The sequence below is a fragment of the Roseovarius maritimus genome (assembly GCF_043355895.2).
Lineage (GTDB): Bacteria > Pseudomonadota > Alphaproteobacteria > Rhodobacterales > Rhodobacteraceae > Roseovarius > Roseovarius maritimus.
Genome location: NZ_JBHFPF020000015.1, coordinates 1 through 56,119 on the forward strand (window position 1 = coordinate 1; position 56,119 = coordinate 56,119).

At 64.3% G+C, this 56,119-nt stretch carries 53 protein-coding genes and 1 tRNA gene; 25 read left to right on the forward strand and 29 right to left on the reverse strand.

The window, feature by feature from the left end; translation table 11 throughout:
- Window positions 1-106 precede the first annotated feature (106 nt).
- Window positions 107-565 carry an Lrp/AsnC family transcriptional regulator gene (locus ACEWPM_RS17950; RefSeq protein WP_393963665.1) on the reverse strand — a complete coding sequence of 153 codons (459 nt, stop codon included), beginning with the start codon at window positions 563-565 and terminating at the stop codon, window positions 107-109.
- A gap of 134 nt (window positions 566-699) precedes the next feature.
- On the opposite strand from ACEWPM_RS17950, the gene ald reads away from it, so the two are divergent.
- Together ald and aroC are read left to right on the forward strand one after the other, a co-directional pair.
- Complete coding sequence (gene ald / locus ACEWPM_RS17955; protein ID WP_393963664.1) at window positions 700-1,812, forward strand: alanine dehydrogenase; 1,113 nt, start codon at window positions 700-702, stop codon at window positions 1,810-1,812.
- Between the two features lie 93 nt (window positions 1,813-1,905).
- On the forward strand, window positions 1,906-3,012 hold the full coding sequence (gene aroC / locus ACEWPM_RS17960; RefSeq protein WP_393963663.1) for a chorismate synthase: 1,107 nt from the start codon (window positions 1,906-1,908) through the stop codon (window positions 3,010-3,012).
- 62 nt (window positions 3,013-3,074) lie between these two features.
- On the opposite strand, the gene ACEWPM_RS17965 is transcribed toward aroC, so the two are convergent.
- From ACEWPM_RS17965 to ACEWPM_RS17975, 3 genes are all read right to left on the reverse strand, one after another.
- Window positions 3,075-4,667, reverse strand: coding sequence for a thiamine pyrophosphate-binding protein (locus tag ACEWPM_RS17965; RefSeq protein ID WP_393963662.1), 1,593 nt, complete (start codon window positions 4,665-4,667; stop codon window positions 3,075-3,077).
- Complete coding sequence (locus tag ACEWPM_RS17970) at window positions 4,667-6,115, reverse strand: TrkH family potassium uptake protein (RefSeq protein WP_393963669.1); 1,449 nt, start codon at window positions 6,113-6,115, stop codon at window positions 4,667-4,669. The genes ACEWPM_RS17965 and ACEWPM_RS17970 overlap by 1 nt, the downstream gene beginning before the upstream one ends.
- A gap of 67 nt (window positions 6,116-6,182) precedes the next feature.
- Complete coding sequence (locus ACEWPM_RS17975) at window positions 6,183-6,632, reverse strand: PaaI family thioesterase (protein ID WP_393963661.1); 450 nt, start codon at window positions 6,630-6,632, stop codon at window positions 6,183-6,185.
- 134 nt (window positions 6,633-6,766) lie between these two features.
- On the opposite strand from ACEWPM_RS17975, the gene rpe reads away from it, so the two are divergent.
- Window positions 6,767-7,459, forward strand: coding sequence for a ribulose-phosphate 3-epimerase (gene rpe, locus ACEWPM_RS17980; RefSeq protein ID WP_393963660.1), 693 nt, complete (start codon window positions 6,767-6,769; stop codon window positions 7,457-7,459).
- A 6-nt stretch (window positions 7,460-7,465) separates the two neighbouring features.
- Here the strand turns inward: rpe and pbpC are convergent, their stop codons facing one another.
- Window positions 7,466-9,496 carry a penicillin-binding protein 1C gene (gene pbpC, locus ACEWPM_RS17985; protein WP_393963659.1) on the reverse strand — a complete coding sequence of 677 codons (2,031 nt, stop codon included), beginning with the start codon at window positions 9,494-9,496 and terminating at the stop codon, window positions 7,466-7,468.
- Between the two features lie 3 nt (window positions 9,497-9,499).
- Window positions 9,500-14,908, reverse strand: a complete 5,409-nt coding sequence (locus tag ACEWPM_RS17990) for an alpha-2-macroglobulin family protein (protein WP_393963658.1) — start codon at window positions 14,906-14,908, stop codon at window positions 9,500-9,502.
- A 145-nt stretch (window positions 14,909-15,053) separates the two neighbouring features.
- On the opposite strand from ACEWPM_RS17990, the gene ACEWPM_RS17995 reads away from it, so the two are divergent.
- Complete coding sequence (locus tag ACEWPM_RS17995) at window positions 15,054-17,237, forward strand: response regulator (protein WP_393963657.1); 2,184 nt, start codon at window positions 15,054-15,056, stop codon at window positions 17,235-17,237.
- A 3-nt stretch (window positions 17,238-17,240) separates the two neighbouring features.
- Here ACEWPM_RS17995 and yaaA read toward each other — a convergent pair whose 3' ends face one another.
- From yaaA to ACEWPM_RS18010, 3 genes are all read right to left on the reverse strand, one after another.
- Entirely contained in the window at window positions 17,241-17,996 is a 756-nt protein-coding gene (gene yaaA / locus ACEWPM_RS18000) for a peroxide stress protein YaaA (protein ID WP_393963656.1), read from the reverse strand.
- A 27-nt stretch (window positions 17,997-18,023) separates the two neighbouring features.
- Window positions 18,024-20,063 carry a DNA helicase RecQ gene (recQ, locus tag ACEWPM_RS18005; protein WP_393963655.1) on the reverse strand — a complete coding sequence of 680 codons (2,040 nt, stop codon included), beginning with the start codon at window positions 20,061-20,063 and terminating at the stop codon, window positions 18,024-18,026.
- An 81-nt stretch (window positions 20,064-20,144) separates the two neighbouring features.
- Window positions 20,145-20,432, reverse strand: coding sequence for a YggT family protein (locus ACEWPM_RS18010; protein ID WP_393963654.1), 288 nt, complete (start codon window positions 20,430-20,432; stop codon window positions 20,145-20,147).
- Between the two features lie 143 nt (window positions 20,433-20,575).
- Here ACEWPM_RS18010 and ACEWPM_RS18015 point away from each other — a divergent pair, with 143 nt between their 5' ends.
- The 9 genes from ACEWPM_RS18015 (at window position 20,576) to ACEWPM_RS18055 (ending at window position 27,483) form a co-directional block, all read left to right on the forward strand.
- Window positions 20,576-21,913 (forward strand): MFS transporter, encoded by a 1,338-nt coding sequence (locus ACEWPM_RS18015; protein ID WP_393963653.1) that lies wholly within the window; start codon window positions 20,576-20,578, stop codon window positions 21,911-21,913.
- Window positions 21,913-22,794, forward strand: coding sequence for a penicillin-insensitive murein endopeptidase (gene mepA, locus ACEWPM_RS18020; protein ID WP_393963668.1), 882 nt, complete (start codon window positions 21,913-21,915; stop codon window positions 22,792-22,794). Before ACEWPM_RS18015 ends, mepA begins: the two co-directional genes overlap by 1 nt.
- Before the next feature lie 332 nt (window positions 22,795-23,126).
- Complete coding sequence (gene arfB, locus ACEWPM_RS18025; protein ID WP_393963652.1) at window positions 23,127-23,549, forward strand: alternative ribosome rescue aminoacyl-tRNA hydrolase ArfB; 423 nt, start codon at window positions 23,127-23,129, stop codon at window positions 23,547-23,549.
- Window positions 23,550-23,682: 133 nt separating this feature from the next.
- Window positions 23,683-24,294 carry a ribonuclease D gene (locus ACEWPM_RS18030; RefSeq protein ID WP_393963651.1) on the forward strand — a complete coding sequence of 204 codons (612 nt, stop codon included), beginning with the start codon at window positions 23,683-23,685 and terminating at the stop codon, window positions 24,292-24,294.
- A complete protein-coding gene (lptC, locus tag ACEWPM_RS18035) occupies window positions 24,291-24,908 on the forward strand; it encodes an LPS export ABC transporter periplasmic protein LptC (protein ID WP_393963650.1) in 618 nt (205 codons plus the stop codon). The genes ACEWPM_RS18030 and lptC overlap by 4 nt, the downstream gene beginning before the upstream one ends.
- A gap of 44 nt (window positions 24,909-24,952) precedes the next feature.
- Window positions 24,953-25,408 carry an LptA/OstA family protein gene (locus ACEWPM_RS18040; RefSeq protein WP_393963667.1) on the forward strand — a complete coding sequence of 152 codons (456 nt, stop codon included), beginning with the start codon at window positions 24,953-24,955 and terminating at the stop codon, window positions 25,406-25,408.
- A complete protein-coding gene (gene lptB, locus ACEWPM_RS18045) occupies window positions 25,405-26,184 on the forward strand; it encodes an LPS export ABC transporter ATP-binding protein (protein ID WP_393963649.1) in 780 nt (259 codons plus the stop codon). Before ACEWPM_RS18040 ends, lptB begins: the two co-directional genes overlap by 4 nt.
- A 225-nt stretch (window positions 26,185-26,409) precedes the next feature.
- Window positions 26,410-26,973 carry a ribosome hibernation-promoting factor, HPF/YfiA family gene (gene hpf, locus ACEWPM_RS18050; protein WP_393963648.1) on the forward strand — a complete coding sequence of 188 codons (564 nt, stop codon included), beginning with the start codon at window positions 26,410-26,412 and terminating at the stop codon, window positions 26,971-26,973.
- Window positions 26,974-27,018: 45 nt separating this feature from the next.
- Window positions 27,019-27,483: a PTS sugar transporter subunit IIA gene (locus tag ACEWPM_RS18055; RefSeq protein ID WP_393963647.1), complete on the forward strand. Its 465-nt coding sequence runs from the start codon at window positions 27,019-27,021 to the stop codon at window positions 27,481-27,483.
- A 13-nt stretch (window positions 27,484-27,496) separates the two neighbouring features.
- Here the strand turns inward: ACEWPM_RS18055 and ACEWPM_RS18060 are convergent, their stop codons facing one another.
- The 7 genes from ACEWPM_RS18060 to cysQ all read right to left on the reverse strand — a co-directional run bounded on the left by ACEWPM_RS18060 (window position 27,497) and on the right by cysQ (window position 35,735).
- Window positions 27,497-28,921 (reverse strand): sulfotransferase family 2 domain-containing protein, encoded by a 1,425-nt coding sequence (locus ACEWPM_RS18060; protein WP_393963646.1) that lies wholly within the window; start codon window positions 28,919-28,921, stop codon window positions 27,497-27,499.
- A 3-nt stretch (window positions 28,922-28,924) separates the two neighbouring features.
- Window positions 28,925-30,625: a DUF5927 domain-containing protein gene (locus ACEWPM_RS18065; protein WP_393963645.1), complete on the reverse strand. Its 1,701-nt coding sequence runs from the start codon at window positions 30,623-30,625 to the stop codon at window positions 28,925-28,927.
- A gap of 34 nt (window positions 30,626-30,659) precedes the next feature.
- Entirely contained in the window at window positions 30,660-31,646 is a 987-nt protein-coding gene (locus ACEWPM_RS18070; RefSeq protein ID WP_393963666.1) for a glycosyltransferase family 2 protein, read from the reverse strand.
- Between the two features lie 166 nt (window positions 31,647-31,812).
- Window positions 31,813-32,856 (reverse strand): glycosyltransferase family 2 protein, encoded by a 1,044-nt coding sequence (locus ACEWPM_RS18075; protein ID WP_393963644.1) that lies wholly within the window; start codon window positions 32,854-32,856, stop codon window positions 31,813-31,815.
- A 36-nt stretch (window positions 32,857-32,892) separates the two neighbouring features.
- Window positions 32,893-33,876, reverse strand: coding sequence for a UDP-glucose 4-epimerase GalE (galE, locus tag ACEWPM_RS18080; protein WP_393963643.1), 984 nt, complete (start codon window positions 33,874-33,876; stop codon window positions 32,893-32,895).
- 19 nt (window positions 33,877-33,895) lie between these two features.
- Window positions 33,896-34,789 (reverse strand): UTP--glucose-1-phosphate uridylyltransferase GalU, encoded by an 894-nt coding sequence (gene galU / locus ACEWPM_RS18085; protein ID WP_393963642.1) that lies wholly within the window; start codon window positions 34,787-34,789, stop codon window positions 33,896-33,898.
- A gap of 148 nt (window positions 34,790-34,937) precedes the next feature.
- Complete coding sequence (cysQ, locus tag ACEWPM_RS18090) at window positions 34,938-35,735, reverse strand: 3'(2'),5'-bisphosphate nucleotidase CysQ (RefSeq protein ID WP_393963641.1); 798 nt, start codon at window positions 35,733-35,735, stop codon at window positions 34,938-34,940.
- Window positions 35,736-35,871: 136 nt separating this feature from the next.
- Between cysQ and ACEWPM_RS18095 the strand changes: the two genes are divergently transcribed.
- A complete protein-coding gene (locus ACEWPM_RS18095) occupies window positions 35,872-36,693 on the forward strand; it encodes an ABC transporter permease (RefSeq protein ID WP_393963640.1) in 822 nt (273 codons plus the stop codon).
- A 7-nt stretch (window positions 36,694-36,700) separates the two neighbouring features.
- On the opposite strand, the gene glmM is transcribed toward ACEWPM_RS18095, so the two are convergent.
- Complete coding sequence (gene glmM / locus ACEWPM_RS18100) at window positions 36,701-38,044, reverse strand: phosphoglucosamine mutase (RefSeq protein ID WP_393963639.1); 1,344 nt, start codon at window positions 38,042-38,044, stop codon at window positions 36,701-36,703.
- A gap of 160 nt (window positions 38,045-38,204) precedes the next feature.
- Between glmM and ACEWPM_RS18105 the strand changes: the two genes are divergently transcribed.
- Window positions 38,205-38,558, forward strand: a complete 354-nt coding sequence (locus ACEWPM_RS18105) for a VanZ family protein (RefSeq protein WP_393963638.1) — start codon at window positions 38,205-38,207, stop codon at window positions 38,556-38,558.
- Here the strand turns inward: ACEWPM_RS18105 and pncA are convergent.
- Window positions 38,549-39,151, reverse strand: coding sequence for a bifunctional nicotinamidase/pyrazinamidase (gene pncA, locus ACEWPM_RS18110; RefSeq protein ID WP_393963637.1), 603 nt, complete (start codon window positions 39,149-39,151; stop codon window positions 38,549-38,551). The genes ACEWPM_RS18105 and pncA overlap by 10 nt on opposite strands.
- 100 nt (window positions 39,152-39,251) lie before the next feature.
- On the opposite strand from pncA, the gene trhO reads away from it, so the two are divergent.
- Window positions 39,252-40,172, forward strand: a complete 921-nt coding sequence (gene trhO, locus ACEWPM_RS18115) for an oxygen-dependent tRNA uridine(34) hydroxylase TrhO (protein ID WP_393963636.1) — start codon at window positions 39,252-39,254, stop codon at window positions 40,170-40,172.
- 247 nt (window positions 40,173-40,419) lie between these two features.
- Here trhO and ACEWPM_RS18120 read toward each other — a convergent pair whose 3' ends face one another.
- Complete coding sequence (locus ACEWPM_RS18120; RefSeq protein ID WP_393963635.1) at window positions 40,420-40,647, reverse strand: DUF1127 domain-containing protein; 228 nt, start codon at window positions 40,645-40,647, stop codon at window positions 40,420-40,422.
- A gap of 256 nt (window positions 40,648-40,903) precedes the next feature.
- Between ACEWPM_RS18120 and ACEWPM_RS18125 the strand changes: the two genes are divergently transcribed.
- Both ACEWPM_RS18125 and ACEWPM_RS18130 read left to right on the forward strand, forming a co-directional pair.
- The gene (locus ACEWPM_RS18125) at window positions 40,904-42,001 is read left to right on the forward strand and encodes an Mrp/NBP35 family ATP-binding protein (RefSeq protein WP_393963634.1); all 1,098 of its coding nucleotides are present in this window, start codon (window positions 40,904-40,906) and stop codon (window positions 41,999-42,001) included.
- 56 nt (window positions 42,002-42,057) lie between these two features.
- Complete coding sequence (locus tag ACEWPM_RS18130; protein WP_393963633.1) at window positions 42,058-42,459, forward strand: DUF2177 family protein; 402 nt, start codon at window positions 42,058-42,060, stop codon at window positions 42,457-42,459.
- Here the strand turns inward: ACEWPM_RS18130 and ACEWPM_RS18135 are convergent.
- Entirely contained in the window at window positions 42,456-42,974 is a 519-nt protein-coding gene (locus ACEWPM_RS18135; RefSeq protein WP_393963632.1) for a peptidoglycan-binding domain-containing protein, read from the reverse strand. The two genes, ACEWPM_RS18130 and ACEWPM_RS18135, sit on opposite strands and share 4 nt — an antisense overlap.
- An 88-nt stretch (window positions 42,975-43,062) precedes the next feature.
- Entirely contained in the window at window positions 43,063-43,437 is a 375-nt protein-coding gene (locus tag ACEWPM_RS18140; RefSeq protein WP_393963631.1) for an OB-fold nucleic acid binding domain-containing protein, read from the reverse strand.
- Window positions 43,438-43,563: 126 nt separating this feature from the next.
- Here ACEWPM_RS18140 and ACEWPM_RS18145 point away from each other — a divergent pair, with 126 nt between their 5' ends.
- Window positions 43,564-43,887: a 2Fe-2S iron-sulfur cluster-binding protein gene (locus ACEWPM_RS18145; RefSeq protein WP_393963630.1), complete on the forward strand. Its 324-nt coding sequence runs from the start codon at window positions 43,564-43,566 to the stop codon at window positions 43,885-43,887.
- A gap of 26 nt (window positions 43,888-43,913) precedes the next feature.
- Window positions 43,914-44,678 (forward strand): FG-GAP repeat domain-containing protein, encoded by a 765-nt coding sequence (locus tag ACEWPM_RS18150; RefSeq protein ID WP_393963629.1) that lies wholly within the window; start codon window positions 43,914-43,916, stop codon window positions 44,676-44,678.
- A gap of 8 nt (window positions 44,679-44,686) precedes the next feature.
- Here ACEWPM_RS18150 and ACEWPM_RS18155 read toward each other — a convergent pair whose 3' ends face one another.
- Together ACEWPM_RS18155 and purD are read right to left on the reverse strand one after the other, a co-directional pair.
- A complete protein-coding gene (locus ACEWPM_RS18155) occupies window positions 44,687-45,604 on the reverse strand; it encodes a bestrophin family protein (RefSeq protein ID WP_393963628.1) in 918 nt (305 codons plus the stop codon).
- Window positions 45,579-46,841: a phosphoribosylamine--glycine ligase gene (purD, locus tag ACEWPM_RS18160; protein ID WP_393963627.1), complete on the reverse strand. Its 1,263-nt coding sequence runs from the start codon at window positions 46,839-46,841 to the stop codon at window positions 45,579-45,581. Before purD ends, ACEWPM_RS18155 begins: the two co-directional genes overlap by 26 nt.
- A gap of 136 nt (window positions 46,842-46,977) precedes the next feature.
- On the opposite strand from purD, the gene ACEWPM_RS18165 reads away from it, so the two are divergent.
- The 4 genes from ACEWPM_RS18165 to ACEWPM_RS18180 all read left to right on the forward strand — a co-directional run bounded on the left by ACEWPM_RS18165 (window position 46,978) and on the right by ACEWPM_RS18180 (window position 50,952).
- Entirely contained in the window at window positions 46,978-47,538 is a 561-nt protein-coding gene (locus tag ACEWPM_RS18165) for a type 1 glutamine amidotransferase domain-containing protein (protein ID WP_393963626.1), read from the forward strand.
- Window positions 47,539-47,604: 66 nt separating this feature from the next.
- Window positions 47,605-49,158, forward strand: coding sequence for an exodeoxyribonuclease VII large subunit (gene xseA, locus ACEWPM_RS18170; RefSeq protein WP_393963625.1), 1,554 nt, complete (start codon window positions 47,605-47,607; stop codon window positions 49,156-49,158).
- A 158-nt stretch (window positions 49,159-49,316) separates the two neighbouring features.
- Entirely contained in the window at window positions 49,317-50,222 is a 906-nt protein-coding gene (locus tag ACEWPM_RS18175; protein WP_393963624.1) for a LysR family transcriptional regulator, read from the forward strand.
- A 193-nt stretch (window positions 50,223-50,415) separates the two neighbouring features.
- Complete coding sequence (locus ACEWPM_RS18180) at window positions 50,416-50,952, forward strand: NADPH-dependent FMN reductase (RefSeq protein WP_393963623.1); 537 nt, start codon at window positions 50,416-50,418, stop codon at window positions 50,950-50,952.
- Window positions 50,953-50,970: 18 nt separating this feature from the next.
- Here ACEWPM_RS18180 and ACEWPM_RS18185 read toward each other — a convergent pair whose 3' ends face one another.
- The 3 genes from ACEWPM_RS18185 to ACEWPM_RS18195 form a co-directional block, all read right to left on the reverse strand.
- Window positions 50,971-52,209: an NAD(P)/FAD-dependent oxidoreductase gene (locus ACEWPM_RS18185; protein ID WP_393963622.1), complete on the reverse strand. Its 1,239-nt coding sequence runs from the start codon at window positions 52,207-52,209 to the stop codon at window positions 50,971-50,973.
- Between the two features lie 142 nt (window positions 52,210-52,351).
- Complete coding sequence (gene ykgO, locus ACEWPM_RS18190) at window positions 52,352-52,477, reverse strand: type B 50S ribosomal protein L36 (RefSeq protein ID WP_005850168.1); 126 nt, start codon at window positions 52,475-52,477, stop codon at window positions 52,352-52,354.
- 79 nt (window positions 52,478-52,556) lie between these two features.
- Window positions 52,557-52,631: transfer RNA gene (locus tag ACEWPM_RS18195), tRNA-Val, on the reverse strand.
- A 154-nt stretch (window positions 52,632-52,785) separates the two neighbouring features.
- Between ACEWPM_RS18195 and ACEWPM_RS18200 the strand changes: the two genes are divergently transcribed.
- A complete protein-coding gene (locus ACEWPM_RS18200; RefSeq protein ID WP_393963621.1) occupies window positions 52,786-53,649 on the forward strand; it encodes an N-formylglutamate amidohydrolase in 864 nt (287 codons plus the stop codon).
- A 4-nt stretch (window positions 53,650-53,653) separates the two neighbouring features.
- On the opposite strand, the gene ACEWPM_RS18205 is transcribed toward ACEWPM_RS18200, so the two are convergent.
- The 3 genes from ACEWPM_RS18205 to ACEWPM_RS18215 all read right to left on the reverse strand — a co-directional run bounded on the left by ACEWPM_RS18205 (window position 53,654) and on the right by ACEWPM_RS18215 (window position 56,089).
- Window positions 53,654-54,910 carry a DNA polymerase IV gene (locus ACEWPM_RS18205; protein WP_393963620.1) on the reverse strand — a complete coding sequence of 419 codons (1,257 nt, stop codon included), beginning with the start codon at window positions 54,908-54,910 and terminating at the stop codon, window positions 53,654-53,656.
- Between the two features lie 104 nt (window positions 54,911-55,014).
- Window positions 55,015-55,713, reverse strand: coding sequence for an orotidine-5'-phosphate decarboxylase (gene pyrF, locus ACEWPM_RS18210; protein ID WP_393963619.1), 699 nt, complete (start codon window positions 55,711-55,713; stop codon window positions 55,015-55,017).
- Between the two features lie 76 nt (window positions 55,714-55,789).
- A complete protein-coding gene (locus tag ACEWPM_RS18215) occupies window positions 55,790-56,089 on the reverse strand; it encodes a hypothetical protein (RefSeq protein ID WP_393963618.1) in 300 nt (99 codons plus the stop codon).
- Window positions 56,090-56,119: the final 30 nt, after the last annotated feature.

The window sequence follows — 56,119 nt, forward strand, 5'->3', positions numbered from 1 at the left end:
TCCGAAAAGAACCGTTTGTTGAACAGTCCACAAAAGCGGACTTTGGAGCACATTGAACCAAGGTCCGTTTTGTCCGCTTAGCCGACCTTCGGTGCTACCCCCCACCTCAAACCGGCAGTGCCGTCGTCTGGCACACCGTCCTCAGCGCGAAACTCGACTGCATCTTGGCCACGCCCGGCAGCCGCGTCAGATACTGCCGGTGGATGCGTGCGAAGTCCTCGGTGCTTTCGGCCACGATCTTTAAAATGTAGTCCGCCGTGCCCGCCGTCAGGTGGCATTCCAGCACGTCGGGGACGCGGGCGACGGCCTTTTCAAACGCCTCCAGCACGTTGTCGGCCTGCGCACTTAGCGTGATCTCGACAAAGACCGTGGCCGCGACGCCCATCTTCTGCGGATCCAGCAGCGCGACATAGCCGGTGATGAAGCCCTCATTCTCCAGCCGTTGCACCCGGCGGTGGCAGGCGCTGGCCGAGAGGTTCACCGTCTCGGCAAGGTCCGCGTTCGAGATGCGGCCGCGTTTCTGCAGCACGGCCAGCAAACGGCGATCGAGTGAGTCGAGGGACATTCTGGCAATCCTTATTCTTATTGCGCCAGTCTAACGAAGAATCTTGCGTGGAAAAGCCCACCTGCGCGTAAAGTTTCACACCGCTTGCGCGACCCCTGATGCAGTCTGGCAGCATCAACAGAGGAGAGGCCTAAATGAAGATCGGTTGCCCGACAGAAATAAAATCGCAGGAATATCGGGTGGGCGTCACGCCCAATGCGGCGCGGGAGGCCGTCGCGCGCGGTCACGAGGTGCTGATACAGTCGGGTGCCGGGGCTGGTGCCGGCTTCACGGATGAAGATTACACCGCCGCCGGGGCCAGGATCCTCGGCACCGCCAAGGAGGTGTTCGACACCGCCGAGATGATCGTCAAGGTCAAGGAGCCGCAGGCGGACGAGCGCAAGATGCTGCGCGAGGGGCAGATCCTCTTTACCTTCCTGCATCTCGCCCCCGATCCCGACCAGACGCATGACCTGATCGCTTCGGGCTGCACCGCCATCGCCTATGAGACGGTCACGGACCGCAATGGCGGCCTGCCCCTCTTGGCGCCCATGTCCGAGGTTGCGGGCCGCCTTGCGCCGCAAGCCGGTTCCTGGGCGCTACAAAAGGCCAATGGCGGCAGCGGCGTGCTGATGGGCGGTGTTCCAGGCGTGCGCCCGGCGAATGTCGCTGTCATCGGCGGCGGTGTCGTCGGCACGGCTGCGGCACGCGTGGCGGTCGGCATGGGCGCGAACGTCACCGTGCTGGACCGCTCGGTACCGCGCCTCTCATATCTTGACGATGTGTTCATGGGCCGTCTGACCACCCAATATTCCGATAAGGGTGCTGTTGAGGAGCTGCTCCCGCGCATGGACATGGTGGTGGGCGCGGTTCTCATCCCCGGCGCTGCTGCGCCCAAGCTGGTCAATCGCGAGCAGCTGTCGCTGATGCAGCCGGGCTCGGTCCTCGTGGATGTGGCGATCGATCAAGGTGGCTGTTTCGAGACATCCAAGGCGACGACGCATCAGGATCCGATCTACGACGTGGACGGGATCGTGCATTACTGCGTCGCCAACATGCCCGGCGCGGTTGCTCGTACCTCGACCATTGCGCTGGGCAACGCGACCATGCCCTTCATGCTGGCGCTGGCCGACAAGGGTTGGAAGAAGGCCTGCGCCGATGATGCGCATCTGCTGAACGGCCTGAACATCCATGCGGGCAAGCTGACCTACAAGGCCGTGGGCGAGGCGCTCGGCATCGACTCGGTGACACCTGAATCGCTTCTTTGATCCCGAAGGGGCCGCCACGTGCGGCCCCTTTCGCCAAAATGGCTTGAGGCGCTGGGGCCGGGCGGCTAGACCCATGCCCAAAGGAGCCGCGCCATGAGCCTCAATACTTTCGGACATATGTTTCGCGTCACCACCTGGGGTGAAAGCCACGGGCCAGCCTTGGGCGCGACAGTCGATGGCTGCCCCCCCGGCGTGGAGGTGGACGAGGCGATGCTGCAGCACTGGCTGGACAAGCGGCGCCCCGGCCAGAACAAGAACATGACCCAGCGGAACGAGCCTGATGCCGTGCGCATCCTCTCGGGCGTGTTCGAGGGCAAGACGACCGGCACGTCGATCCAGCTGATGATCGAGAATACGGATCAGCGGTCACGCGATTACGGCGACATCGCCAACACCTTCCGCCCCGGCCATGCCGACATCACCTATCACCAGAAATACGGGCATCGTGACTATCGCGGCGGCGGGCGCAGCAGCGCCCGCGAGACGGCAGCGCGGGTTGCGGCGGGCGGCATCGCGCGCGCGGCGCTGGATCAGTTGATCCCCGGCGTGCAGGTCAAGGGCTACATGACCCGGATGGGCGCGATAGCGCTGGACCGGGATCGCTTTGACTGGGACGCGATCGACCGCAATGATTTCTGGCTGCCGGATGCGGGCGCTGCGCCTGAATGGGAGGCCTATCTGCAAAAGCTGCGCAAGGATCACAACTCGGTCGGGGCGATCATCGAGGTCGTGGCGCGCGGTGTTCCCGCCGGCGTCGGCGCGCCGATCTATGGCAAGCTGGATACCGATCTGGCAGCGGCGATGATGTCGATCAATGCCGTGAAGGGTGTCGAGATTGGTGAGGGAATGGCGGCAGCGGAGCTGACGGGCACGGACAATGCCGACGAGATATTCATGGGCGAGAATGGCCCCGAATATGGCAGCAACCATTCGGGCGGTATTCTGGGCGGTATCTCGACCGGTCAGGAGATCGTCGTGCGCTTCGCCGTCAAGCCGACTTCGTCGATCCTCAGCCCGCGCGCGTCCATTCGCATGGACGGCACGCCGACCGAGGTGGTGACAAAGGGCCGGCACGATCCTTGCGTCGGCATCCGCGCGGTGCCGGTGGGCGAGGCGATGATGGCTTGCGTGCTGCTGGACCATCTGCTGTTGCATCGTGGACAGACGGGCGCAATTGGCCCCGTGGGGCGCATCGGTTAGAGCATGTTTCCGCGCGGAAACATGCGGGGAAAACGCGCGTTTTCCCCGCTCGGTTTGCGCGGTCAGTCCGCCATGTCAGCGGTCATGTAGATCAGCGTCGGGCCATCGGCCTTGAACGCGGCCCTGACCGCCTCCTGCAGTTCCTTCAGAGATTTCGGCGCGGCGGATTTCGCGCCATAGGCTTCGGCCAGTGCGCAGAAATCGGGGTTATGCGCGATCACCGAGTTCGGGGCGATCTGGGCGCGCACCATGCTGTCCTCGATCTCTTTCAGCTTGCCATTGTCCCAAAGCAGGATCGGCAGCGGCTGACCCAGTTCGACCGCTGTGCCCAGCTCCTGCACGGTGTACTGAAAGCCATAATCCCCAGCGATCACGACGGTCGGCAGGTCTGGTCGCGCCGCCGCGCCACCGATCCCGGCGGGCAGGGCATAGCCTAGCGTGCCAAAGCCATAGGGGTGATGCCAATGGCCGGGGCGATGCATGTCCCATACTTCCTTGCCGGTATAGGCGAACTGGGTCATGTCCGAGAAATACATGGTATCCTCGGGCATCACGTCGATCAGCGCATCACAGACGCGCATGATGCCGGGCCGCTCGGAGTCCGACTCCATGCGCCACCGCTTGCGCGCCTTGGCCACCTCGTCCGCGGTCCAGGAGGTCTTCGCCTCATGTCCCTCCAGTGCGACGTTCAGCCCTTCGAAAAAATCGCGCGCATTCATCTGAACCGCGATGCTGCCCGGAATCTGGCCCAGCACCTCGGGGTCGATATCGACACGGATCATCGCGCCCTCATGGCCCAGCGTGTCGCGCCAGAGGTCCATCTCCGAGAGCTCGCTGCCCACGACGACGACCAGATCGGCACTGGCGGCGACACTGGCGCTCTCGGGGCGTCCGAGGAAGCCGCTGAAATGCAGCGGGTCGTCGGCCGCCGAGACAACGCCGCGCCCGGCATAGGTGGGAAAGCTGGCCGCCTTCAGCGTGCGCAGGGCCTGTCGCGCGCCGCCTGATGCGCCCGTGCTGCCGCCCCCCAGAATGAAGAGCGGGCGTTTGGCCGCCCTGATACGGTCTGCGATGCCCTCGGGCAGGGATTGCGGCGTGCGTGTCACCTCGGGGGCGGCGTCCGGGGCCGGGTCCGCCTCGGCGACCAGCGCCGCGATCGGCACCTGAATATGCTTGGTGCGGGGGCGCTCGGTCTGGAACTCGGTCAGGGCGCGGTCGATCAGGCTGTAGGCGGCCGCGGCGGTATAGGCGGTGTAGGACCAGTCCGACACCGTGGCGCCCGCCGCCTGCTGATCCAGCATCTGGTGCAACTGGCCGCGCGTCGCCGCCGTCTCGTCAAGGCAGGAGGACAGCACCAGAAGCGGCACACTGTCGGAATAGGCCTGTCCCATCGGCGTCATCGTGTTGCACAGGCCGGGGCCGGTGATGACATAGGCCACCCCCGGCTTGCCGCTGGCGCGGGCATAGCCATCGGCCATGAAACCTGCGCCCTGTTCGTGCCGGGCCAGCAGGTGGCGGATGCCCGCCTCCTCGATGCCGCGATACATTTCCTGGTTATGCACGCCGGGGATGCCAAAGATCGTATCGACCCCGCGCGATTTCAGCATATGTGAGATTTGCGCGCCCAAGGGGCGGCTGCGGTGTGTATCGGACATCAGATCCTCCAGAATGAGACGGTGAAGATGGCATAGACCGCCAGCAGCTCCAACCGGCCGACCAGCATGGCCGTGGTCAGGATCCACTTGGCGGTGTCGTTGAGCATGGCAAAATTCCCGGCCGGCCCGATCGTGTCGCCAAGGCCCGGCCCGATATTGCCCAGCGCCGTCGCCGCGCCCGACAGGGCGGTGACGAAATCGAGGCCGGTCAGGCCCAGTAGGACCGCGAAGAGGCCAAGGCTGACGGTAAAGAAGACAAAGAACGACATGACCGAGTTCATCACGTCGTCGCCAACGGTCTTGCCGGCATAGCGCGGCGTGAACACGCCATGCGGTGCGCGGATGCGGGCCAGCTGCACCCGGATGGACGCAAAGAGCAGCTGGTAGCGGAAGATCTTGACCGAGCATGAGGTGGATCCGGCGCAGCCGCCGATCAGCCCGGTAAAGAAAAAGATCGAGACTGCGAACGGCCCCCAAAGCATGTAGTTTTCGCTGGAATAGCCGGTGCCGGTGATGATCGACACGACATTGAACAGCACCTCGCGAAACGTCTCTTCGGTGAAATGCGCGCGCTGAACGAATTGCCATGCGGTCAACGTCATGACGATGCTGAAGATCGTCATGAAGAATCCGCGCACTTGCGGGTCGCGCAGCATCGGCTGCGCCGTTCCGGCCAGCATCTGAACGAAGCGCACGAATGGCAGCGCCGCGAGGATCATGAAGACCGTCGCCACATATTCGGCCGATTTGTGCAGTGCGCCGAAGGAGGCGTCGTAATTGGCCATGCCGCCGGTCGAGACCGTCGTCATGGCATGAACGGTTGCATCGAAGGGCGACATGCCAGTCATGATATAGGCCAGCATGCAGGCGATGGTCATGCCCAGGTAGATCACCGAGATGCGGCTGGCGATCTCGGTGGCTCGGGGCAGGATCTTGCCCATCGTGTCGAAGGCCTCGGCGCGAAAGATCTGCATCCCGCCGACGCGCAATTCGGGCAGGAACACCATGGCCACAACGACGATGCCGACCCCGCCCAGCCATTGCATGATACCGCGCCACAAAAGAATGCCTTTGGGCAGCGTGTCGAGGCCTGTGATCACGGTCGATCCGGTGGTCGTCAGGCCTGACATCGCCTCGAACACCGCATCGGTGACGCCCAATGCCGTCTCGCCCAGCATGAAGGGCAGGGCGCCAAAAACCGGCAGCACCACCCAGACACCCGTCGTCAGCAGGAAGGTCTGCCGGATCGTCAGGCCCTCGCCCACCCCGTTGCGGCAGGCGCCCGCGACCAGGCCGCCGATAAGGATCGTCATGATCGAGGATTGGGCAAACACCTCCCAATGGCCGCGTCCCTCGGCGATATCCACGATCAGCGGCAGCAGCATGGTCAGGCCCATCGCCATCAGCGTCAGGCCGATGACATAGCCGACCGGGCGCAGATCGAAAATGACGCGGGGATCGGCCCGCGCCCCGTTTCGCGGCGTGCGCGACTGGGATACCACCGGCCCCGACATGTCAGCCTGTCAAAGGCCCGGTGCGATAGCGAAAGACGCCCGTCGCGCTTGCTGCGATCTCGCCATTCTCATCCGTCACCACGGCCTCGGCGAAATAGGTGCGCCGACCGCCCCCCGTGCGCCGCCCCGTCGCGATGATGCGTTTGCCCTTGAGCTGGCCGATGTAATTGACCGTCATTGACAGGGTCAGCGCGTTTTGCTGTTGGGCCGGATCGCCCGTGTAGCAGCCTGCATATCCCATGGCCGTGTCCAGCATCAGCGCATGAACGCCGCCATGCAGCAACCCCTGCCGGTTGTGCAAATGCGGGGCGAAATCCATCTCGACCACCGCATGATCGCGCGCCCATTCCGTCAACTCATATCCAAGGTGAACCTGCAGCCCAGACGGAGCTTCCAGAAAGGAGGGGTCGATGGCGGTCTCGGGGGCGTTGTCAGAGGGCATGTCGGTCATAGGGAGGGCCTTTTTGCGCACGGGTACAGTGATAGGTGGCACAAAGCCGCGCCCGCCGCAATCGCGTGCACTTGACCCCAAGGGGGTTTAGGCTCCATCTACGCCGCAACAGCCACACCCGCGGAGCGCCCGTTATGACATTCAACCGCAAGATCAAGATCGCCCCGTCGATCCTTTCCGCCGATTTCGCCAATTTCGGGCAGGAAATCCGGGCAATCGAGGGCGAAGGCTGTGATTGGGTGCATGTCGATGTGATGGACGGGCATTTCGTGCCGAACCTCACCTTCGGCCCGCCCCTCTTGGCGGCCATTCGCCCGCATATCCGCACTGTCATGGACGTGCATCTGATGATCTCGCCGGTCGATGCCTATATCGACGCCTATGCCGGCGCCGGGGCCGATATTCTGACCGCGCATCTGGAGGCCGGGCCGCATATCCACCGCACGCTGCAGGCCATTCGCGGCGCGGGCTGCAAGGCCGGGCTGGCGCTCAACCCAGGCACGGGGCTCGATGCGGTGCCGCATCTGCTGGACATGGTGGACCTCATCTGCGTGATGACGGTGAACCCCGGCTTTGGCGGCCAGAAATTCATTCACAGCCAGATCGAAAAGGTGCGCAGCCTGCGCGCCATGATTGGCGACCGCCCCATCCATATCGAGATCGACGGCGGCATGACCCCCGAGACCGCGCCTCTCATGGCCGAGGCCGGAGCGGATGTGTTCGTCGCCGGCTCGGGTGTCTTCAAGGGCGGGAGCGTCGATAATCCCGCAGCTTACGGCGAGAATATCCGCGCCATTCGTTCCGCTGCCGAGGCCGCGCAGGGCTGAGCGGTCTCAATCCAGCCGGACCCTGATCCGAGCGCTGCGCCCCTTGGCGTCGATCACGGCGATCTGGCTATAGCCTTGTCCCAGACCGGCGATGATCGCTTGCTCGCGCCGGATGCCTGTCAGCACAGGCGCGCCATTCGCCATCCACGTATAGGGCGGCGTGCCGCCCCGCACCTTGACCGGCAAACCGCCCTCGGCGGCCATGCGCGCGCCATCGGGCGGAAAGATCAGCTTTGGCGCACCGCGCGCCAGGTCGAAGGCGGCGCCGCGACCGGCAAAGCGGCGGAGGGGCTGCGGCAGCTCGGCGGTGGCGAGGATCAGCGTCTCGGGCGGTGGTGGCGGCAGCGGATCAAAGGCAGGTTTCAACCGCTGGAACGCCTCGAACAGGAGCGGCGCGGCCAGGTCGCCACCAAAGGCACCGGGCACCGGCGTGCCATCGGGCCGCCCGATCCAGACGCCCGCCACATGCGCGCCATCCCACCCAAGCGCCCAGGCATCGCGGTGCCCATAGGAGGTGCCGGTCTTGTAGGCCAGCGCGCGGGCAGGCGCATTGGGCGGTGGCGCGAGGCTCGCGAGTACATCGCCGACCTGCCACGCGGCGGCGCGGCCAAGGATTCGGCTGGCCGGGCCTGTTTCGCCCTGCCGCCAGCGCAGCGGCACGGCCTCGCCACCGCGCGCGAGCGCGGCGTAGAGCTGCACCATGTCGGTCAGGCTGACGCCCACGCCGCCCAGCGCCACGGCCAGCCCGGCATGGTCACCCGCCAGTTTGGGCCGCATACCGGCGCGGCGCATCACGTCCATCAGATGCGCGGGGCCCATGGCATCCATCAGGCGCACGGGCGGGATGTTGAGCGACTGGCGCAGCGCATCCGCCGCCGTCAGCTCGCCGCGAAAATACCCATCGAAATTCTGCGGCGCATAGCGGCCAAAGCGCACGGGCGCGTCGTCAATCAGGGTCTGCGGATGTGCCAGCCCCCGGTCAAAGGCCATGGCATAGATCACTGGTTTCAACGTCGATCCGGGCGAACGTAGCGCGGTCGTCATGTCGACAAAGCCCTGCCGCACGCCAGAGTCAAAGCCCGCCGATCCAACCGAGGCGAGGATCTCGCCGCTGCGGTGATCGGCCAGAACGATGGCGACGGAAACCGCCCCCGGCAGGCCGCGCACAGCGCGGGCGGCCAGCGCCTCAAGCTGTATCTGATGTGCGGCATCGATTGTCAGATCATGTCGCACCACGCCCGGCTTCTCGGCCAGCGCGCGGTCGGCCAGATGCGGCGCCAAGGCCGGGAAGGGGCGGCGCGTGACTGGCACCGGGTCCAGCTTGGCGGCCTCGGCCTCCTCCTCGCTCAGCACGTCTTGCCGCACCATCCGGTCCAGCACGCGGTCCCGCGCGGCGCGGGCCGCCTCCCGGTGCCTGTCGGGGCGGCGCGTTTCAGGCGATTGGGGCAGGGCCACCAGCAGCGCGGCCTCCGCGGGGGTGAGGCGCCGGGGCTCCTTGCCGAACCACGAGAGGGTGGCGGCGCGGATGCCCTCGACATTGCCACCATAAGGCGCGCGGGCAAGGTAGATCTGCAGGATCTGATCCTTGGTCAGGTGCCGCTCCAGCGCCAGCGCCAGCCGGATCTGCCGCAGCTTGCCCGCCCACTGCCCGGTGCTGCCATCCTCCATCAGCCGCGCGACCTGCATCGTCAGGGTCGATGCGCCCGATGTGATGCTGCCATGTCGCGCGGCCTGTGCGGCGGCCCGCAGCATGGCGCGCGGATCGACGCCTGAATGGCTGGCAAATCGCTGATCCTCATAGGCGATCAACATGTCGGTAAACGCGGGGTCCACCTGCCCCGGGGCCAGCCGCCAGCGGCCATCGGCGACGGTGTAGATGCGCAATGGCCGGCCGTGGCGGTCCAGCACCTCGGTACCCGTTGTCGTCACCAGCGGGGGCATGGGCGTGGTCGCAATCCAGGCGTCCAGCCTGTCCCGAGCGCCGGCCCCCAGCCCGAGTGTCAGGGCGAGCGCAAAGAGCCAGCGATGTGCGCGCATGGTCTACTCCGTCACCGTCATAGCGCCGGTCTCGGTATTGGCACGGTATTCAGGCCGATACATATCCTCGACCGTGGCGGCGGGGTGGTGATAGCTGCCGGGGCTCACCGCGCGCACGATATAGGCGAGGCGGAAGGGCCGATCCCCGCGCCAGTCGACGGCTGCGATGAACCGGTCGCTACGGAACTCGGTATGCTCCGCATAGGCCGTCTGCAGCCAGTCGAGCGCGCCGATATCGCCCGAGGTGATCAGATTGGGGTTGTCGATCTCAAGGCCCGCAGGCAGTGCATCGTCGATGATCAGCCGCGCCTCGCTGGCCTCGAAGGGCGTGACGGTCAGCACCGCGACCAGCCGCGTGCCCGACGCCACGTCATCGAGGTCGGTGCGCGCGCCGTCCATGTCGAAATATTCTCGCTCGATCCGGTAGCCATAGCCATCCGCCGGGCCGGGCACCTGCGGCACGCCAAAGGTGGTCAGCGTGACGTCGGTCCCGCTCTGGCCCATATTGCGGATCGCTTGAGGGTCCGTGATGCTTGCTTCCAGCTTGCGGATGAAGGGGCCGCTGACCGGATCGCCGTTGAGGGTGAGGCCCGCCGCGCCTGTCTCGTCGATCAGGGCATGGGCGGCCAGAAGGCTCCACGCCTCTTCCTGGGTCGACAGGTGCGGGCCGTCCGTATCGAGGCTGCGCGCGAGGTCCACAGCATCACCGGCCTCGCTGCCGGCCTCGACCATCAGCGCCAGCACGCCCGCCCGGTCGCGCATCGCCGTGCCGTAATCGCTTCGCCAGACATGCGCGCCATCGCTCACGCCCTTGCTGCTGGCGAGGGCGGCGCGAAACATTGCATCCGCGCGGCTGGGATCGCCGTAGGAGGCGAGCGCCGCGCCCAGTTGCGCCTGTGCCAACGGCGTGGCGAAGTCATTTGCCTTGACGTCTGCATAGTAGCGCAGATCGCCCATCGCCGCCGCGCCTTCGCGGGCAAGGACCATCAGCGCATAGGCGATATCCTCGCCGCCGTTGTCGAAATCGGGGGCGTAGTTCACGCGGTTGCGCAGGTTGTCCATTGCCATGGCAAAGGCGGGGTCCGGTACGTCATAGCCCTCGGCGCGGGCGCGTGAGAGGAAGTCGGCGACATAGGCATCCAGCCAGAAATCGCCCGATTGCGCCTGCCAGAGGCCGAAAGCGCCGCTGGCGGTCTGGCGTGTCAGAACGCGCGCAACGGCTTGATCTATCCGCGCCTTGATGCCCGCATCATTGCCGATGCCCAGCGCGCTGGCGATCTGGTTGAAGTAAAGGAGCGGCAGCGCGCGGGAGGTGACCTGTTCTGTGCAGCCGTAAGGGTAGCGGTCCAGCGATTGCAGCAGCCCAGCCACGTTCAGCCGCGCGATGGCGCCCGCCGAGATGACCGCCTCGCCCGTACCTTGGCGGTAGTCCGCAAAGACGTCATCGGTGAGCGTGAAGGTATCGCCCGCTGCCAGCTGGAACTGACGGGTCTGCGACACGGGCGGATCATTGGCGCGCACGGGCAGGGTCAGTGATTTGGTCAGCTGCCGGCCATCGGGTGCGGTCAGCGCGATGCGGATGGGATAATCGCCCACCTCGCCCGCCTTGATCGGCAGGCGGAAGCTCTGCTTCTGCCCCTCTGCCAGATCGAAACCCGAGGGGATATCGTCGCTCAGCGCAAGGCCCTCTGCGGTGATATCCAGACCCACGCGGCCTGTGGGGCCGGTGGCGTGAACGACTTCCAGCAGCAGCGAACTGCGATCACCCGGCGCGAGAAAGCGGGGCAGGGACGCGGTCAGCACGACCGGATCGCGCACAATTACGTCGCGCGCGGCCTGGCCGACGCCCTTCGCGCTCCACGCGATGGCCATGAGGCGCACGGTACCGTTGAAATCCGGCAGCTCGAAGCTGGCGGTGGCAGTACCATCCGACTCCACGGTCAGCGGGCCGGTGAAGTAGGCCACCAATTCTTCGGTCGGGGGCGGCGATTGGCGCTGCATCCCGTTCCCGGCATCCCCGCCCGAGCGCACGGTGCCCTCAGCCCCGTTCATGCCGTCGATGAGGCGCCCATAGATGTCACGGATTTCGACCCCAAGGCGGCGCTGGCCGAAATAGTGACCCGAGGGATCGGGGCTGTCGAACCCGGTGAGGTTGAGGATGCCCACATCCACGGCAGCGAGGGTGACGTAGCCCGTCTCGCCCTCCAGCCCGTCCACGGTGACACTGGTCGCAAGCGGCCCGCGCGGATCGGCCGTGTCCGGCGCGTCGATGCTGACGCTCAGTTGCTTGGCGCCAGGGTCGATGCTGGCATAGGCAAGGCCAAGGCTGCGCGCCGGGTTCTGCCCGGCGGCCACGTCCATCGGGCGGATCAGCTGCGCGGTGACATAGGCGCCGGGGCCCCACGCCTCGGTCACCTCGACAGGGATCACGGTCTCGCCCTCGCTGACTTCCACTGACTGGCGCGAGATGACGCGGTTCGACATCACGCTAACCAGGGCGGTTCCGGCATGGCGCGCGTCGATCCGCAGGCGGGCGGTATCGCCGGGCGCATAGCTGTCTGAGTCGAGCGAAACTTGCAACGTATCGGGCGTCTGGCTGCCTTCGGCGGGCGCATACCAGCCCGCGTAGAACTGGACCGAGGAGGCGGTGTAGGCGCCATCCGTTCGTTCGACCAGCAGCTCGTACTCGCCCCATTCGACAGGCGCGCTGACGGTTAGGGGATCGTCGCCAAGCGTGCCGGTGCCAGACGCGATGCGCGTACGGGTCGTGATCGGCTCCCAATTCCAGTCGCCATATTGGCGATACCACTGATAGCGGGTGTTCACACGGTTCAGCGTCCACTCCACCTGCATGTCGGTGCGGCTGAGGTCGGGTGCGATCCCGATCACGTTGAATATCGCATTGGCCCCTTCGGGCACCACATCATCGCTGGCTGGCTTGATCCCGATAATCGGCGCGGCGGGGGCGACGGTGCGGATGATCTGCCGCTCGACCGGGCGGCCAGACGCCTCGCGCAGGCGCAGGGTCGCGGTGGCGGCATAGGGACGGGCGGCGTCCAGATCCTCGGGCAGGCGCAAGGGCAGGGTCAGCGTGCCGTCCTCGGCGGTTTCAGCTCCGTCCAGCACCTCGACCTTAGGATCGCTGCTTGCGTCGTAACGGCCAAAAACGTAGCCGGGATACGGCTCCAGCGCGCGCGCTGGGCGCAGCACCAGCGTACCTTCGGATTTGAGGCCCGCGCCGGGCGCGCCAAAGAGGTATTTCGCCGCGACCTGAAGGGGCGGCAGATTGTTGGCGCTCAGCGTGCCCTCGGGCAGCGACAGGTCGAAATCGATCCGCTCGGGCAGGAAATCCTCGACCAGAACCTGCGTGCTGGCCAGCGCCGGTGCGCCAAGATCGGCCTTGATGTCCAGCGTCCATGTCCCGCGCGGAGCGGTTTCGCCTACGGGCAGATCAAAGACATGGCCGCCAGCGGCGCCATCGGGCGACAGGGTGTGCAAGTATTCGACGCCGTCGGGCCGCGTCAGGATCGCGGTCAGGGGCAGGCCGGTGATCGCCTCGGCACTATCGTCGCGCGCCAGCGCGGTGGCGTGGATAACCTCGCCCGCGCGGTAGGCGCCGCGATCGGTGGCAAGGAACACATCCACGGGCGGCGCAGGCGCGCGCCCCTCGACACCGCGGTCCGACAGATCGAAGGCGGGGTCGGTCAGGGATAGGAACGCCGCGTCCTCCGTACCCCGCTCGGCGAGGATCAGCGCGGGCGCCGCGCCATCCGTGCCGCGCGCAAGGCCGGGATCGAAATGGGCATGGCCCTCGGCATCGGTCGCGGCGGTGGCCAGCACAGCGTTGGAGCGCGAGACCAGCGTCACCTCGATCCCCTCCAGCGCCTCTGCGCTGGCAAGGCTGCGGGCAAAGACATGCAGCCCGTCGTTGCCCGAAAGCGTCGTCAGCCCCAGATCGGTCAGCACGAACCATTGCGTTGCGCCTGCGTCATCATAGCGGTCGACGCCCTCGATCTTGCCCGTCAGCGTGTAGATGCCCGGCGGCTGATCGGCCAGGACATCGCCCAGGGGCAGACGCGTCGTCATCGTGCGGTTGAGCTGGTTCTGCACCTCGCCCGTGCCGGTCCAGACATCCTGCGCGATATCCTGCGTGAAGGCATCTAGTGCATAGGCGTCCAGCGGGCGGCCAAAATACCCCTCCTGCATGGTGCGCAGAAGGTTGCGGTCACTGACGCGGCTCAGGGACAGTCGAACCTCATCGAGGTTCACCGTTTCGATCGGCAGCGCGGCATCAGCGGCGCGGGGCAGAACGTAGGCGCGGCCCGGAAAAGTGATTTGCGGCTCGCGGTCGCGCACATAAGCGGTGATGTCGACATTCTTGGTCAGGGTCTGGCCATCGGCGGCGGGCAGGCCCTGCCGGAAGGTGAACGTGTAGCGCTCGCCGAACTGGACGCCGTCGATGCAGATCTGGCGCTGATCCGGCTGCACGACGAGGCCCGCCTCGGGCAGACGGACGAAGGGCGCATAATCGGTGCCGGCCTCGATCAGGTCCTCCGAGAATTCGGCGCAGATGCGCGGCGAGGCCGTGCTTGTCTCGACCGAGTTGTCCACGATGCGAAAGCCGTATTTGGCAACCGCCGCGTTCAGTGCCGCCGTGACATCCGCGCGGGGTTGAATCCTCTCAGCCAGGCGCAGGGCTTGCACCATGTCGCGGCCCTGGCCCGCGCGCTCCAGCGCCTCGGCCATGATCAGCAGGGCATTGACGCGCGCGCCGCCCGAAAGGGCGCGCAGATAGGCATTGACGCTGGCCGAGATCGCGCGGGCGGTATGCTGTGACTGGTCGCCTTCGATGCGCAGCGACAGGCGCGCATAATCGGTCCAATGCTCGCTGAGATCGGTGGTGGCGGTCGCCGCGCCCATCCAGCGCATCGCGTTCAGCATGTCGCCACCCGCCTCGCGCTCCTGCGCGGCGGTGATCATCGCCTCGGCGGTCCAGTTTCCCCCCGAATGCAGGCGCCCGATCTTCTCTGCCTGCTGCCGCGCATCGGCTATCGCGCCGCCGCCCAGAAACGCCAGATCCCCGGCGCGCGCTTCCGCCTCTGCCAGCACTGCAGGGTTCGTTGCCACGACGCGGCCCGAAATCGCACCTTCAAAGGGCTGCTCGTTGCTGATCGCGCTCTTGGGAAAGCATGCGTTCGACTTGCTGTTATAGGTAAAGGCGCGGCAGTCCGGCGTGCCGAGGCACGCATTCTGGCAGGCTTCATATGTCGTGTCGAAAATCGCCGTCAGGTCGGCGCCGTAGAAATCCACGTTTTGCGTGATGATCGCCCGCCTCTCGGGAATTGCGGATTGCGCGGCCGCCCCCGAAGCGATCCCGATGAAAAGCAGGGCGAACAAGGCAGGGCGCATCATGGCAATCTCCGAGGCTGGAATGCAGCCACGGTGCCATGTGCGGCTGTTCCGGGCAATGGCCGTAATGATCGGTGTTAAGGGGATGTTCACCTTGGTGCCGCAGATTTACCCGCATTCTAGGGACAGGGCATGGCAGGGAATCGGCATGGATCTTGCCAACAAGCTGGCACAGGAGCGGCGCGCGCGCCTCGCCGCCGAGCGCCTGCTGGAGCAAAAGCAGGCCGAACTGCACGCCGCCAACCGTAAGCTGGGCAAGCATGCGCGCGCCCTTTCGGACGAGATCGTCGTCACCCGCGCCAAGGTTCAGACGGCGCTGGATGAAAACCAGCGCGTCAAATCCGACCTGCACGTTGCCAATGAAAAGGTGCAGGTGGCCGAGCGGCGGCTCTGGCATTCCATCGAGACGATTCAGGACGGTTTTGCCTTTTTCGACGACAGCGGGCGGATGATTGCGGCCAACCCGGCCTATTGCTCGGTCTTCGACGGGCTGAGTGCGATCGAGCCGGGCATCAGCTATGTCGAGATCCTGCAACTGGCCACCGAAGAAGGCATCGTCAATATCGGGGACGAGGATCCCGCGGCATGGCGCGAGACGATGCTGGACCGCTGGCAAAGCAACGATCCCGAGCCGACCGTCATCCGCCTCTGGAGCGGCGAATACATCAAGCTGATTGACCAGCGCGGTCATGGCGGTGACGTGGTCAGCCTTGCGCTGAACATCACCGCAACGATCCGCTATGAGGAGCGCCTGAAGGAGGCCCGCGCCCGCGCGGAGGCGGCAAACCGCGCCAAATCGTCCTTCCTCGCCAACATGAGCCATGAGATCCGCACACCGATGAACGGGGTGGTGGGCATGGCCGATCTGCTGAAAGACACGGACCTCACGGACGAGCAGCGCCTCTACGCCGATACGATCAAGAATTCGGGCGAGGCCCTTCTGGTCATCATCAACGATGTGCTGGACTATTCCAAGATCGAGGCCGAGAAGCTGGCGCTCAAGCCCGAGCCATTCGACCTCGAGCGCTGCATTCACGAGCTGATCATGCTGATGCAGCCCAAGGCGCGCGAGCATGGGCTGGACATCCTGCTGGATTATGACCTCTTCCTGCCGACGCAATTCATCGGCGATCCAGGCCGCCTGCGGCAGGTGCTGACCAACCTCATGGGCAACGCGGTCAAGTTCACCGAGAAGGGCCATGTCCTGATCCGCGTGACCGGTCTTGCGGGCGAGGATGGCAAGGCGCAGGTGCATATCACGGTCGAGGATACCGGGATCGGCATTCCGGCGGACAAGGTCGATCACGTCTTTGGCGAGTTCAACCAAGTGGATGACGAGCATAACCGCCGCTTCGAGGGCACCGGGCTGGGCCTTGCCATCTCGCAACAACTTGTGCGGATGATGGGGGGGCGTATCTGGGTCGAAAGCGAGCTGGGCGCCGGGTCGACCTTCGGCTTTCAGATCACGATGCCGATGATGGGCGGGGCCGAGCCGCCTTGCCCGGTCGAGATCGCGAATCTGCGTTCGGTGATGATCGTTGATGGCAATGAAGCGAACCGGCAGATCCTAGAAAAACGGATCAGCCTGCTGGGGGCCGGCACGCTCTGCTGCACCGATGCCGCCGAGGCGCTGGCCCGAATGGGACCGGAGGTGGATCTGGTGCTGACGGACCATCACCTGGCCGCAATGGACGGGCTGGAACTGGCCGAGGCGCTGCGCGCGGCGGGGCATGATGTGCCGGTCATCCTGCTGAGCGACAGCACCGGCTATGCGGCGCAGGATCCGGCGCGCGCCCTGCTGCACGCGGTGCTGCAAAAGCCCGTATCGCGCCATGACCTCTGCGCCGCGCTAGGGGCGATTGCAGCGCCGCTGCCCGTGTCCCCCGTGCCCGCGAAGCCCGCCGCGGATGCGCCCCCTCGCGCCCTGCGCGTGCTGGCCGCCGAGGACAATAAAACGAACCGGCTGGTCTTTTCCAAGATGGTAGGCACGCTGGATGTCGAACTGACCTTTGCTGAGAACGGGGTCGAGGTGGTGGAGAAATATCAAAGCCTGCGGCCCGATATTGTCTTCATGGATATCTCGATGCCGCTGATGGACGGCAAGGAGGCAACTGGTCATATCCGCGCGATCGAGGCCATGACAGGCACGCATGTGCCGATCGTGGCGATGACCGCCCACGCGATGGAGGGCGACGATGCGGGCATCCTGGCCGCAGGCCTCGATCACTACCTGACCAAGCCGCTGCGCAAGGGCGCGATCCACGAGCGTATCATGGAGGCATGCCCGCCCGATGTGCGCCCGCCGCGTCCGCCGGTCGATGATGCGGGCTGATGTCTAGTCCGCAGCGCGCAGGAAGGTGGGCTTGTTCTCTTCGGACAGGTCCGGGCTGTAGGCATAGCCGCCCGTGTCGAACTCACGCAGCGCCGCGGGATCGGTCAGGCGGTTCTGGATGATGAACCGTGCCATCGCGCCGCGCGCCTTTTTGGCGTAGAAGCTGACGATCTTGGGCTGCCCGCTCTTGTTTTCCAGAAAGACCGGCGTGATGACCCGCAGGTTCAGCGCATCAAGGTCGACCGCGCCGAAATATTCCTGACTGGCGCAATTGACCAGAACATCCGTCTGCACGTCGCTGGCATGGCGGTTCAACGCCTCGGAGAGGCGCGTGCCCCAATACTCATAGAGCGATTTGCCCCGCTCGGTCTTCAGCTTGCTGCCCATTTCCAGCCGGTAGGGCCGGATCGCGTCCAGCGGGCGCAAGACGCCGTAAAGGCCCGACAGGATACGCAGATGATCCTGTGCCCAGGCCATTTCGTCGTCGTCGAGGCTTTTCGCCTCAAGCCCCTGATAGGTGTCGCCGGCAAAGGCCAGTGCGGCGGGCTTGCTCTCCATCTCGCCGAAATTGGCGAAGCGCTCGGCGTTCAGCTTGGCCAGATCGGCGCTGATATGCATCAACTTGCGAAGCTCATCCTGGCTCAGGCCCTGGGCGACTTCGGCCAGCGCCTTGGCATCCTTGGCAAAGCCGGGGATGGTGGCGTGCCGGTCCGTGGGCGACATATCGAGTTTCTTGGCGGGCGAGATAGCGACGAGCATGGCAATTCCTTTCGGGTTGCCCCTGATTTAGTCCGCCTCTTGCAGAACGTCCAGAAAGGCGGGGCCGAAACGCTCGGCCCGCTTGTCGCCGAGGATGCGGGCCATCTGCGCCGCGTCGCGGGGGCGCTGTTCGGCCACGCGGGTGATCAGACTGGACCCGCAGCTGAGCGGTTTGCCCGTGCCCGCCTCACCGCGGGCCAGCTCGCGCTGCACCTCGCTCAGCCGGTCATAGATGCTGCCCGCGGCCCGCCCGGCCAGTTTGCGGCGCGAAGGATGCAGTTGCGCGGCCTCACCGTTGATCACCTCGAGAAACGCATCGCCGTATTGCTCCAGCTTCTTGGCGCCGACGCCGCCGATACGCGCCATGTCGTCGAGGCTGGCGGGCCGAACCTCGGCCATTTCGATCAGGGTGCGGTCGTTGAAGACGATATAGGCGGGCACGCCCTGCGCCTCGGCAAAGGCGCGGCGCTTGGCCTTGAGTGCCGACAGAAGCGGCGCATCCTCGTCCGAGACCAGCGCCTTTGCGGCGGGGCGGCGGTCTCCCGCCTGCACCATATCCTTGCGCAAGGTGATCCCGGCCTCGCCCTTGAGGATGGGCACCGCAGGGTCCGTCATGCGCAGCGCGCCGTGCCGCTCGGGGTCGGGGCGCACCAGATCGTGGCCCATCATCTGGCGAAAGATGGCCTGCCAGCTGCCCTTGGACAGGTCCTTGCCCACGCCGAAGGTGGGCAGATCGTCATGGCCACGCTGGCGCACCTTCTCGGTCGCCTTGCCGGTGAGGATGTCGATCAGATGCCCTGCGCCGAAATATTCACCTGTGCGCAGGATGGCCGACAGCGCCTTGCGCACAGCCTCGGTCCCGTCGTAGGTGGCGGGAGGCGTGTCGCAGAGGTCGCAATTCTTGCAAGCCTCGCTGGCCTCGCCGAAATAGCCGAGCAATTTCACCCGTCGGCATTCCAGCGCCTCGGCGAGGCCCAACAGCGCGTTGAGCCGTGCGTGATCGGCCATGCGCCGCTCGGGCGGGGCCAGCCCTTCGTCGATCTGACTGCGGCGCAGGCGGATATCGTCGGGGCCATAGAGCGTCAGCGTCTCGGCGGGGGCGCCGTCGCGGCCCGCGCGGCCGATTTCCTGATAATAGCTCTCGATGGATTTGGGCAGGTCCGCATGAGCGACCCAGCGGATGTCGGGCTTGTCCACGCCCATGCCGAAGGCCACGGTCGCGACCACGATCAAGCCATCCTCGGCGTTGAACCGCGCCTCGACCTCGCGGCGGGTGCCCGCCTCCATCCCGCCATTATATGCGACCGCGTTATGCCCCGCCTCGCGCAGCGCCTGCGCCAGCGTTTCGGTGCGTGCGCGGGTGCCGCAATAGACGATGCCGGACTGCCCCTTGCGCGCGCGGGCAAAGTCCATGATCTGGCGGCGCGGGCTGTCCTTGGCCTGAAAGGCGAGGTGGATGTTGGGGCGGTCGAAGCCATGCAGGAAGCGTTCGGGCGCAGCGCCGTCGAACAGCTTTTCGATGATCTCATCCTGTGTTTCGGCATCCGCCGTTGCGGTGAACGCGGCCAGCGGCACATCCAGCGCGCGGCGCAGTTCGCCGATGCGCAGATAGTCGGGGCGGAAATCGTGACCCCACTGGCTGACGCAATGCGCCTCGTCCACGGCGATGAGGCTTACGTTGATCCTCCGCAACATGCCCATCGCCGAGCCGGCGGCCAGCCGCTCGGGCGCGATATAGAGCAGTTTCAGTCGCCCGGCCTCGAGCGCCTCCCAAACGGCAGCGGTCTCTTCCTCGGTGTTGCCGGAGGTGAGCGCGCCCGCCTCGACGCCCGCCGCGCGCAGGGCGCGGACCTGGTCGCGCATGAGCGCAATCAGCGGCGAGATCACGACCGTCACGCCCTCGCGCATCAGCGCGGGCAGCTGGAAGCAGAGGGACTTGCCGCCGCCCGTGGGCATGATGGCCAGCACGTTCTGCCCGGCGGCCACGGCGCTGACGATATCCTCCTGCCCCGGGCGAAAGGCATCGAATCCGAAGATATCCCTCAGAAGGGTGGCGGCGGGGGGCATGAAAGTATCCTGTAACTTCGCTCTGCTGCTCTTACAGAAGTATTTTCACACTAAGATTCGGTGAACAAGTCCCGAGGCGCGTCAGGCGAAGCCGAAAATCACCGGCAGCACGTAAGCGCGCAGCGAAATCACGATGATCAGGGCGACAAGTGGCGCCAGATCCAGAGGCCGCGTATCGGGCAGGACGCTGCGGATTGGCTGGTAAATCGGCTCGAGCAGGCGGTTCAGCCCCTCCCAGATCTGGGCGACCAGCGGCTGGCGCAGGTTCAGCACCTGGAAATTGATCAGCCAGCTCATGATGATGTGAACGATCATCACGAAATAGACGATGCTGAGGATCAGCTGCAAAGGTCCGTAGATTGCCAGCATGTCATGCCATCCTTTGGTTCGAGTCGTTCCCGAGTTAGGCCGCAGCGTTGCAAAGCGCAAGGGCGTAGGCAGGAATGGCTTGCCGTGCAGGGCTGCGCGCTGTCATACCGATGCGGCGAATAGTGCGGGGCGCGAGGGCCGACATGACAGCCATCACCAAGAGACGCCGCATCTGGGGTTGGTTCTTTTTCGACTGGGCCAGTCAACCCTATAACACCCTGCTGATCACCTTCATCTTTGCACCCTACATGAACGAGTTGATCGGCGATGGCGCGCGGGCGCAGACGGTCTGGGCCTTCGGCATCGCGGCGGGCGGCGTGATCATCGCGCTGGGTGCGCCGGTGCTGGGTGCGATGGCAGATCATTCGGGTGCGCGGCTGCGCTGGATCTGGGGATTCTCGGTCATGTATGTCCTTGGTGCTTTCGGCATCTGGTGGGCGGCACCGGGGGATCCGAACCTGATCCTGATCCTGGGGTTCTTCGTGCTGGGCATGATCGGAATGGAGTTCGCCACGATCTTTACCAACTCGATGCTGCCCGATCTGGGCAGCGTGAAAGAGATCGGGCGCATCTCGGGCAATGGCTGGGCTTTCGGGTATCTGGGTGGGCTGGTGGCACTGCTGATCATGCTGCTTTTCTTTGCCGAAGGGGCGGGCACGGGCCGCACGCTGATCGGCCTTGCGCCGGCCTTTGGTCTTGATGCGGAGGCGCGCGAGGGCACGCGCTTTGTCGGGCCGCTGACGGGAATATGGTATATCGTCTTCATGATCCCTTTCTTCCTGTGGGTGCGTGACCCAAGGCCGGTGCGCGTGGGCGGGGGTGCCGTGCGCCGCGCGCTGGCCGAAGTGATCGGGACCATCCGCGCGCTACCGCAGACGCCCTCGATGTTCTCCTACCTTGGCGCGTCGATGTTCTACCGTGATGCGCTGAACGGTATGTATTTCTTTGGCGGCATCTACGCCTCGGGCGTTCTGGGGTGGAGCGTGGTCGATGTGGGTGTCTTTGGCATCCTTGCGCTGATCTCGGGCGCCGTCTTTGCGGCGCTGGGCGGGCTTGCGGATGACCGCTTTGGCCCCAAGGCGGTGATCGTGAGCGCCATACTGGTGCTGCTCTTTGTCGCCATCTCGATCGCGACGATATCGCGCGGATCGGTCTACGGCATTGCCGTGTCGCCGGGATCAGCCCTGCCCGATATCCTTTTCTACGGCTGCGGTATCCTGATCGGCGCGGCGGGCGGGGTTTTGCAATCTGCCAGCCGGTCGATGATGGTGCGGCAGGCGCGGACCGGGCAGATGGCGCAGTCTTTTGGGCTATACGGTCTCGCGGGCAAGGCGACGGCCTTTATCGCGCCGTCGCTGATCGGGATGGCCACCGCGGCCTCGGGCAGTCAGCAAATTGGCGTCAGTCCGCTGATCGGGCTTTTCGCATTGGGCCTGGTGCTGCTAGTCTGGGTGAAACCCCAAGGAGACCCATCCGAATGATGATCTATCTCAGGACCGTCGCCGCCATCCTCGGCCTTGCGGCACTGCCTGCCTTTGCCCAGGGCGTGCCCGCATCGATGCAGGGCAAGGAGGCCAAGCAATTCTTCGGTGCGGCCAAGGTCGGCTCGCGCCAGAATGCGGCGCCCTTCGGCAGCTATGCCAAGGGGTGTGTCGCTGGCGGTGTGCAACTGCCGCAGACCGGGCCGACATGGCAGGCCATGCGCCTCAGCCGCAACCGCAACTGGGGGCATCCGCAACTGATTGATTTCATCGCGGACCTGTCGGGCAACATGCGGCAGGCAGGCTGGCCGGGACTATATGTCGGCGATCTCAGCCAGCCGCGCGGCGGCCCGATGCTGACCGGGCACCGCTCGCATCAGATCGGGCTCGATGCCGATATCTGGCTGGTTCAACCCAGCCGCCTGAACCTCAGCATTCGCGAGCGCGAAAACCTGTCCGCGACCACGATGCGGCGCGCGGGTGGCGCCTATGTCAACGGAAACTGGACGCGGGGCCAGCACGAACTGGTCAAGGCGGCGGCCAGCGATCCGCGCGTTGCGCGGATTTTCATCTTTCCCGGCGCCAAGGTGCAGATGTGCAACGACGAGACTGGAAACCGTGACTGGCTGCGAAAGGTGCGTCCGTGGTGGGGGCACCACTATCACATGCATGTTCGCCTTGCCTGCCCGGCGGGTGCCTCGGGCTGCGTCGATCAGGATCCGATGCCGCGCGGCGATGGCTGCGCCGAAGCGCAGCAATGGGTGAACAACATCCTCAATCCACCTCCGCCCGATCCGAACGCGCCAAAACCGAAGCCAAGGCGCGAGCTGACGATGACCGACCTGCCGCAGCAATGCGTTGGGGTTCTGCAAGCACAATAGGCAATACCTATGGGCCGCAACCACATGGCGTGGAAAAAACTTGGGCCGCCACTCCATTTTGTTTTTGACATGTACGAAAACTGTGGCAACCTATCCTTAGTTTTCAACAGCTGAAAGGAGGTGGTCCAGTGTCTACAGAGGTATTGGAGCGAGGTGTCGGAACAGTTTGGGAGAGCGGTGCCTAGGGCAGCCCCGAGGCATAGACGAACCTGAATTGGTGAGCCATCTAACCGGCCCGCCTCCGAAAAACTCTAGAGGGTCGTTCCGCAAGCGGGGCGACCCTTTTGCTTGGGGCCTTTCGGTTTTTCAAACTGCGCACTAGGTTAAGCGCCATGTTGCGCATCACGGACACCATCGCCATCGAGGATTGGGAGCTGACCGAGCAGTTCGTCCGCGCCAGCGGGCCGGGCGGGCAGAACGTCAACAAGACCTCCAGCGCGGTCGAGTTGCGGTTCGAGGCCGAACGCTCGCCCAACCTGCCCGATCCGGTCAAGCGGCGGCTGCGGCGGCTGGCCGGACGGCGCTGGACGACCGAAGGCACGCTTGTCATCCAATGCGACGAGACGCGGCATCAGGCCCGCAACCGTGACATCGCCCGCGAGCGATTGGCCGAGCTGATCCGCAAGGCCGCCGAGAAACCCAAGCGCCGTATTCCCACCCGCCCGACTCTGGGAAGTAAGAAACGCCGGCTCAAGGCCAAGAAGGTGCAGGGCGAGAAAAAGGCCCTGCGCGGCAAGGTCGAAGGCGACGGGTAACGGGAAAACGCGAATTTTCCCGCCTGAAATCCGTCCGGATTTCAGCGCCCCCAGCCTTTCGGTGCGCCAGATATTTGTGGCCCGTCCTGCCGTTCCTATATATTGCCCGTGGCAAACATCCGAAGGAGCGGACATGACGAACACGCTATACCAGGGCGATTTGCCGGATGGGCTGGATCTGGGGCCCGTCGTGGCCATCGATTGCGAGACGATGGGCCTCAATCCACATCGCGACCGGCTCTGCGTGATCCAGATGTCGGGCGGCGATGGCAATGCGCATCTGGTTCAGGTTGCCAAGGGGCAGACCGAGGCGCCGAACCTTAGCGCCATGTTGACCGATCCCGATATACTCAAGCTGTTTCACTTTGGCCGGTTCGACATCGCGGCGATGCAGAACGCCTTTGGCGCCGTTACCGCGCCGGTCTATTGCACCAAGATCGCCAGCAAGCTGATCCGCACCTACACGGACCGGCATGGCCTGAAATACCTGTTGCAGGAATTGCTGAATGTCGACATCTCCAAACAGCAGCAAAGCAGCGATTGGGGCGCGCCGCAGCTGACCGAGGCGCAACTGGATTATGCGGCTTCCGACGTTCTTTACCTCCACCGCCTTCGCGAGGCGCTGAACAAGCGGCTGGAGCGTGAGGGGCGGATGGAAATGGCGCAGGCCTGCTTTGATTTCCTGCCCACCCGTGCGGCGCTGGATCTGGCGGGCTGGCCCGAACAGGATATCTTTTCACATTGATCCGCCGGGGCGACAATTTCCACACACGTCTGGTCAACTGGGCCAAGATCATCCTGCCGCTCGTCGCGCTGGGACTGCTCTCGACCGTGTTCCTCTTGTCGCAGAAGGCCGATATCGGTGACACGATCCCCTATGCGGATGTCGATCTTGTGCGGCGTGCGCAAGATCAGGGCGCGACCAATCCCAGCTTTGCCGGGATGGCGGTGGGGGGTGAGGAAATCTCGTTCCGCGCGGCCACGGTCCGGCCCGACCCCGAGAATCGTGACAGGGTGCTGGCCGAAAATGCGGCGGCATCGCTGCGCCTGAATGGTGGCGGCGTCGTTGATATCGCCGCTCTGCGGGGTGAGGCCAATCAGAGCCTCATGACCGCCCGGCTGGAAGGCGAGGTGCAGGTCACCACCACCAGCGGCTACGATATACGGACCGAGGCGATCGACACACGCCTTGACACGCTGTTTGCCGAAACACCCGGCCCGGTCAGCGGCACCGGCCCGCCGGGCGCGCTGAATGCGGGGCGCATGATCCTGACCTCCGATCCGGTAACCGGAGCTGCACATTTGCAGTTCACGGACGGGGTCAAGCTGATATACAACCCCGCAAAGCCGAAGGATTGATTTACGTGTCACGCTTTGTTCAAGCCACGCTCTTCGTGCTGCTGATGGCCCTTGGCGGCGCGGCAGCGGCGCAGGGGATGCAAGTTGCCTTCGGCAGTGCCGCGCAGGAGGGCGATCTGCCGGTCGAGGTGACCGCCGAGAACCTCGACGTCAATCAGAATGACGGGACAGCGGTTTTCACCGGTGATGTCATCGTCGGCCAGGGGCAGATGCGCCTTTCGGCGCCGCGCGTTCTGGTTGTCTATCTGACAGATCGCAGCGGAATCGCAAGTCTTCAGGCCACAGGCGGCGTGACCCTGGTCAGCGGCGAGGACGCGGCCGAGGCGGCGCGCGCGGATTACGATGTGCAGACCGGCATGATCCAGATGGAGGGCGACGTCCTGCTGGTTCAGGGTCCGGCGGCGCTGACTGCGGACCGGATGTCGGTCGATACGGTGGCGGGCACGGCGCGCATGAACGGACGGGTCAGCACGGTGCTGCAACCCGAGTCGCGCCAGTGAACAAGCCTGATGTGGACATCACCGCCGATGATGATCCGGTGCCTCTGGAGGCTGGCGGGCTGGTGGTTCGCAACCTGCGCAAAAGCTACAAGAAACGCACCGTCATACGGGATGTGTCCCTGCATCTGCGCCAGGGTGAGGTTGCCGCGCTCCTGGGGCCGAACGGGTCGGGCAAGACGACGACCTTCTATGCGATTGCCGGACTGATCTATCCCGAGGGCGGGCATGTGGGCATTGACGGGCGCGATGTGACGAACCTGCCCATGTATCGCCGGGCCAAACTGGGCGTCGGCTATCTGCCGCAGGAAATGTCGATCTTCCGGGGACTCTCTGTCGAGGATAACATCATGGCAATCCTCGATATTTCGGTGCCCGACGCCCATACACGGCGCGAGCGCCTAGAAGAGCTTCTGGCCGAATTCTCCGTCGAGCATCTGCGCCGCGCCCCCGCGCTGGCCTTGTCGGGCGGCGAGCGGCGGCGCGTCGAAATCGCGCGCTGCCTTGCGGCCAATCCGAAATACCTGCTGCTGGACGAGCCCTTTGCAGGGGTCGATCCGATCAGCGTGGGCGATATTCGCCATCTTGTGGCTGATCTCAAGAAGCGCGGTATCGGCGTGCTGATCACCGATCACAACGTGCGCGAAACGCTCGAGATCGTCGACCGCGCCTATATCCTGCATGACGGCAAGGTGCTGATGTCGGGCACCCCCGAAGAGGTTGTCGCCAACGAGAATGTGCGCCGCGTCTATCTGGGCGAGAACTTTCGCATTTCCTGAAATCCGTCGGCAGATTCCGCCGGAGCCGCGCCGATCATCATTGACAACGACGTCCGAAAGGGCGTCAATTAAAAGGAGGTGTTTCCAAGGTTCAACTGCCGCGCACCATCGGACGGGCTTTGAAATCGTTAAGGAAATATCAATTTTCATCAGCCCTTCCTGGCCGTCCGAGGGGCGTTTCGACGCTTTGGGCCCGGAGTGGCACGCCTTTTTGAAGGAGAGACCATGCGCTATCAAATCACTGGCAAGCAGATCGATATCGGCGAGGCCCTGCAGACACATGTGCGGACTGAACTGGGCGAGGCGGTGGCAAAATATGCCGAGCGTCCGACCAGCGCGAATGTCATCTTTTCAAAAAGCGCCAGCGAATTTGCCTGCGAGACGATCGTTCACCTCTCGACCGGTCTGACCGCGCAGGCGACAGGCAAGGCTCATGAGATCTACGCTGCATTCGACGCGGCCCGCGAGAAAATGGAGAAGCAGCTGCGCCGCTACAAGCGCCGGTTGAAAGACCATCACAAGGAACGTGCGCAGCCGGTTGAACTCTCGGGGGGGTCCTCGTATATCCTCGCGTCAGAAGCCGAAGGAGGGGAATCAGAGCCCGATAGCCTTCAGCCCATCATCGTCGCCGAAATGGAGGCGCAGATCCCGTCCCTCTCTGTCGGAGAGGCCGTGATGCAGATGGAGCTGGCAGGGGCCCCCGTCCTGGTGTTTCGCAACGAGGCAAAAAGCGGGTTGAACGTGGTCTACCGCCGCGATGACGGCAATATTGGGTGGATCGATCCGTAAAATCAGGCCTGGCTGCGAAAGCGGCTTTGGCTGTCGGAGCAGTGAATGGACATTCCCATGATCCTGAAACCCGGGGCTGTGCGTGTACTTGGTGCGGCATCAAGCAAAAAGCGGTTGATGCATGAATTGGGCGATATCGCCCATGCTGTCTACGGCGTGGACGCCCATGCCGCCGTAGAAGCGCTGCAGGAGCGCGAGTCGCTGGGGCCGACCGGTGTCGGCCACGGCGTGGCCCTGCCGCATGCACGGCTGGAGGATGTCGATCAGGTTGTCGGTGTTTTGGTGCTGCTTGAGACGCCGATCAATTTCGATGCGATCGATCGTCAGCCCGTCGATCTGGCCTTTGCCCTTTTTGCCCCCAAGGATGCAGGGGTCGAACATCTGAAGGCGCTGGCGCTGGTATCGCGCACGCTGCGCGATGCCCAGCTTTGCGCCAAGTTGCGGGCCAACCCCGATCCGGCGACGCTCTATACGATCGTGACCGAGGCGCAATCGATCCTCGCCGCGTGATGCCGCTGGCGCCTCAGCGCCAGCGATCCCAGCCGAACAGGATGTAGTCGCGCTGATAGATGTCAGCGACGAGCGCTTCGATATCGTCGTCATAGATATCCGCCAGCGCATAAGGGCTGTCGCCTTGGGTGGCCGCAATTGGGACGGCACCGGGATAGCCCACCTGCTTGGCCAGCGCGCCTAGTTGCAGTTGCATCTCATCCTCGCGGATGAGCATGTCGGGCAAGGTGAACTGCGCCATGCCTTGCAGAATGGCGGTTTGCGTGGCCCAGTTGGCATCCACCCGCACGCCAGTCTGGCCGCGCAGGTTGGCGCGCAGGAATTCCAGGAACGCGGTGAAGGCAAGGTAATGCCCGCGGCGGTCATAGCTCTCGTCCGGGCCGCCGGCGGGAATGGGCAGCTTGTGAAAGTTGCGCAGGACCCTCCGGATTTCGCCCAGACAGCCTGGGCCGGGATGGAGGATCCGCTGGCAGAATGCGGCATGGGCGCGCGCTGCCGGGTGGCGTAGCACGGTAAAGCTCCGATGCCCCTTGGCCTGCCGCATCCACTGGCGCAGGCCCTTCTGGTTCATCTTGGTGCGCAGCGCCTCGGGCGCCACATCATCCAGCGCGGCCATCCAAGCGATCACCTCGGCCTCGGGGCCGGATTTGATCGGCATGTAGATCAGGGGCGCGCGATAGGCGACCACATGCGATGGCACTGCGGGGCCGCGGCGCGGCTCGAACTCGGGGGTGCGGGAGAGGTTGAAGCGGTCGAGGCCCGACAGCGCCTCGGCCATTTCGTCGAAATTCGCGACCTTCTCCGAAAGCGGCGCGGGGTTCTGGATCTTGAGCGTGCCGCTCAAAGTCTCCAGCACCTCGTCCGCACCCAGATAGCGGGCGAGACCATTGATGATCTCAAGCTCGTTCAAGTCTTCGTAAGAGATGTAGAAGGCCGTCTGCCCGGTCTTTTGCAGAGTGCTCTGAACCTCCAGTTGGAATGCCTGCAGATTGGCCACATGCCGCTCGAAATCTTCGGTATCGAAGGTCGCCTTGGCATCCTTGCGGCGCTTGACGTTGGTCAGTTTCCACTGGCCGGTTTCCTGCGCGATTTTCCAGCTGACATAGCTTTCGGCGGGATTGCGCGTCAGCACGATCTTGGCGCAGCGGGGATCGTTCAGACAGATCTCGATCGCGCGCGGATCGTGGTTGTGAAACAGGCGAAATCCACCCATTCCGTCCGAGCGGTCGCGGATTGTATCTATCAGGCGGGAGGGATCGCCCTCGCGCATGGCTTGAGTGATGCCCAGAATCTCGGTCCGGTTGGGATAGCCGATGAAGGCGGGATTGAACGCCTCGCCGTGGCACTCGAAGCTTTGAAAGCCGTTCAGATGCGACTCCAGCAGATTGGAGCCCGTACGCATTTCGGCCAGCACGACGAAATAGTCGAAGTCAGGCATGGATCACCGCACCAAATAGGGCTTGCGTGCGCGCGTCGGCACCTCGTGCACATCATGCGCGACGGGAAAGTTGCCCATCAGGTAGGGGTGCATCCCCTGGTTCTTGAGGTTCTGCAGGAACTGGCCGAAACCGCTCAGATCGACCATCTTGGGGACCTCGGAAAGGCCGCGCTGCTGATGCTGCGGCCCGATCTCATCAATGATCGTCTGAAGGGGCTCCATCGGGGCCTCGATGAATTCGGCCATGGTCCAGATGCGCACGCGCGCCTTGGTCCAGCTGGAGCGCAGGATTTCGAGGTTCTTCGACTCGATCTGTTGCAGCCGAGCGGCCTCACGCCGAATGTCGATGAAATTGCCGTTCGACTGGAAAAGCGGGATGGCCCAGGCGCCGGAAATAATGGAAATCTGCGCATTGGGATCTTTGGCAATATGCCAGTTGATCTTTTGATTGTCGCGCGGGCCGAACTGAAAGCACTGATGCTCGCCGCGAGTGTTCCAGATCAGGCTGGCGAGGAAAGCGTGCGGGTTGTAGTCGCGCAGCGCCGCGCTGTCGCTGAGCGCGCCATTGATGACCGTTGCGTCTTCGCCGAATTCCGCGCGCTCGGGGGCGTAGAGGTGGCCATGGACCCGTGCGCCCGTCGCCCGTGCCAGCCAGGGCTCGAAATTCTCGAAAAGCTGCGCAAAGCCGTGAAAGACGGAATATTTGGCCGAGGTCAGCCCATTCTCGCGCGTCTCCACCGGAAAACGGCTTTGCATATATAGGCCGGGCCGGCCGCGCGTGCGCCGCTCGACCGCCTTGGAAAATATGCGGTCGATCTTGCCGGGGTTCGGCTCGGTTCGTTTCATCGCGCCGACTTCATCGGTGAGGAACGCATCATAGAGGCGGTTGGCGCGGGGCCAGATCTTGCGCGCGACAAAGCAGTCCGAGCGGCGCAAAAGCTGCAAGTGGTCGTCGTAGAAGATATGCGGTTTGCCCTGGTAGTCGAATTTCGACAGGGTCAGCGAGCGGCTTTCGATCTGGCGCGAATATTGCCGCGCGAGGGTCTGGAAATAGCTCTCATCCGGGATCCACACCTTGGAGAAATAGCGGTCATAGGCCGGGCGCTCGGGGTCGGTCAGGACAGCCGAGAGGGTCTGGCGCGTAAGGCACCACCACTGGCTGCCCATATGCGGCACGATGCCGCCGGGAATGCGCCGTTTCATCCCCAGTTTGCGCTGCAAGGCGACATAGCGGTCAAAGAGATAGCGATGCCGGCGCCATGAGAACGGAAAGCGCAGCGTGAACCGCTCGGCGTCCAGGCCGCCGATCGTCCAGGGCACGTCCGCCGTCGTCGCGCTTTCGATAAAGTCGGTATGGGGGCGGGCGGCGAGGTAGTCGATCAACTCCTGCACCGGGCGCAGGGGCAGGCACGAGCCGGAGGCGAGGTAGACATGCCGAACCTGCGGAAACTCCTCCAGCATCAACTCGGCGGCGCTTTGCGAGGCCGCCACAAGGCCCCAAGTGCCCCATTCACAGCGATGGCGTTTGGAGAAACGCACGTCGGGTAGATCGGCCAGCGCGCTTTGAAAGGCGCGGAATGTCTTGGTGGGGACGGACGCATCGGCATGGATCACCAGCGGGCAACCGGCGGCGGACCAATGGCGGGCCACCTGCTCGGCACGGCCAAGGGCGGTGTGGACCAGCATGACGATACCGACGCTCATCCCGAAAATGCCCCTGCTGCCCTAGCTGCTGTGGTCATGCCCAGTTCCCCTTGGACATGAGGCCCAAGATTTCCAATTGCCGCCAATTTATATACTTTTCCGACCATTTGCACCAAAGGTCTGGCTGGTCGGACATGTTTTCCATGTAGGCCTTGTATTCCAGTGACGCACGGTAATGCTGTCTGCGCTGCATTTCCTCCTCGGCCTTCTGGGTGAAGGTATCCAGAAACTTGGCATGAAGCAGCACGCCACTCGCCGTCTCGCCACCCCATTCGTCATAAACGAGGTTAAGCCCGCGCGGCAGCAGCATATGGGTCGAGCTGACATAGGCGTAGCGTCGGTTCCACTTGACCAGCGGGATCTTGTTAAGCGCGGGCGCCTTTTTCGGCTGATCGGCAAAAAAGACGCGGGCCCGCGGGCCGCCCTGAATCCACAGGTTGCCGAACTTGTGGTTCTTTTCGATCATGTAATTGCCCGGATCGAACCACGATGCGATCTCCAGTGGGTTCTGCCCCCGTCGATAAGGCACCGCATCCAGCCGCCCCTTGGGATACATGTCCAGCAGCATGGCGCCAAAGCTGCGCACATTCGAGCCATCCAGCCAGTCGGTCAACGCACGGATGGGGCGCGTGTCGCAGAAAGGATAGACGAACAGCTCGTCGGGATCGACGACGAGGGTCCAGTGATCGTGACCGTATTTCGATTGCAGGCGGTTCAGCCAGTCCACGCCAAAGCGCGAGTTCCTGTAACTACCGGTGGTGTGCCACAGCGACACGTCCGGCTGATCGGCCAGGTAATCGCCGCTGCCATCGCTGCTGTCATTGTCCACGATCAGGAAATGATCGACACCCATATCCCGGTAGTAATCGAGGAAATAGGGCAGGCGCACATTCTCGTCCCGCAGGGTGGAGAACAGCAGGATGTCCCCCGCGGCAATCTGCGCGGTGCGATCCACGATGGGACGCAGGGACAGCCCCTTGCGCAGAGACCGCGCCTTGGCATGTTTGCGCCGCAGACGCATCCGGTAGGATTGCACGATACTCAAATTGGCCGTCCCCTGAGCCTTGCCCCAAACGCAGCATAGAGGCGGGGGATTAAGGTTCTGTTGCCTTGCGTCCAGCCGCCTTGACGCGCATTGCGCAAACGATAAGCTGTTGGGCCGCTTGGGTAAACTGTTATTGCAAGTCTCATAGCCACATCCCGCGCGACATCAGACCCATCGACTCCAACTGTCGCCAGCCCAGATAGCGGGTCGAGCCGGGGCACCACAGGTCCGGGTCCTCCGCCAGGCTGTCATAGTAGCTCTCATAGAGATCCGAATTGGCAAAATGCTCGCCGCGCTCTTTCTCTTCGGCGGATTTTTGCGGAGCCATGTGCAGGAACTTGGTATGAAGCAGAACGCCGCTGGTCCACTCGCCCCCTGACTGGTCGTAAACATGGTTCAGCCGTCGCGGCAGGGCGGAGTGCGCCGAGCTGACATAGGCATAGCTGCGGCGCCACTTGACCAGCGGCACCTTGCCCATCGTCGGGGCGCGCCGCGGCGCGTTGCCAAAGAACATGCGGGCGCGCGGGCCGCCCTGGATCCACAGGTTCTGCAGGCGATCCTGCTTTTGAATCATGTAGTTGCCGGCGTCGAACCATGGCAGGGAGTAGCATGGATCCTGCCCGGCAGCATAGGGCGCGGCGCTGAGCGGCCCCTTGGGATACATGTCCAGCATCAGCGCCCCGAACGAGGCGCGCCCGCGCCGGTCAAGCCAGTCCGTGAGTGCCGGGAGGGGCCGCGTGTCGTGGAAAGGGTAGATCAGCAGCTCGTCCGCGTCGGCGGTCAGGCACCAATGGCCATGCCCATGTCGCATCTGCAGCCAGGTCAGCCAATCGACCCCGAAACGCGACAAACGGTAGCTGTCCGGCGTTCGCCACAGCGAGACATCTGGCTGAGCGGCCAGATAGTCGCGCGTGCCATCATTCGAGTCATTGTCCACGATCAGGAAATGATCGACGCCCAGCTTGCGGTGGTGCTCCAGCCAGTAGGGCAGGCGCACCGCCTCGTTCCGCATAGTCGAAAATCCCAGGATCGCACCCGGCCTGATCTGTTCCGTCCGGTCGGCTACCACGCTCAGCTGTCGGCGCTTGCGAAAGCTGCGCCATAGCAGGCGCCGCCGTTTCCAGCGCAGGCGATAGGCCATGCCCAACTCTGCCGCCGCATCCCTGATCTGCGCGCTGCCGGTCATTCCCGCTCCGCCTGTCCCTCAAGGGGAAAATTGCGCCTATTTCTCGTAATGTCCAGTTCCGTGCCAGCGCCAGGCATCCGCGATCATGCGGTCCATCGTGCTGCGATGCGCGTTCCAGCCCAGCTCGGCCTCGGCGCGGGATGAGCCCGAGACCAGCTTGGTGCAGTCGCCTGGGCGGCGCGGGCCTTCGATCACCGGCACGTCGCGATTGGTGACGGCGCCCGCATGGCCGATCACGTCACGCACCGAAAACCCCGATCCGGTGCCAAGGTTGAAGACCCGGCTCTGTTTGCCGTCCTCCAGCCATTTGAGGCCCAGCACATGCGCATCGACCAGATCGCAGACATGCACGTAGTCGCGGATACAGGTGCCGTCGGGCGTGTCATAATCGGTGCCGAAAATCGTCAGCGCGTCGCGTTTGCCTTGAATGGCATCCAGCATCAGCGGCACGAGATGCGTTTCGGGCTGGTGAAATTCACCCACCTCTGCCGCGGGATCGGCGCCCGCGACATTGAAATAGCGAAAGATCACATGACGCAGGCCATGGGCGACCTCGAAATCGCGCAGCATGTCCTCGATTGCGCGTTTCGAGGCGCCGTAGGCGTTGATCGGGTGCTGTGTGCATTCCTCGTTCAGCACGACATTGTCCTGATCGCCATAGGTTGCGCAGGTCGAGCTGAAGACGAAATCGAGGCAGCTTGCGTGGACCGCCGCCTCCATCAGGGTCAGCGAGCCGGCGACGTTGTTGCGCCAGTAGACCTCGGGGATGCGCATGGATTCGCCCACTTGGCTGAGAGCGGCGAAATGCATGACGGCAGCGGGATTGTAGGCGGCGAAGACCTGGTCAAGACGCGCGCGATCCGTGAGCTCGCCCTGCTCGAACGGGCCGAACTTGACCGCGTCGGCCCAGCCGGTGCTGAGATTGTCGTAGGTGACGGGAGTATAGCCCGCCGCCTTGAGCGCCTTGCACGCGTGGCTGCCAATGTAACCCGCGCCGCCCGTCACCAGAATGTTCGTCACGCTTGGCTCTGCCGCAAACTCACTGCGCGGATTTCGCCGCGCTGACCACGTCGTAAAGGAAATTACGCAGATCGTCACGCAGGTCGTCGCGCGCCAGTGCAAAAGCGACCGTCGCCTGAAGGAAGCCCGCCTTGGAGCCGCAATCATAGCGATGGCCCCTGAACCGGTAGCCATAGACCTCTTCGCCCTCGTTGCGGGCATCAGCGATGGCATCGGTCAACTGGATTTCACCGCCAGCTCCCACCGTCTTCTTGTTCAGCATCTGCAGGACGGTCGGTGTCAGGATATAGCGCCCGATGACGGCAAGGTTCGAGGGCTGCGTGCCGGCAGCGGGCTTCTCGACCATTCCCTTGGTCGAGACCAACGCGCCCATGTCCTCCTTGATGTCGAGAATACCGTAGGACGACGCCTTGTTATCGGGCACTTCCATTGCGGCCACGATATTGCTCTGCGTTTCCTCAAAAGCCTCGACCATCTGCTGCAGGCACGGCTTTTCCGCGGCAATGACATCGTCGGGCAGGATGACGGCAAAGGGTTCGTTTCCGATGAGCCGGCGCGCGCACCAGACTGCATGGCCCAGGCCCAGCGGCTTGTGCTGGCGCATATAGGCGATCTCGCCCGAGTCCATGTTGGTGGTTTTCAGGATCTCCAGCAGCTCGGTCTTGCCCTTCTTGCGCAGTTCCTGCTCAAGCTGGGGGGCATTGTCGAAATAGTCCTCAAGCGCGCCCTTTCCGCGCGAGGTAACGAAAATGAACTCCTTGATCCCGGCCGCTCGCGCCTCGTCGATGGCGTATTGTACCAAGGGACGATCGACCAGTGTCATGATTTCTTTGGGAACGGATTTGGTCGCCGGCAGGAACCTGGTTCCCATACCAGCAACCGGAAAGATCGCTTTTGTCACTTTTTTGCGCATGGCCTGCCCCCGGCAATCGTATTTTTGCATATGATTACACACAATTCAGCGCCGCGCACAGATCGGCCGTCAATTCCGCGCGGAATACTGCGTTGGCAATCATTTTTTTAATGGCTGCGGCTTGGAAGCCACTCTTGCGTCCTGTGGATCAGGGACGTTTCAGGGATACCTCGGGCGAATAGGCGATGAAGAACGGGTTCGCATATCCCTCCTTGCCGTAGGTCAGCGGCGCGTGATCGTCAAAGCGCACAACGCGCCCGCCTGCGCCGGACAGAACGGCATGGCCTGCCGCCGTGTCCCACTCCATCGTGCGCCCCACGCGGGGGTAGAGGTCCGCCTCGCCCGTGGCGACGAGGCAGAATTTCAAAGAGCTCCCCGCGCTTTTCATGTCCTTGACCTTATATTTGGAGATGTAATCGTCAGTGGCTTGATCGCGATGCGATTTCGACGCGACGACCATCAGCGCATCATTATCGGGTTTCGAGACCTGGATGGGCGTCAGCTTGCCCACCGTGTCCTTGTCCTGCGGTCCGGTTTCCTCGACCGATGTGCCATCGGCCTGCGTATAGAACATGCGACCTTTGGCGGGGGCATAAACGACACCGCGGGTCGGCGTGCCGTTCTCGACCAGCGCGATGTTGACGGTAAAATCGCCGCGGCGATGGATGAATTCCTTGGTCCCGTCCAAGGGATCGACGATGAGGAACGTGTCCGCGCGCGCACTATGCGAGGCGGACTGCTCTTCTGTGACAAGTGTCACGTCCGGAAACGCCGCGCGCAGTCCGGCCGAGATCAGCGCATCGGCGGCTTCGTCCGCAGCGGTGACGGGGCTGTCATCGGATTTGGACTTCACGTCGAAATCATCCTGGCCATAGATCTGCATGATCGCGTCCCCGGCCTCGAGTGCAAGGCGGCGCATCTGTGTGGTCAGTTCGGCATAGTCCAAGGCGAATTCTCCTGCGTTTCGGGGCGGCGCAACGCGGTGTTGCGGGAAGGGGCCGCTCCCCTTATGGTCCTCGGCTAACGGAACGGCAAGAAGTCCGTGGCATGATGGCAAGATCACCAGCGCAGGAGCAGGCGCGATGTTTCAACAGATGCGGCGGCGCTCGAAACTGCAATCGGCGGTTTCGATCCTTGAGCTGATATATCATGCCACTGTCCGCGAAGTGCGCAAGACGCATGGCAACGCGTTGATGGCCGTCGGGCTGAACATTCTGCAAACGCTGGTCTTTCTGGCCGCCTTCTACGTCATGTTTTCGGTTCTGGGTCTGCGCGGGGCTGCCCTGCGCGGCGATTTTCTACTCTACATCATGTCGGGCATTTTCCTGTTCCTGACCCATGTCAAGACGCTCGGCGCCGTTGTCGGGGCCGAAGGGCCGTCATCCCCGATGATGAAACATGCGCCGATGACGACCGCCATCTCGATCACCTCGGCTGCGCTGGGCGCGCTCTATGTACAGGTCTTTACCATGGCGCTGATTCTGTTTGCGTATCATGTCGCCGTGACGCCGTTCGAGGTGGAATACCCGTTCCCCGCCATGGGGATGCTGCTGCTTGCCTGGTTCACAGGCGCGTCGATCGGCCTTGTGCTGTTGTCGATCAAGCCGTGGTTTCCCACCTTCGTCGGCACCTTCACCACGGTTTACCAGCGGGCCAACATGATCGCGTCGGGCAAGATGTTCGTCGCCAACATGCTGCCGGGCTACATGCTGCGCATGTTCGATTGGAACCCGCTTTTTCATACGATCGACCAGGCGCGTGGGTTCGTCTTTGTGAATTATTCACCGCATAATTCCAACATCACCTACCCCATCGTCGTGGCGCTCACGCTGACGATGATCGGGCTCATGGGCGAATTCTATACGCGCCGCCATGCATCGCAGAGCTGGGACGCGCGGCGCTAGGCGCCGGTCAGCCCGCGTCGCGCACCGCTGCGGCAATGGTCGCGACCACGTCGCGCAGCATGGCCTCGTCTTCGCATTCGGCCATCACGCGGATCAGCGGCTCGGTCCCCGAGGCGCGGATCAACAGGCGACCCTTGCCCTTCAGGCGCTTTTCCTGTGTGTCGATCACCGATTGAACGCTCTTATCCGCCAGCGGCGCGGCACCCGCGCTCAGCTTGACGTTTTCCAATAGCTGCGGCACCCGCTCGAAGTTGTGCAAAAGGGCGCTGGCGGGCTTGCCGCTGCTGACCATCGCGGCCAGGAAATGCAGCCCGGCAACGAGGCCATCGCCGGTGGTTGCGTAATCGCTCATCACGATATGGCCGGACTGCTCTCCGCCAAGGTTGAAGCCGCCCGCGCGCATCCGCTCCACGACGTGGCGGTCGCCGACCTTGGTGCGCTCCAGCGCAACGCCGATCCCATCCAGATAACGCTCCAGCCCGAGATTGGACATCACCGTGGCAACCAGCGCGCCCCCGGCCAGCGTGCCCGCCTCGGCCCAGAGGCGCGCGAAAAGGGCCATGATCTGATCGCCATCTGCGACGCGCCCCATCTCGTCGATCAGCACGATCCGGTCGGCATCGCCATCAAGGCAAATTCCCAGATCGGCGCCGTGGCGGCGCACTGCATCCGCTGCCGTCTCGGGCGAGGTGGATCCGCAGGAGAGGTTGATATTATAGCCATCCGGTGCGGTGCCGACGGCGATGACATCTGCGCCCAGCTCCCACAGAACCTCGGGCGCAACCTTGTAGGCGGCGCCATTGGCGCAATCGACCACCACCTTGAGGCCGGTCAGCCGCGTCGTGCGCGCAATCGTCGTCTTGGCATATTCCACATAGCGGCCCTGCCCGTCATCGATCCGCTTGGCGCGGCCGATATTCATCGGCTTGGCGGGCTGAATCTCTTCGCTCAGGATACGCTCGATGTCGGCCTCGGACGCATCGTCCAGCTTGAAACCGTCGGGGCCAAAGAACTTGATCCCGTTATCATGGTGCGGATTGTGGCTGGCCGAGATCATGATGCCCAGATCGGCCCGCATCGAACGCGTGAGGAACGCCACCGCAGGCGTCGGCACCGGCCCCAGCAGCAGCACGTTCATCCCCGTCGAAGTCAGCCCCGCCGTCAGCGCGTTTTCCAGCATATACCCCGAGCGGCGCGTATCCTTGCCGATGACGACCCGGTGCACATTCATCCCGTCGCGGCGAAAATGCCGGCCCGCCGCCGCGCCGACGCGCAGGGCCATGTCGGCGGTCATGGGATAAGTGTTGGCGGTGCCGCGAATGCCGTCGGTTCCGAAAATCTTGCGCGTCATGATGCCTCTTGCCATTGCCTGCCGTATGCCGATACGCCCGCCGCGATTGCCGGGTTGGGCGGGGTATAGCCGTCCTGCGCGCTCAAGGCGAGTGCGCGTGTTGCCAACGGGCCGCGAGACAGGCAGAACCACCCCCATTGCACGCACAAGGCCGGACGAGATGAAGCCCGATAGCCGTGATACACAGATACTGCGCTGGGCCTGGGCGCTGACGGTGCTGACCGCGCTGGTGCTTTGTGCCACCACGCTCAGCCCGGGCATGCCCAGCGTTGGCCCGCCGGGCAGTGACAAGTGGCAGCATTTCGCCGGTTTTGCGCTCCTGGCGCTGCCGCTTGGCTATGCGCGCCCGGCCTGGGGCTGGTGCATCGTGCTCGGGGTCGCGATCTTTGGCGGAATGATCGAACTCGTTCAACCCCATGTCGGACGGGACGCCGAGTGGGGTGATCTGGCCGCTGACACGATCGGTGCAGCGGTCGGCGTTCTCGCCGCGCGCCTGCTGCCCCGTCAGCTCTGAACCAGCGCGACGCCAGCCGCGCGCATCCCGGCCAGCGCTGCATCCATCGAGCCGGCAGCGTCGATCCCGCGGCTAAGCGCCGTCTCGACACGCACGTCATAGCCCAGCCCCGCCGCGTCCACCGCCGAAAAGTTGACACAGAAATCCAGCGCCAGCCCCACCATCGTCAGAGCGGAGATGCCGCGCGTCTGCAGATAGCCATGCAGGCCCGTCGGTGTGCGGTGGTCATTCTCGAAAAACGCGGAATAGCTGTCGATCATTGGGTTGTAGCCTTTGCGGATGATCAGATCGGCCCGGTCCGTGTCGAGACCCGCGTGAAACCGCGCGCCGTCGCTGCCTTGCACGCAGTGATCGGGCCACAGCACCTGCTTGCCATAGGGCATCTCGATGACATCCATCGGCGCTGCGCCCGGATGGCTGGAGGCGAAGGAGGAGTGCCCCTTCGGATGCCAGTCCTGCGTCAGGATGACGGCATCGAACTGGGACATGCGCGCATTGACCCCCTCGACGATGGTGTCGCCGCCTGCCACTGCCAGCGCGCCGCCGGGGCAAAAATCGATCTGCATGTCGATCACGATAAGGGCGTGGGTCATGGGGGGTCTCCTTGCTGGTCTTTATCGGTAGGCGCAGGCACGGCCTGCGTCAACATCGCGCCTCTTGCCGCCCGCGCCGCTTGGGCCTAAACCGCCCCGCATGTATACCATCGCAGCCCTCTATCACTTCTGCCGCCTCGCTGATCCCGCCGCCTTGCAGGGACCGCTGCTGGAGCTTTGCCGCGCCAATGGCATCACCGGCTCGCTCATCCTGGCCGAGGAAGGCGTCAACGGCACCATCGCCGGGCCGCGCGCCGGTATCGATGCCGTTCTCGCCCATTTGCGCGCCTGGCCCGGCTGCGAGACGCTGGAACACAAGGAAAGCACCAGCGCGGCGCAGCCCTTCGGCAGGCTCAAGGTGCGCATCAAGCGCGAGATCGTCACGATGGGCCAGCCCGGCGTCGATCCGCGCGCCCGCGCCGGACATTACGTCGCGCCCGAGGACTGGAATCAGCTGATCGCGCAGCCCGACGTCGCGGTGATCGACACGCGCAACGATTACGAGGTCGCCATCGGCACGTTTCAGGGCGCCGTCGATCCCGAAACCGCCAGTTTTCGGGACTTTCCCGCGTGGTGGGAGGCGAACAAGCACCGCTTTCACAACAAGCGCATCGCGATGTTCTGCACCGGCGGCATCCGCTGCGAGAAGTCGACGAACTACCTGCTGGGTCAGGGGGTCGAGGATGTCTATCACCTGAAGGGCGGCGTCCTGAAATACCTCGAAGATGTGCCGCAGGAGCAAAGCACCTGGCAGGGCGACTGCTTTGTCTTTGATGGGCGCGTATCGGTTGGTCACGGCCTTGCCGAGGGGCCGCACCTGCTCTGCCACGCCTGCCGCCGCCCGATCCTGCCCGAGGACATGAAGCGCCCCGAATACGAGCAGGGCGTTGCCTGCCATCATTGCACCGCTGAGACGACCGAGGCGGACAAGGCTCGCTTTCGCGAGCGTCAAAAGCAGATCGCCCTCGCCGAGGCGCGCGGCGAGCGTCACATGCTGAACATCCCCGGCCAAGAGGGCTGAGGCGGCACTGGCGCGCGCGCCTCGTTTTCACCGTTCCAGGAAAAACTCATACCCCGGACAGCAAAAACCGGCGACGCCCTGATCGGGGCGCGCCGGTTCACACTCATGTCTTGCTACCGTTTTGCGATAGTTTCGCGGCGGCCCCCAGGGAGGAGGAGAGGGGCCGCCGCCATGACCGGATACCTTCGGGAGGAGGAGTGAGGCATCCGGATCCGGTGTCGCGCGCGCAATGCGCGGCGCGAAATTCTTAGCCTTGGTGGCGCGTGCCGTAGACCGCCTGCCAAGCGTGGCTGGGGATGGTCGAGCGGCTCAGGCCCAAGTCGGCCAGCTCGTGATCGGTCAGGCCCGACAGTGCGTTAACCGTCTGGCGATACGCCCGGCGGCGCGCCATCTTGTTCTTCATGTCGCTGAATGCAGCGGACAGTGAATGTCCGGCGGTTGTGCGGCCTGCATGTGCGTGCGATGCGTAGCTCATGTGATATTCCTTCGTCTTTGCGTTGCTGCGGCGGCCCGGATCGGCGTGGCAGCCTGTGTGCGTCTGTTGCCCTTACATACGCCGTTGCTGCAGGTGCACAATACCGCCTTCGGACAATGCTGCTATGCGGCATTTGCATAGGTAAAAGTGACCTAGCGTCATTGAATCGTCACGATTTTCTGCCGTCTTTCGGATCGCCCTTGCCCCGGCGGCGAAAATTGCCACCTATGGACCATCACATTCGAGGAGGGACGTCATGGCCGTGACACGCAGCGAAATCGAAGCCCAACTGGACCGCATCCAGCTGCCGGATGGCGGTACGCTGATGTCCCGTGACTGGGTGCGCGCGCTCAGCGTCGAGGGCGGCGAGGTCCGCTTTGTGCTCGAGGCGCCCAGCCCCGAGATTGCCCGTCAGAGCGAGAATGTCCGCGCTGCCGCCGAGCGTGTGATTGCCGACATGCCCGGCGTCAGCCATGTGTCGGTCGCGCTGACGGCGCATGGACCCGCGACCAAGGCCCCGCCTGAGCCACCGCAGCAGGGTCAGCAGCCGCCCAGCCTCAAGATCGGCGGGCATCCCAAACCGCAGGAAGGATCGATGAAGCCGGCGAGCGTCAAGTCGATCATCGCGGTCGGGTCGGGCAAGGGGGGCGTCGGCAAATCGACGGTCTCATCCAATCTCGCCGTCGCGCTGGCGCGGGCGGGCAAGAAGGTGGGCCTCTTGGATGCCGATATCTACGGCCCCAGCCAGCCGCGCATGATGGGCGTATCCAAGCGTCCCGCCAGCCCCGATGGCAAGACGATCGAGCCTCTGCACGCACATGGCGTGACGCTCATGTCCATCGGCCTGATGCTGGATCCGGCCAAGGCGGTGGTCTGGCGCGGCCCGATGTTGATGGGCGCGCTGCAGCAGATGATCAGCCAAGTGAACTGGGGCGAGCTGGACGTGCTGATCGTTGATCTGCCCCCCGGCACCGGCGATGTGCAGTTGACCCTCTGCCAAAAGGCCGAGCCGTCGGGCGCGATCATTGTCTCTACCCCGCAGGACGTGGCTCTTCTGGATGCGCGCAAGGCGATGGACATGTTCAGCACGCTCAAGACGCCGATCCTTGGCATGATCGAGAACATGAGCACCTATGTCTGCCCGGAATGCGGCCATGAGGCGCAGATATTCGGCCATGGCGGGGTCAAGGCCGAGGCAGAGAAGATGGGCCTGCCCTTCCTGGGGTCGCTGCCCATCGACCTTGATACGCGCCTTGCGGGTGATGCGGGCACGCCCATCGCGGTGGGCGACAGTCCCAGCGCATCGGCCTACGCTGCGCTCGCGCAGCGACTGATCGAGGGTGGTATCGTCTAGGGCCTGAACCAATCGGGCGCCAGCGGCGTTGAAGCATGTATTCAAACGGAGCATTCATGACCGTCCTCATCCTCTATGTCGCCACTTTCGCCGTGTTTCTCGGCCTCGATTACTTTGCCCTCAGCTACCTGATCAAGCCGACCTTCGAGAAGGATATCGCCCCCCTCCTGCTGGACAGCCCGCGGCTGGGACCGGCGGTGGTGTTCTACGCATTCTACGTGGGCGTTCTTTTGTGGTTCGTCAGCTGGCCCGCAATGGAGATGGACAAGTCGCTTCTCTGGGTCTTTGGCACCGGCGCGCTGATCGGGGCGATGGCCTATGGCACCTATGAGTTCACCAACCTCGCTACACTCAAGGACTGGACGTGGCGCATGGTCGCCACCGATTTTACTTGGGGCACGTTTCTGACCGCCACATCGGCAACCGCCGGTGTCGCCATGGCGCGCGCGCTGGGCTAGGCGCCCGGACGTTCTACCGCGACAAGGCCCAGTTTGCGCGCCGAGGCGAGCGACAGGATGCCGCTATCCAGCCCCTCGGGCTTTTGGAATTTGCGCACGGCGGCGCGGGTGCGGGCATCCATCGCGCCATTGATCGCACCGGTGTAGAGCGTGCGCGCCTTGAGCGCGCGCTGTAGCGAGGCGACGAAATCGGGAGTGAGATCGGCGGGGCAGGGCGTCTCGAACCAGGTGACCTGTCGCTCGGTGACGATCTCCTGCCGCGTATCCGTCTTGTAGACGCCGGGTCTGGCGACCGTTCCATCGGGCGACAGCTCGGGGGGCTGGGCAAGAACCTGTTCGGTCACCGTCTCGATCACGGCTGGCGTCACCAGTTTGCCCCAGCAGGTGCCCGGCGCGGCGCCGGGGGGTGCCTCGGCGAGGGTCTGGACCAGATCGGGCTCGCCCGCGCCGGGCGCGGGCCTGTCGCAGGCAACCAGCGCCAAAAGGGCCAGCAAGGATAGGGAACGATAGATCAATGCGCGTGCCTCGATTGGCGGTCTGCTGCCGTATTGAGGACAGGTTAGACCGTTTCGAAGCCGCAGGAAAGACGACGCGGGCGCGCTGTCATTCCGGCGCGTCAGGAGCCAGCAAGCCGTCCAGCATGTCAGAGATATCCTCGATCTTTTCGGCCAGAACATGCGCGACGCCATGAGCGCGCTGCACCCGGCCGGTGACGCGCAGAAGACGCCCGGCTATCACGGCGCGCCTGTAGGTCTCGTACATCTTGCGCCAGACGATCACATTGACCACGCCCGTCTCATCCTCGAGCGTGAGGAAGATGACGCCCTTGGCCGTGCCGGGGCGCTGGCGCAGAATGACCAGCCCGGCCACCGTCACCCGCGCGCCGGCCGGCGGCTGGCCCAGCCGGGCCGCGACCAAGGCCGAGGGCGGGCGCGGCCAGTCATGGGAGGGATGCGGGCGGGCGGCGTGATTCTGCATGCGAACAAAAATAGAACAAACGGCCTGCCGTGCAACTCTTTCCGTATATTCGGCGCGAATCTTCTGGCCTGCGCAGGGTGTGACCGCTAGGTATCCGCCAACCGCCATTAGAGGGAGTTCGCGAGCATGGCCAAGATCACCTATGTCGAGCATAACGGGACCAAGCACGTGGTCGACGTGCCCACGGGTCTCACCGTCATGGAGGGCGCGCGCGACAACAATATTCCCGGCATCGAGGCCGATTGCGGCGGCGCCTGCGCCTGCTCGACCTGCCATGTCTATGTCGATGCCGCATGGGTCGAGAAGCTGCCCGCCAAGGACGACATGGAAGAGGACATGCTGGATTTCGCCTACGAGCCCGATCCCGTCCGCTCGCGCCTGACCTGCCAGATCAAGGTGACGGACGAGCTGGATGGCCTTGTGGTGCAGATGCCCGAAAAGCAGATCTGAAGGTGACGAGGGCGCGGCGTTCAGCCTTGCGCCCCTTGCGCCGGTCCGCCCGCCGCGCGCTGCTGATGCTGTGCCTGTGGCTGGCCGGGACCGGCACCGTGCTGGCCGATGCACCCGCTTGCATCGCCGATTGGAACAGCATCGGCCAGGTCTGCCTTGTGCATGACCCTTCCGAGCGGGTCTATGGACATGACATTCTGGGCGATGTGCCCGAGTGGCATTTTCTCAGCGTCCTTTACGCCGATCCGCTTCGACCCCCTGAGCTGCTAGGCCAGGCGGGTCATGTATTCGAGGATATCGCGCCGCGCCTCGTCGATGTGACCGGTGATGGCTTTCCTGAGGTGATCGTTGTGCAATCGGGCTTTGAGCAGGGCGCGCGGCTGGCCGTTTTTGGCGCCGCGGGCGGCGAGCTGCGCCTCTTGGCCTCCACGCCCTATATCGGTGAGCGAAACCGCTGGCTGGCGCCCGTGGCCATGGCCGATCTGGACGGCGACGGCACCGTGGAGTTGGCTTATATCGACCGCCCGCATCTGACCAAACGCCTGCGCATCTGGCGTTATATTGGCGGTGCGCTGCGCCATGTGGCCGATCTGGACGGGCTGACCAATCACCGGATCGGGTGGGATTATATCGCCGGCGGTTGGCGCGCCTGTTCGGCCGAGATGATTCTGGCCAGCGCCGATTGGCGGCGGGTGGTTGCGGTGACGCTCCGGAATGGCAGGCTGACCGCGCAAGACAGGGGGCCGCTGGGGCCAGAGGGGCTAGCGCCTGCGCTGAGCTGCGCACCTTAGAGCGCGGCTCAACTGAGGTAGAACCGCTCGGCCTGTTTGGGCGCGGGGGCGGGTATGCCCAGATGCGGCGCGAGGCTGATCTCGATCGTGCGGCACATCGCATCGAGGGGCAGGCCATTGACGGTCTTACCAAAGGGATGCGCCAGCTCCTCGGTCACTTCTGCAAGGCCGAAGAAGATATAGGCGATAATCGCCACGAAAAGGAGCGACATCCATCCCGCCGACTCGACAAGCCCGAAGGGAAGCAGCCCGCAATAAAGGTAGGTCGTGCGAAAGATCAGCAGCGAATAGACGTAAGGCAGCGGCGTCGTCGCGATTCGCTCGCATCCCGCCTGGGACAGGGCGATGGAGGCCAGACGTTCGGCCAGGGCGCGGCGGGCAAAGCCATCGGGCGCGGCGCGGGCTGCGACCTCCGCCGCCTGATTCAGCAGCGCGCAGGGCGGGTGGGGCCGATCCAGATCCTCGGGGCTCAGCCACTCGCGCGGGGCTGTCTCGGGGGGCAGTTGGCGCAAGTTCATCCGGTGCGCATGGATGAACGCGATGATGAGGCGCAGCATGTGACGTCGATCCACCGCTTCGGGCAGAAAGATCTCGACCTCGCGCCCGAGGCTGCGGGTATCGGCGATCAGCTGGCCCCAGAGCCTGCGCCCCTCCCACCAGCGATCATGCGCGGCGTTGTTGCGAAAGCCGAGGAAGAGCGACAGCGCGATGCCGAAGACCGCGAAGGGTGCCGTATCGGTGTGAGGCAGCAGATTATACGCGAAATCGACCCAGATCAGCAGCCCGGCAAACACCGTGACCGCGATGATGCGCGGCAAAATCCGAGGCAGCACCGAGCCGCGCACGGAAAAGAGCAGCTGCAGCGCCCCGGGTTTGTCACGGATGATCACGCGCGGCGTGTCACAATGCGCGCCAGCCGATATCACGGCGGCAGAAGCCTTCGGGCCAGTCGATGCGGTCGACCATCGCATAGGCGCGGTCCGCAGCCTCGCGCAGGGAGGCGCCGCGCGCGGTGACGTTCAGAACGCGGCCGCCCGATGCGGTGATCTGACCGTCCTTGGCGGCGGTGCCCGCGTGGAACACCATGTTGAAACTGTCGGCCGGGCAATCGCCCAACCCGCCGATGACGCTGCCCTTGGCATAGTCGCCGGGATACCCGTCGGCCGCCATCACAACTGTCAGCGCGTGATCGTCCGCCCAGTTCACCTGCGCGCCCTCCAGCCGGCCCTCGGCGGCGGCATGCATCAGATCGAAAGCCTGTGCACCGAGGCGCATCATCAGCACCTGGCATTCGGGATCGCCAAAGCGGGCGTTGTATTCGACAAGGCGGGGCTGGCCGTTCTCGATCATCAGACCGGCGTAGAGCACACCCCGGAACGGCATACCGCGCTTGGTCATCTCTTCAACGCAGGGACGCACGATGCGGTCCATCGCGATCGCCTCGATCTCGGGCGTCAGCACGGGGGCGGGGGAATAGGCACCCATGCCGCCCGTGTTGGGGCCGGTATCGCCCTCACCCACGCGCTTGTGATCCTGCGCCGAGCCGATGGAGAGGATGCTCTTGCCATCGCAGAGCACGAAAAGCGAGGCTTCCTCGCCGGTCATGAACTCCTCGATCACAACCTCGGCGCCCGCGCCGCCAAAGACCCCGCCGAACATGTCGTCGATCGCGGCATGCGCCTCGGCCACCGTCTCGGCGATGATGACGCCCTTGCCCGCGGCAAGGCCGTCGGCCTTGATGACGATGGGCGCGCCCTGGGCGGTGGCGTAATCGCGGGCAGCGGCGGCATCGGTGAAATGGCCATACGCGGCAGTGGGGGCGTTCGCGGCGTTACAGATTTCCTTGGTGAAACTTTTCGAAGCCTCCAGCTGCGCGGCGGCGGCGGAGGGGCCGAAGGTCAGCACACCCGCCTCGCGCAGACGGTCGGCGACCCCGGCGGCCAGAGGTGCCTCGGGGCCGATGATGACGAAATCTATCGCCTCCTCCTCGGCAAAGGTGACGACGGCGCCCGCATCCATGATGTCGAGGCTGGCGCAATCGGCAATCGCGGCGATGCCCGCATTGCCCGGCGCCACGATCAGCCGGTCGCATTTGGGGTTCTGCAGAACAGCCCAAGCCAGGCTGTGCTCGCGCCCGCCGCTGCCGAGGATCAAGATGTTCATGCCGCTCTCCCAATGTCTGCGTCTGCGCATTCCATAGGGGCATGGCGGCGCGCAGGCAAGCCGGGGAGGGATGGAACGCGGCTGCGGGATGCCGCGTTGACCGGGCAGATCATTCGTAACGAGGAAAGGAAATGCAATGGCTGATATTTCTGACCGCAAAATCGCAATTCTGGCCACCAACGGCTTTGAGCAATCCGAGCTGGAATCGCCTATGAAAGCGTTGAAAGAGGCTGGCGCAACCGTGCATGTCATCGCCCCCGAGGGCGGTGAGATCCGCGGCTGGGACGGCGACGACTGGGGCAGCAAGGTCAAGGTGGATCACACGCTGGATGCCGTCAAATCGGCCGATTATGACGCGCTGATGCTGCCCGGGGGGCAAATCAACCCCGATATCCTGCGCGCTAACCCCGATGCTGTGTCCTTCGTGCGCGCCTTCTGGGATGCCAAGAAGCCCATCGGCGCGATCTGCCACGCACCATGGCTACTGATTGAGGCCGAAATCGTCGATGGCCGCCGCCTCACATCCTACCCGTCCATCCGCAAGGATGTCGAAAATGCGGGCGGCAAGTGGGAAGACAGCGAAGTCGTTGTCGATCAGGCACTGGTGACCAGTCGCAATCCTGACGATCTGCCCGCCTTCAACGCCAAGCTGATCGAAGAAGTCGCAGAAGGTAAGCACCGCGACCGCGCGGCATAAAGCAAGTTGCGCGGCACATCTGCCGCGCGTCTTTTCAAGCGCGCCGGGATAGGGCATTGATGGGGCATGTCTGACCTCATTGATGATCCCGATCCCGGCGCGAATGCGCCAGAATTCTCGGTCTCGGACCTTTCGGGCGCGATCAAGCGGCTGATCGAGGGCGAGTTTTCATTTGTCCGCGTCAAAGGTGAGATCGGCCGCGTGTCCCGGCCGAAATCGGGGCATATCTATCTGGACCTCAAGGATGATCGCGCCGTCATCAACGGCATCATCTGGAAGGGTGTCGCGGGCCGTCTGCCCGTCCAGCCCGAAGAGGGTATGGAGGTGGTCGCAACCGGCCGCCTGACCACATTCCCCGGCCAGTCCCGCTACCAGATCGTTATCGAGGATATCAAACCCGCAGGCGCGGGCGCGCTCATGGCCATGCTGGAGCGGCGCAAGGCTGCCTTGGCCGCCGAGGGTCTTTTTGACGAGGGCCGCAAGAAGCGTCTGCCCTACCTTCCCGAAATCATTGGCGTCGTCACTTCGCCCTCGGGCGCGGTGATCCGCGATATCCTGCACCGCCTGCGCGACCGCTTTCCGCGCAAGGTTCTGATCTGGCCCGTTGCCGTGCAGGGCGAGCGCTGTGCGCCAGAAGTCGTGCGCGCGATTCAGGGCTTCAACGCCATGACGCCCGGCGGCGCCATGCCGCGCCCCGATCTGATTATCGTGGCGCGGGGTGGCGGAAGCATCGAGGACCTCTGGGGCTTCAACGAAGAATCAGTGGTGCGCGCAGCGGCAGCGAGTGACATTCCGCTGATCTCGGCCGTCGGGCATGAGACCGATACGACCCTGATCGACTATGCGTCAGACAAGCGCGCCCCGACGCCGACTGCCGCCGCCGAGCTGGCCGTGCCGGTTCGTTTGGAGTTGCTCGCCTGGCTCGACGGGCAGGAGGGGCGGTTGATCCATGCGCTCAGCGGTGGTGTGGCGCAGCGCGGCCAGCGCCTGCGCGATCTGGCCCGCGCACTGCCCCGGCCCGAGGTTTTGCTGGACGGTCCGCGCCAGCGCATTGATGTCTGGGGCGACCGCCTGCCTGCCGCGCTGATCCGCGGCGTGCAGCTGCGCCGCGTGGCCCTGTCCGAGGCGGGCGGCGCGCTGCGCCCCGGTGTGCTGCGCCGGATGATCGAGGGCGACACCCGCCGCTTGACCGCCGCGTCCGAGCGGATGGGCGGCGCGCTGCAGCGCCGCACCCGCGATGATCGCCGCCGCCTTGACGCGCTGGCCGCGCGCTTTGCCACCCGCGCGCCGGGCGAGGGTGTGGCGGCGCGGCGGGATCAGATGGATCGCATGGCGCTGCGCTTGTCGGTCGCCGGGCAGCGGCAGATCGCTGGCTGGACGCAGCGCATCACCGCCCTCGACCGCTTGCGCGAGACTTTGGGATACAAGGCGACACTGGAGCGCGGCTATGCGGTTGTGCGCGGCGATGGCGCGCTGGTCACGACGCGCAAGGCCGCCAAGGCGGCAGGCGCGCTGGAGATCGAATTCGCCGATGGCCGCCTCAGCGTTGACGGCGCGACAAGCGTGGCCAAAAAGAAGACCGCCAAGAAGGATGCACCGGATCAGGGAAGCCTTTTCTAGACCGTCCCGGTTCTTCCGTCGCCCGGAAACGGCTGTTTCCGCGTTGCCCTGCCACGGACGATGCGCGACAAAACCCTGATATTGTCCGGTGCGTGCCGCGATTGCGCCCAGATTGCCCCGCATACCGACCGTCGAAGAATTGACGGAAGGATGCATGCATGGATCGCCTGACCGAAATGGAAGCCTTCGCCACCGTGGTGGATCAGGGCGGCTTTACCGATGCGGCGCGCAAGATGGGCATTTCGAAATCCGCGGTCTCCAAGCATGTCTCGTCGCTGGAGGCGCGGCTTGGCGCGCGCCTGCTCAACCGCACGACGCGCCGGGTGAGTCCGACCGAAATCGGCCTTGCCTATTATGACCGCGCCCTGCGCGTGCTGAACGATGCGGGCGAGGCGGATGCGCTGGTCAGCTCGATGCAGAGCGACCCGTCGGGCCTTCTGCGAATCAGCGTTGCCACCGATTTCGGCGTGAATCATCTCAGCCCGGTTCTGGGCACTTTCCTGGACGAATTTCCCGACATCACCGTCAACATGGTTCTGAACAATCGCTACGTGGAGCTGATTTCCGAGGGCTTTGACATGGCAATCCGCATTGGCGAGCTGGAGGACAGCACCCTGCGCGCGCGCAAGCTGACCGAAACGACCAAGCGCATGATCGCGTCGCCCGGATATATCGCCAAATATGGGCGCCCCACCAAGATCGACGACCTGAACGAGCACAAGCTCTTGCATTATTCCAGCCAGGCAGGCGGATCCGTGTGGAAGCTGACCGCGCCCTCAGGTGAAAAGCGCCAGGTGCGCACCGCGGGGGGCCTGTCGGTCAATGATGGGCAGTCGCTGCTGAACGCAGCGATTTCCGGTCTTGGCATCGCGTATCTTCCCAGCTTTCTCTATGCGGGCGCGATGGAAAAAGGCTTGGTCGAGGACGTGATCCCCGATCTGCCGGTTGAAACCCAAGGCATTTATGCGGTCTATCCGCCAGGCCGCTTTACCCAGCCCAAGGTGCGCGCCTTCATCGATTTCCTGGTGCACGCCTTTGCCGACAAGGGCCCGGCCGAGTGGTAGTCGCCTTAGGCTAGTGATTTTGCGATTTTCTCCCATTCTGCAAGCCGGAAACGGCCACCTGCCCCGGACGCCTCCCAGCGGTTGGGGCTTTTTCTTGTCCTGCCCGGCCGCACAGCCCCTGTGCGCCAGCGCCGCTTGCCTTGCTCATGCCGCGATGCACATAACACGTCAGTAAAGCCCGAAAGGAATTTCGATGACCAAGCCTGTCCTGCTGACACTGTCCGGCTCGCTTCGCAAGGCGTCCTATAACCGCATGCTGATCGCCGAGGCGGTGCGCGCCTTCGGCGCCGCCGAGGTGATCGAGGCGGATTTGAACCTACCGCTATACGACGGCGATGTCGAGGATGCCGGCACTCCGGCCTCAGTTCAGACATTGATGGATCAGGTGCACCGCGCCGATGCGCTGGTCATTGGCGCGCCCGAGTATAATAAGGGGATTTCCGGCGTTCTGAAGAACGCGATCGACTGGCTCAGCCGGGCCAAGCCCTCGGTGTTGAAGGACAAGACCGCCGTTATCATGTCGGCTGCCGGCGGGCGCACTGGGGGCGAGACCGGGCATTTCATGACTCACCAGATCCTGACGCAACTTCAGGTCAATGTCGTGCACGGGCCGCTGATCCTGGTCGCTGCCGCGCAGAATGAGTTTGGCGAGGATGGCGCGCTGAACAACGACTTCCTGAAAGGCCAGGTCGCCGACCGCATGGCACGCCTGCGCAAGATGCTGGGCTAAGCGCGGAGGTTCGGCGCGTCAGGTGAACCTGTTCGCGCCGAACGCCTCCAGTTCGGCATTGCCGCGCCCTCCGATCATATCCGCCACCCAGCGACCCGTCTTGGGCCCGCCGGTCAGGCCGATATGCTGGTGCCCGAAGGCGGCATAGACGCCGCTCGCGCCCATCTGGCCGATCATCGGCAGGCTGTCGGGGGTCGAGGGGCGGTAGCCCATCCACTCCTCGACCTCCTCATATTCGAGATCGGGAAAGACCTTTGCCACGTTGCGGCGCAAGAGCTCGATCGGCCCGCGCGAGATCCTGGGCGAGGTGCCGCCCAACTCGACCATCCCGGCGCATCGCAGGCCTTGCGCCATAGGATTTACCGCGAATTTGCCGCTGGTCATCATCAAGGGCATGCGCGGCATCTGTGACGGGTTCTTGAACTCAAGATGAAAGCCACGCTCGGCGACCAAGGGCACTTTCACCCCCAGCTTGCGCGCCAGCGGCTCGGACCAGATCCCGGCGGCCAGAACCGCAGCGTCGCAGGGCAGGGCGCCCTGATCGGTGATCACCTCGATGATCCGGCCATCGACCATCGTCACATCGCGCATCTCGACGCGGCGATAGGTGCCGCCCTCGTTTTCCAGCACCTGCGCCAGATCAGCCACATAGGCACCCGGATTGGTGACATGCCCATGCCCGCGCAGCCGCACGAGGCACCTTGTCGCGGCGCCCAGCATCGGCTCGACCTCGCGCACGGCGTCTCCCTCGATCACCTCCGGAGTGTATCCGGCCATGCGGCGCAGCTCCCACCCATAGGCATCGGCATCAAAAGCGGCGCGGTTGGCATAGGCCCAGCCGAAATCGCTGGAGGCAATCCAACGCTCGGCCCGCGTGCCGCGCGCCAGCGCGCGGTGCTGATCGACCGAATCGTGCAGAAGATGCGATAGTGCGGCGGATATCTCGCGCGTCTTGGCATCCGAAGAATTGCGCAAGAACTGCCGCAGCCACGGCACGAGGCGCGGCAACTGCCCCCATTGGATCGACAGGGGCGCATCGCGCGAGGTGAGGTATTTCAGCCCGGTCCATGCGATACCCGGCCCGCTGATCGGCACGACAGCCCATTCCGCCAGAAGGCCCGCATTGCCATAGGACGCCCCCGCGCCCGGCCCGTCCTTGTCGATAAGGGTCACGTCATGCCCCGCGCGCCGCAGCCAGATGGCCGAGGACAGCCCGCAGATACCTGCCCCCACGACGATAATCTTTTGCGCGCGCATGGCAGACCTCCGGTTTCATTCGCCGCCAGCTAAGCCAGTTTCGGGCGTTCCGGCAAGAGAGAGCGCACCAAAGAAAAACCCCGCCTCGGCAAAACCGGGACGGGGCTTGATTTTTCGACCGCTTGCGCGGTGCCTGCTCGACTTAGCCCTGACGGGCCTTGAAGCGGCGCTGGGTCTTGTTGATCACGTAAACGCGGCCTTTGCGGCGCACGACGCGGCAATCCCGGTGCCGGTTCTTGAGCGAGCGGAGCGAGTTGCGAACTTTCATCGTTCATCTCCTGTCTGTCGCGGCGCGGGCCAGCGCCTGAGGTTGCGGGCGGCCCCGTCAATCGGAACCAATGAATTCATGGTGGGCGATACAAGGTTCGAACTTGTGACCCCTTCGATGTCAACGAAGTGCTCTACCACTGAGCTAATCGCCCATGAATACCAATACTTGTACCGCGCTCCAAATATTCCGGAAACACGATCCTCGCGTCGGTTCGCCGGTCTATAAAAGGAGTCGGACCAAGGATCAAGGGGCTTTTGATCACTTGATTTATCAGTCTATCATGACCTGTCACGTTCGGAGCCGCAATGTCCAAAGCCGCCTATCACCTGCACGCCCCAGCGCGTCGCGAAACCAGCGTCGTCTTTGCGTCGCCGCATAGCTCTTGCGACTATCCTCCCGCCTTCCTCGCGAGGGCGCGGCCCGACGCGCTGGCGATGCGCAGCTCGGAGGATGCCTTTGTCGACCGCCTTTTTGCCGACGCGCCCGATCATGGCGCGCCGCTGCTTCTGGCTGGCGTTCCTCGCGCTTTCATCGATCTCAATCGCAACGCGAACGAGCTGGACCCGGCGCTGATCGACGGGGCGCGCCATTATGGCCACAATCCGCGCATTGCCTCGGGGCTGGGCGTCATCCCGCGCGTCGTGGCGGGTGGCCGCGTGATCTATGATGGCAAGATCAGCATGAACGAGGCACGGCAGCGGATCGACACCTATTGGCGGCCCTACCACGCCGCCCTGACGGCCGAGTTGAACTGCGCGCATGCCGCATTTGGCAATGCCATTCTGATCGATTGCCACTCGATGCCGCACGAAGCGTTGGACAGCACTGTGCGCAACGGCGCACGCCGTCCCGATGTCGTGCTGGGCGACCGGTTCGGCGCTTCGGCCAGCCGTGAGATCATCGAGCGGATCGAGACCGCGTTCCAACGCGCAGGTTTGACCGTCGCGCGCAACACGCCCTTTGCCGGGGCTTACATAACGCAGACATATGGCCGCCCACCGCGCGACCGCCATGCCGTCCAGATCGAGATCGACCGCGCGCTCTACATGGATGAGCGCACGGTGACGCCCAATGCCGATTTCGAGGCGTTTCGGAAAGTGATGGCCGGCATCACCGCGGAACTGGCCGCGATCGGCCGCCCCCTACGCATGCCGCTGGCTGCGGAATAGAGGGTCAGCGCAGCGCGCGCCCCTTGACGATGGCCGCCTCCCCGAATCGCGCACGGATCTGGTCGCGGGCTCGCTCGGCCCCGCTGCGCCGCAAGGCGCCGGGATCCAGAAGATCCCCCGAAAGATCGGCCACGCTCTCATCCACCAGGTCCGACAGTCCGACCCCGATCAGGCGGAAGGGTGCCTCGCCTGCCGCGCCATCCATCAGCACGCGGGCGGTGCGGTAGATCGTGTCGGCCATCTGGCTGGCATCGCGAAGCGACTGGCGCCGCGTCAGGCTGCTATGGTTGGCGCGCTTCAGCTTCAGCGTGACGACGCGCCCGGCCAAATGCCGCGCCTTGGCGCGGTCCGACACTTTCTCGGCCAGCCGCCAGATATGCCCGTCAAGGATCTCCAGATCGCCGGTATCCTCGTTGAACGTCGTCTCGTTCGAGATCGACTTGACCGGTGCGCGCGCATCCACGCGGCGATGATCCTCGCCGCGCGCCAGATGCCATAGCCGGTCGCCCATCGCGCCAAAGCGCGCGTGCAGGTCGGTCCGCTCCCAGCGCAGCAGATCTGAAAAGGTGCGAATGCCCGCCGCCTCCAATGACGCCTGCGCCGCCTGCCCCACGCCCCAGATCAGGCGCACGGGTTTCTCCTTCAGAAAATCCCCGGTCTCGGCGACGCCGATCACCGAAAATCCGCGCGGTTTGTCGAGGTCCGAGGCAATCTTGGCCAGAAACTTGTTGTGGCTCAGCCCAATCGATCCCGTCACGCCCAGCTCGTCGCGCATCCGCCGCACCAGCCGGGCCAACATCACGGCGGGCGGCGCGCCGTGCAGGCGCGCGGTGCCGCGCAGATCCATGAAGGCCTCGTCCAGCGACAAGGGCTCGATGGCGGGGGTCATATCCTCCATCATTGCGCGGATCTGGCGCGAGACGGTGGCATAGACCTCCATCCGGGGTTTGATCACCACTGCATCGGGGCAGAGCTTCAGGGCCTGAAACATCGGCATGGCCGAGCGCACGCCGCGAATCCGCGCCACGTAGCAGGCCGTCGACACCACGCCGCGCCGCCCGCCGCCGATAATCACCGGCTTGCCCTCCAGCTTCGGGTCATCGCGCTTTTCCACGCTGGCATAGAAGGCGTCGCAATCCATATGCGCGATGCCCAGATCGTAAAGCTCGGGATGCGAGATGACACGCGGCCGCCCACAGCCCACGCAGCGGCGCTGCGCGGGGTCGTTCTCGGTCAGGCAGTCGCGGCAGAATGCAGGCATGATCCAGCTTAACACGTCCTCCGGTCGGCGCTAATCCCGCCCGTTCTTCTTGCGAAAAATATCCTCGCCGAAGGCATGAACTCTCTTCTGACGCTCGATTTCGATCAGGGCAGGCTGGCCAAAATATCTGCAGCGGCCCGAGCCGGATCATCCGCGGCCCAGATGGGCCGACCGACGACGATATGATCGGCGCCGTCCTCCAAAGCCTGCGCCGGGGTCGCCACGCGCTTTTGATCGCCCATCGCGCTGCCGGCCGGCCGCACGCCAGGGGTCACGATGAGTTTCCCCGCCGCCTCGGGCAGGGTGCGGATCATTGCGGCCTCCTGCGGCGAGGCGATGACTCCATCAGCGCCCGCCTCGAATGCGCGGGCGGCACGTGTCGTGACCAGGTCGGGGATATCCCCCGCGGTGATCAGCCCCGCATCCAGATCGGCGCGGTCCAGTGATGTCAGAATGGTCACGGCAAGGATCTTGGTCGGCTTGCCCGACGCGCCCTCGGCGGCCGCGCGCACGACATGCGGATCGCCATGCACCGTCAGCAGGTCCAGATCGAACCGGACCAAGCCGCGCACGGCGGCCTCGATCGTCGCGCCGATATCGAAGAGTTTCATATCGAGAAAAATGCGCTTGCCGTGCTCGGACTTGAGTTCGTTGGCAAGGGCCAAACCGCCGCCGGTCAGCATGCCAAGGCCGATCTTGTAGAACCCGACCTGAGAGCCGAGCTGCTCTGCAAGGTTGAGGGCCGTAAGCGCATCAGGCACGTCGAGAGCGACGATCAGGCGATTGTCGGGGGTCTGTGTCATGGGCGCGGCTCCGGGTTCAACTGGTGCGCCCTACATACGGCGCACCGGCCTCAGGTCAACCGCACCTGTGCGCTTGTCAGGCAGCCGCGTTGCCCAGAAGGCGCGACAGCAGGCTTTTCTGGCTGGCATCGGCAATGGCCTGCTTTAACGGGGCCGCGTGATGAAGCCGGGTCTTGCCAGCCGCGTTCTTGTGCGCCGTGCGAGCCGCCTGCGAGAGGCCGCGCGCGATCAGGCCATACTCGGCGTGCAGTGGGGCAGCCACGGAAGCCGGGTATGAAAACGTCTGTCCTTGATCGTGGATTTTCACCAGCGTTTCGAATGCACCGATCTCGGGATTGTAGCGCACGTTATCGAACTGAATTTTCTCGATCTTCATGGGACTGCTCCTTCGTTGAACCAACCTCAT

Coding starts and splice junctions, on each gene's coding strand:
- ACEWPM_RS17950 (WP_393963665.1), bottom strand. CDS start 565: ATGTCCCTCGACTCACTCGATCGCCGTTTGCTGGCCGTGCTGCAGAAA.
- ald (WP_393963664.1), top strand. CDS start 700: ATGAAGATCGGTTGCCCGACAGAAATAAAATCGCAGGAATATCGGGTG.
- aroC (WP_393963663.1), top strand. CDS start 1,906: ATGAGCCTCAATACTTTCGGACATATGTTTCGCGTCACCACCTGGGGT.
- ACEWPM_RS17965 (WP_393963662.1), bottom strand. CDS start 4,667: ATGTCCGATACACACCGCAGCCGCCCCTTGGGCGCGCAAATCTCACAT.
- ACEWPM_RS17975 (WP_393963661.1), bottom strand. CDS start 6,632: ATGACCGACATGCCCTCTGACAACGCCCCCGAGACCGCCATCGACCCC.
- rpe (WP_393963660.1), top strand. CDS start 6,767: ATGACATTCAACCGCAAGATCAAGATCGCCCCGTCGATCCTTTCCGCC.
- pbpC (WP_393963659.1), bottom strand. CDS start 9,496: ATGCGCGCACATCGCTGGCTCTTTGCGCTCGCCCTGACACTCGGGCTG.
- ACEWPM_RS17990 (WP_393963658.1), bottom strand. CDS start 14,908: ATGATGCGCCCTGCCTTGTTCGCCCTGCTTTTCATCGGGATCGCTTCG.
- ACEWPM_RS17995 (WP_393963657.1), top strand. CDS start 15,054: ATGGATCTTGCCAACAAGCTGGCACAGGAGCGGCGCGCGCGCCTCGCC.
- yaaA (WP_393963656.1), bottom strand. CDS start 17,996: ATGCTCGTCGCTATCTCGCCCGCCAAGAAACTCGATATGTCGCCCACG.
- recQ (WP_393963655.1), bottom strand. CDS start 20,063: ATGCCCCCCGCCGCCACCCTTCTGAGGGATATCTTCGGATTCGATGCC.
- ACEWPM_RS18010 (WP_393963654.1), bottom strand. CDS start 20,432: ATGCTGGCAATCTACGGACCTTTGCAGCTGATCCTCAGCATCGTCTAT.
- ACEWPM_RS18015 (WP_393963653.1), top strand. CDS start 20,576: ATGACAGCCATCACCAAGAGACGCCGCATCTGGGGTTGGTTCTTTTTC.
- mepA (WP_393963668.1), top strand. CDS start 21,913: ATGATCTATCTCAGGACCGTCGCCGCCATCCTCGGCCTTGCGGCACTG.
- arfB (WP_393963652.1), top strand. CDS start 23,127: ATGTTGCGCATCACGGACACCATCGCCATCGAGGATTGGGAGCTGACC.
- ACEWPM_RS18030 (WP_393963651.1), top strand. CDS start 23,683: ATGACGAACACGCTATACCAGGGCGATTTGCCGGATGGGCTGGATCTG.
- ACEWPM_RS18040 (WP_393963667.1), top strand. CDS start 24,953: ATGGCCCTTGGCGGCGCGGCAGCGGCGCAGGGGATGCAAGTTGCCTTC.
- hpf (WP_393963648.1), top strand. CDS start 26,410: ATGCGCTATCAAATCACTGGCAAGCAGATCGATATCGGCGAGGCCCTG.
- ACEWPM_RS18055 (WP_393963647.1), top strand. CDS start 27,019: ATGGACATTCCCATGATCCTGAAACCCGGGGCTGTGCGTGTACTTGGT.
- ACEWPM_RS18060 (WP_393963646.1), bottom strand. CDS start 28,921: ATGCCTGACTTCGACTATTTCGTCGTGCTGGCCGAAATGCGTACGGGC.
- ACEWPM_RS18065 (WP_393963645.1), bottom strand. CDS start 30,625: ATGAGCGTCGGTATCGTCATGCTGGTCCACACCGCCCTTGGCCGTGCC.
- ACEWPM_RS18070 (WP_393963666.1), bottom strand. CDS start 31,646: ATGCGTCTGCGGCGCAAACATGCCAAGGCGCGGTCTCTGCGCAAGGGG.
- ACEWPM_RS18075 (WP_393963644.1), bottom strand. CDS start 32,856: ATGACCGGCAGCGCGCAGATCAGGGATGCGGCGGCAGAGTTGGGCATG.
- galU (WP_393963642.1), bottom strand. CDS start 34,789: ATGCGCAAAAAAGTGACAAAAGCGATCTTTCCGGTTGCTGGTATGGGA.
- ACEWPM_RS18095 (WP_393963640.1), top strand. CDS start 35,872: ATGTTTCAACAGATGCGGCGGCGCTCGAAACTGCAATCGGCGGTTTCG.
- glmM (WP_393963639.1), bottom strand. CDS start 38,044: ATGACGCGCAAGATTTTCGGAACCGACGGCATTCGCGGCACCGCCAAC.
- ACEWPM_RS18105 (WP_393963638.1), top strand. CDS start 38,205: ATGAAGCCCGATAGCCGTGATACACAGATACTGCGCTGGGCCTGGGCG.
- pncA (WP_393963637.1), bottom strand. CDS start 39,151: ATGACCCACGCCCTTATCGTGATCGACATGCAGATCGATTTTTGCCCC.
- trhO (WP_393963636.1), top strand. CDS start 39,252: ATGTATACCATCGCAGCCCTCTATCACTTCTGCCGCCTCGCTGATCCC.
- ACEWPM_RS18120 (WP_393963635.1), bottom strand. CDS start 40,647: ATGAGCTACGCATCGCACGCACATGCAGGCCGCACAACCGCCGGACAT.
- ACEWPM_RS18125 (WP_393963634.1), top strand. CDS start 40,904: ATGGCCGTGACACGCAGCGAAATCGAAGCCCAACTGGACCGCATCCAG.
- ACEWPM_RS18130 (WP_393963633.1), top strand. CDS start 42,058: ATGACCGTCCTCATCCTCTATGTCGCCACTTTCGCCGTGTTTCTCGGC.
- ACEWPM_RS18140 (WP_393963631.1), bottom strand. CDS start 43,437: ATGCAGAATCACGCCGCCCGCCCGCATCCCTCCCATGACTGGCCGCGC.
- ACEWPM_RS18145 (WP_393963630.1), top strand. CDS start 43,564: ATGGCCAAGATCACCTATGTCGAGCATAACGGGACCAAGCACGTGGTC.
- purD (WP_393963627.1), bottom strand. CDS start 46,841: ATGAACATCTTGATCCTCGGCAGCGGCGGGCGCGAGCACAGCCTGGCT.
- ACEWPM_RS18165 (WP_393963626.1), top strand. CDS start 46,978: ATGGCTGATATTTCTGACCGCAAAATCGCAATTCTGGCCACCAACGGC.
- xseA (WP_393963625.1), top strand. CDS start 47,605: ATGTCTGACCTCATTGATGATCCCGATCCCGGCGCGAATGCGCCAGAA.
- ACEWPM_RS18175 (WP_393963624.1), top strand. CDS start 49,317: ATGGATCGCCTGACCGAAATGGAAGCCTTCGCCACCGTGGTGGATCAG.
- ACEWPM_RS18180 (WP_393963623.1), top strand. CDS start 50,416: ATGACCAAGCCTGTCCTGCTGACACTGTCCGGCTCGCTTCGCAAGGCG.
- ACEWPM_RS18185 (WP_393963622.1), bottom strand. CDS start 52,209: ATGCGCGCGCAAAAGATTATCGTCGTGGGGGCAGGTATCTGCGGGCTG.
- ykgO (WP_005850168.1), bottom strand. CDS start 52,477: ATGAAAGTTCGCAACTCGCTCCGCTCGCTCAAGAACCGGCACCGGGAT.
- ACEWPM_RS18200 (WP_393963621.1), top strand. CDS start 52,786: ATGTCCAAAGCCGCCTATCACCTGCACGCCCCAGCGCGTCGCGAAACC.
- ACEWPM_RS18205 (WP_393963620.1), bottom strand. CDS start 54,910: ATGCCTGCATTCTGCCGCGACTGCCTGACCGAGAACGACCCCGCGCAG.
- pyrF (WP_393963619.1), bottom strand. CDS start 55,713: ATGACACAGACCCCCGACAATCGCCTGATCGTCGCTCTCGACGTGCCT.
- ACEWPM_RS18215 (WP_393963618.1), bottom strand. CDS start 56,089: ATGAAGATCGAGAAAATTCAGTTCGATAACGTGCGCTACAATCCCGAG.